The 56,998-nt window shown below is 67.8% G+C and carries 47 protein-coding genes and 1 pseudogene (1 of these 48 cut by a window edge); 22 read left to right on the top strand and 26 right to left on the bottom strand.

Going from position 1 to position 56,998, the window contains the following annotated elements:
* From PO768_RS04705 to PO768_RS04675, 7 genes are all read left to right on the top strand, one after another.
* On the top strand, window positions 1-895 hold the 3' portion of the coding sequence (locus PO768_RS04705) for a D-alanine--D-alanine ligase (protein WP_272645117.1). It extends 68 nt beyond the left edge of the window; only the last 895 of its 963 coding nucleotides appear in the window; its start codon lies beyond the left edge, outside the window; its stop codon occupies window positions 893-895.
* A gap of 10 nt (window positions 896-905) precedes the next feature.
* Window positions 906-1,733, top strand: coding sequence for a cell division protein FtsQ/DivIB (locus PO768_RS04700; RefSeq protein WP_272645116.1), 828 nt, complete (start codon window positions 906-908; stop codon window positions 1,731-1,733).
* Window positions 1,734-1,760: 27 nt separating this feature from the next.
* The gene (gene ftsA, locus PO768_RS04695) at window positions 1,761-2,990 is read left to right on the top strand and encodes a cell division protein FtsA (protein ID WP_137941606.1); all 1,230 of its coding nucleotides are present in this window, start codon (window positions 1,761-1,763) and stop codon (window positions 2,988-2,990) included.
* A 129-nt stretch (window positions 2,991-3,119) separates the two neighbouring features.
* The gene (gene ftsZ / locus PO768_RS04690) at window positions 3,120-4,337 is read left to right on the top strand and encodes a cell division protein FtsZ (RefSeq protein WP_137941607.1); all 1,218 of its coding nucleotides are present in this window, start codon (window positions 3,120-3,122) and stop codon (window positions 4,335-4,337) included.
* A gap of 223 nt (window positions 4,338-4,560) precedes the next feature.
* A complete protein-coding gene (locus PO768_RS04685; RefSeq protein ID WP_272645115.1) occupies window positions 4,561-6,570 on the top strand; it encodes a sensor histidine kinase in 2,010 nt (669 codons plus the stop codon).
* A gap of 54 nt (window positions 6,571-6,624) precedes the next feature.
* Window positions 6,625-7,560 carry a UDP-3-O-acyl-N-acetylglucosamine deacetylase gene (lpxC, locus tag PO768_RS04680; protein WP_269837939.1) on the top strand — a complete coding sequence of 312 codons (936 nt, stop codon included), beginning with the start codon at window positions 6,625-6,627 and terminating at the stop codon, window positions 7,558-7,560.
* Window positions 7,561-7,574: 14 nt separating this feature from the next.
* Window positions 7,575-7,760: a hypothetical protein gene (locus PO768_RS04675; RefSeq protein WP_272645114.1), complete on the top strand. Its 186-nt coding sequence runs from the start codon at window positions 7,575-7,577 to the stop codon at window positions 7,758-7,760.
* An 886-nt stretch (window positions 7,761-8,646) separates the two neighbouring features.
* On the opposite strand, the gene PO768_RS04670 is transcribed toward PO768_RS04675, so the two are convergent.
* From PO768_RS04670 to PO768_RS04660, 3 genes are all read right to left on the bottom strand, one after another.
* Window positions 8,647-9,621: a substrate-binding periplasmic protein gene (locus tag PO768_RS04670; RefSeq protein ID WP_272645113.1), complete on the bottom strand. Its 975-nt coding sequence runs from the start codon at window positions 9,619-9,621 to the stop codon at window positions 8,647-8,649.
* 99 nt (window positions 9,622-9,720) lie between these two features.
* Window positions 9,721-10,746: an aldo/keto reductase gene (locus PO768_RS04665; protein WP_272645112.1), complete on the bottom strand. Its 1,026-nt coding sequence runs from the start codon at window positions 10,744-10,746 to the stop codon at window positions 9,721-9,723.
* Window positions 10,747-10,779: 33 nt separating this feature from the next.
* The gene (locus tag PO768_RS04660; protein ID WP_272645111.1) at window positions 10,780-11,877 is read right to left on the bottom strand and encodes an alkene reductase; all 1,098 of its coding nucleotides are present in this window, start codon (window positions 11,875-11,877) and stop codon (window positions 10,780-10,782) included.
* Window positions 11,878-12,006: 129 nt separating this feature from the next.
* Between PO768_RS04660 and PO768_RS04655 the strand changes: the two genes are divergently transcribed.
* Window positions 12,007-12,912: a LysR family transcriptional regulator gene (locus PO768_RS04655; RefSeq protein WP_272645110.1), complete on the top strand. Its 906-nt coding sequence runs from the start codon at window positions 12,007-12,009 to the stop codon at window positions 12,910-12,912.
* Between the two features lie 6 nt (window positions 12,913-12,918).
* Here PO768_RS04655 and PO768_RS04650 read toward each other — a convergent pair whose 3' ends face one another.
* The 4 genes from PO768_RS04650 to PO768_RS04635 all read right to left on the bottom strand — a co-directional run bounded on the left by PO768_RS04650 (window position 12,919) and on the right by PO768_RS04635 (window position 18,290).
* The gene (locus PO768_RS04650; protein ID WP_272645109.1) at window positions 12,919-13,182 is read right to left on the bottom strand and encodes a helix-turn-helix domain-containing protein; all 264 of its coding nucleotides are present in this window, start codon (window positions 13,180-13,182) and stop codon (window positions 12,919-12,921) included.
* A gap of 14 nt (window positions 13,183-13,196) precedes the next feature.
* On the bottom strand, window positions 13,197-14,993 hold the full coding sequence (locus PO768_RS04645; protein WP_137941617.1) for an ABC transporter ATP-binding protein: 1,797 nt from the start codon (window positions 14,991-14,993) through the stop codon (window positions 13,197-13,199).
* Window positions 14,983-16,743: an ABC transporter ATP-binding protein gene (locus tag PO768_RS04640; protein WP_272645108.1), complete on the bottom strand. Its 1,761-nt coding sequence runs from the start codon at window positions 16,741-16,743 to the stop codon at window positions 14,983-14,985. Before PO768_RS04640 ends, PO768_RS04645 begins: the two co-directional genes overlap by 11 nt.
* An 89-nt stretch (window positions 16,744-16,832) precedes the next feature.
* Window positions 16,833-18,290 carry a sodium:solute symporter gene (locus PO768_RS04635; protein WP_272645107.1) on the bottom strand — a complete coding sequence of 486 codons (1,458 nt, stop codon included), beginning with the start codon at window positions 18,288-18,290 and terminating at the stop codon, window positions 16,833-16,835.
* A gap of 507 nt (window positions 18,291-18,797) precedes the next feature.
* Between PO768_RS04635 and PO768_RS04630 the strand changes: the two genes are divergently transcribed.
* Window positions 18,798-21,596 carry an ExeM/NucH family extracellular endonuclease gene (locus PO768_RS04630; RefSeq protein ID WP_272645106.1) on the top strand — a complete coding sequence of 933 codons (2,799 nt, stop codon included), beginning with the start codon at window positions 18,798-18,800 and terminating at the stop codon, window positions 21,594-21,596.
* Between the two features lie 20 nt (window positions 21,597-21,616).
* The gene (locus PO768_RS04625; RefSeq protein ID WP_272645105.1) at window positions 21,617-22,108 is read left to right on the top strand and encodes a PEP-CTERM sorting domain-containing protein; all 492 of its coding nucleotides are present in this window, start codon (window positions 21,617-21,619) and stop codon (window positions 22,106-22,108) included.
* Window positions 22,109-22,167: 59 nt separating this feature from the next.
* Here the strand turns inward: PO768_RS04625 and PO768_RS04620 are convergent, their stop codons facing one another.
* The 8 genes from PO768_RS04620 to PO768_RS04585 all read right to left on the bottom strand — a co-directional run bounded on the left by PO768_RS04620 (window position 22,168) and on the right by PO768_RS04585 (window position 30,051).
* On the bottom strand, window positions 22,168-22,782 hold the full coding sequence (locus PO768_RS04620; RefSeq protein ID WP_137941622.1) for a LysE family translocator: 615 nt from the start codon (window positions 22,780-22,782) through the stop codon (window positions 22,168-22,170).
* A 45-nt stretch (window positions 22,783-22,827) separates the two neighbouring features.
* Window positions 22,828-23,487, bottom strand: a complete 660-nt coding sequence (locus PO768_RS04615; RefSeq protein WP_137941623.1) for a cation transporter — start codon at window positions 23,485-23,487, stop codon at window positions 22,828-22,830.
* 89 nt (window positions 23,488-23,576) lie between these two features.
* Entirely contained in the window at window positions 23,577-24,125 is a 549-nt protein-coding gene (gene ruvC / locus PO768_RS04610; RefSeq protein WP_272645104.1) for a crossover junction endodeoxyribonuclease RuvC, read from the bottom strand.
* Window positions 24,125-25,105 (bottom strand): phosphatidate cytidylyltransferase, encoded by a 981-nt coding sequence (locus PO768_RS04605; RefSeq protein ID WP_272645103.1) that lies wholly within the window; start codon window positions 25,103-25,105, stop codon window positions 24,125-24,127. Before PO768_RS04605 ends, ruvC begins: the two co-directional genes overlap by 1 nt.
* Window positions 25,105-25,734 carry a lysophospholipid acyltransferase family protein gene (locus PO768_RS04600; protein ID WP_137941626.1) on the bottom strand — a complete coding sequence of 210 codons (630 nt, stop codon included), beginning with the start codon at window positions 25,732-25,734 and terminating at the stop codon, window positions 25,105-25,107. Before PO768_RS04600 ends, PO768_RS04605 begins: the two co-directional genes overlap by 1 nt.
* Before the next feature lie 45 nt (window positions 25,735-25,779).
* Window positions 25,780-27,423 carry a GMC family oxidoreductase gene (locus tag PO768_RS04595; protein ID WP_442953174.1) on the bottom strand — a complete coding sequence of 548 codons (1,644 nt, stop codon included), beginning with the start codon at window positions 27,421-27,423 and terminating at the stop codon, window positions 25,780-25,782.
* Window positions 27,424-27,434: 11 nt separating this feature from the next.
* Window positions 27,435-28,844, bottom strand: a complete 1,410-nt coding sequence (locus PO768_RS04590; protein ID WP_272645101.1) for a coniferyl aldehyde dehydrogenase — start codon at window positions 28,842-28,844, stop codon at window positions 27,435-27,437.
* 130 nt (window positions 28,845-28,974) lie between these two features.
* Complete coding sequence (locus PO768_RS04585) at window positions 28,975-30,051, bottom strand: AI-2E family transporter (RefSeq protein ID WP_272645100.1); 1,077 nt, start codon at window positions 30,049-30,051, stop codon at window positions 28,975-28,977.
* 216 nt (window positions 30,052-30,267) lie between these two features.
* Here PO768_RS04585 and PO768_RS04580 point away from each other — a divergent pair, with 216 nt between their 5' ends.
* The gene (locus PO768_RS04580) at window positions 30,268-31,092 is read left to right on the top strand and encodes a hypothetical protein (protein WP_272645099.1); all 825 of its coding nucleotides are present in this window, start codon (window positions 30,268-30,270) and stop codon (window positions 31,090-31,092) included.
* 456 nt (window positions 31,093-31,548) lie between these two features.
* Window positions 31,549-32,190 (top strand): hypothetical protein, encoded by a 642-nt coding sequence (locus PO768_RS04575; RefSeq protein WP_272645098.1) that lies wholly within the window; start codon window positions 31,549-31,551, stop codon window positions 32,188-32,190.
* A 69-nt stretch (window positions 32,191-32,259) separates the two neighbouring features.
* Here PO768_RS04575 and mpl read toward each other — a convergent pair whose 3' ends face one another.
* From mpl to thiD, 4 genes are read right to left on the bottom strand one after another with little or no spacing between them, the layout of a single operon-like run.
* Complete coding sequence (gene mpl, locus PO768_RS04570) at window positions 32,260-33,648, bottom strand: UDP-N-acetylmuramate:L-alanyl-gamma-D-glutamyl-meso-diaminopimelate ligase (protein ID WP_272645097.1); 1,389 nt, start codon at window positions 33,646-33,648, stop codon at window positions 32,260-32,262.
* A 1-nt stretch (window position 33,649) separates the two neighbouring features.
* Complete coding sequence (locus tag PO768_RS04565) at window positions 33,650-34,303, bottom strand: HAD family hydrolase (RefSeq protein WP_272645096.1); 654 nt, start codon at window positions 34,301-34,303, stop codon at window positions 33,650-33,652.
* A gap of 10 nt (window positions 34,304-34,313) precedes the next feature.
* Window positions 34,314-35,600, bottom strand: coding sequence for a glutamate-1-semialdehyde 2,1-aminomutase (hemL, locus tag PO768_RS04560; protein ID WP_272645095.1), 1,287 nt, complete (start codon window positions 35,598-35,600; stop codon window positions 34,314-34,316).
* A 29-nt stretch (window positions 35,601-35,629) separates the two neighbouring features.
* Window positions 35,630-36,580, bottom strand: coding sequence for a bifunctional hydroxymethylpyrimidine kinase/phosphomethylpyrimidine kinase (gene thiD, locus PO768_RS04555; protein ID WP_272645094.1), 951 nt, complete (start codon window positions 36,578-36,580; stop codon window positions 35,630-35,632).
* 184 nt (window positions 36,581-36,764) lie between these two features.
* On the opposite strand from thiD, the gene PO768_RS04550 reads away from it, so the two are divergent.
* From PO768_RS04550 to PO768_RS04515, 8 genes are all read left to right on the top strand, one after another.
* Window positions 36,765-36,917, top strand: coding sequence for a rubredoxin (locus tag PO768_RS04550; RefSeq protein ID WP_133604594.1), 153 nt, complete (start codon window positions 36,765-36,767; stop codon window positions 36,915-36,917).
* A 61-nt stretch (window positions 36,918-36,978) separates the two neighbouring features.
* The gene (locus PO768_RS04545; protein ID WP_137943168.1) at window positions 36,979-37,362 is read left to right on the top strand and encodes a response regulator; all 384 of its coding nucleotides are present in this window, start codon (window positions 36,979-36,981) and stop codon (window positions 37,360-37,362) included.
* A 50-nt stretch (window positions 37,363-37,412) separates the two neighbouring features.
* Window positions 37,413-37,778, top strand: a complete 366-nt coding sequence (locus tag PO768_RS04540) for a response regulator (RefSeq protein WP_272645093.1) — start codon at window positions 37,413-37,415, stop codon at window positions 37,776-37,778.
* A 6-nt stretch (window positions 37,779-37,784) separates the two neighbouring features.
* The gene (locus PO768_RS04535; RefSeq protein WP_272645092.1) at window positions 37,785-38,306 is read left to right on the top strand and encodes a chemotaxis protein CheW; all 522 of its coding nucleotides are present in this window, start codon (window positions 37,785-37,787) and stop codon (window positions 38,304-38,306) included.
* 49 nt (window positions 38,307-38,355) lie between these two features.
* Window positions 38,356-40,623 carry a methyl-accepting chemotaxis protein gene (locus PO768_RS04530; RefSeq protein ID WP_137943165.1) on the top strand — a complete coding sequence of 756 codons (2,268 nt, stop codon included), beginning with the start codon at window positions 38,356-38,358 and terminating at the stop codon, window positions 40,621-40,623.
* A gap of 39 nt (window positions 40,624-40,662) precedes the next feature.
* Entirely contained in the window at window positions 40,663-46,464 is a 5,802-nt protein-coding gene (locus PO768_RS04525) for a hybrid sensor histidine kinase/response regulator (RefSeq protein WP_272645091.1), read from the top strand.
* 86 nt (window positions 46,465-46,550) lie between these two features.
* Complete coding sequence (locus tag PO768_RS04520; protein WP_272645090.1) at window positions 46,551-47,582, top strand: GGDEF domain-containing protein; 1,032 nt, start codon at window positions 46,551-46,553, stop codon at window positions 47,580-47,582.
* Between the two features lie 102 nt (window positions 47,583-47,684).
* Window positions 47,685-47,924 carry a hypothetical protein gene (locus PO768_RS04515; protein ID WP_137943162.1) on the top strand — a complete coding sequence of 80 codons (240 nt, stop codon included), beginning with the start codon at window positions 47,685-47,687 and terminating at the stop codon, window positions 47,922-47,924.
* Here PO768_RS04515 and PO768_RS04510 read toward each other — a convergent pair.
* The 7 genes from PO768_RS04510 to PO768_RS04480 form a co-directional block, all read right to left on the bottom strand.
* A complete protein-coding gene (locus PO768_RS04510; RefSeq protein ID WP_272645089.1) occupies window positions 47,921-50,314 on the bottom strand; it encodes a putative bifunctional diguanylate cyclase/phosphodiesterase in 2,394 nt (797 codons plus the stop codon). The two genes, PO768_RS04515 and PO768_RS04510, sit on opposite strands and share 4 nt — an antisense overlap.
* Entirely contained in the window at window positions 50,311-50,604 is a 294-nt protein-coding gene (locus PO768_RS04505; protein ID WP_272645088.1) for a circadian clock KaiB family protein, read from the bottom strand. Before PO768_RS04505 ends, PO768_RS04510 begins: the two co-directional genes overlap by 4 nt.
* Window positions 50,601-52,319: a circadian clock protein KaiC gene (kaiC, locus tag PO768_RS04500; RefSeq protein ID WP_272645087.1), complete on the bottom strand. Its 1,719-nt coding sequence runs from the start codon at window positions 52,317-52,319 to the stop codon at window positions 50,601-50,603. The genes PO768_RS04505 and kaiC overlap by 4 nt, the downstream gene beginning before the upstream one ends.
* 380 nt (window positions 52,320-52,699) lie before the next feature.
* Window positions 52,700-53,362 (bottom strand): alternative oxidase, encoded by a 663-nt coding sequence (locus PO768_RS04495; RefSeq protein WP_272645086.1) that lies wholly within the window; start codon window positions 53,360-53,362, stop codon window positions 52,700-52,702.
* A gap of 38 nt (window positions 53,363-53,400) precedes the next feature.
* Window positions 53,401-53,883, bottom strand: a complete 483-nt coding sequence (locus tag PO768_RS04490; protein ID WP_137943157.1) for a hemerythrin domain-containing protein — start codon at window positions 53,881-53,883, stop codon at window positions 53,401-53,403.
* Between the two features lie 153 nt (window positions 53,884-54,036).
* Window positions 54,037-54,858 (bottom strand): hypothetical protein, encoded by an 822-nt coding sequence (locus tag PO768_RS04485; protein ID WP_272645085.1) that lies wholly within the window; start codon window positions 54,856-54,858, stop codon window positions 54,037-54,039.
* A gap of 109 nt (window positions 54,859-54,967) precedes the next feature.
* Window positions 54,968-55,972, bottom strand: a complete 1,005-nt coding sequence (locus tag PO768_RS04480; protein ID WP_272645084.1) for an extracellular catalytic domain type 1 short-chain-length polyhydroxyalkanoate depolymerase — start codon at window positions 55,970-55,972, stop codon at window positions 54,968-54,970.
* Between the two features lie 147 nt (window positions 55,973-56,119).
* Between PO768_RS04480 and PO768_RS04475 the strand changes: the two genes are divergently transcribed.
* Window positions 56,120-56,791, top strand: a complete 672-nt coding sequence (locus PO768_RS04475; RefSeq protein WP_272645083.1) for a TetR/AcrR family transcriptional regulator — start codon at window positions 56,120-56,122, stop codon at window positions 56,789-56,791.
* 3 nt (window positions 56,792-56,794) lie between these two features.
* Window positions 56,795-56,998, top strand: a pseudogene (locus tag PO768_RS04470) (hypothetical protein); the annotation flags it as partial.

The raw sequence follows: 56,998 nt of genomic DNA, 5'->3' as shown, positions 1-56,998 counted from the left end.
GCGCGAGGTGTCGCTGACCATGTCGGGCCCCGGTGTGCTGGCCGCGCTGCGCTCGCAAGGCGTCGACGCCCACCCCTTCGACCCGGCCGAGCGCGGCTTGCACGAGCTCAAAGCCGAGGGCTTTGCGCGCTGCTTCATCGCGCTGCATGGCCGTGACGGCGAGGACGGCACGGTGCAGGGGGGGCTCGAGATGCTGGCCATCCCCTACACCGGTTCCGGCGTGATGGCCTCGGCGATCGCGATGGACAAGATCACCACCAAGCGGCTGTGGCGCGCCGACGGCCTGCCGACGCCGCGCTGGCTGACGCTGAAAAAGCATGAGCTGACGCGCGAGCGCATCCGCACCGTGCCCGACGAGCTGGGCCTGCCGCTGTTCGTCAAGGCGCCGCACGAGGGTTCCAGCATCGGCCTGAGCAAGGTGATGGGTTATTCGCAGATGCAGGCCGCGGTGGAGCTGTCGGCCCGCTATGACGACGAGCTGCTGTTCGAGGAGTTCATCGACGGCTGGGAGTTGACCTGCCCGGTGCTGGGCGAGGGCGATACGGCTCAGGCCCTGCCGGTCATACGCATCGAGGCGCCCGAAGGCAATTACGACTACCAGAACAAGTACTTCACCGACGTCACGCAGTACCACATCGGCACGCTGCCCGAGGTCCAGGAGCAGGAGGTCCGCGCGCTGGTGCTGGCGGCCTATCGGTCGCTCGGCTGCCGCGGCTGGGGCCGCGCCGACCTGATGCAGCGCAAGAGCGACGGCAAGGTCTTCCTGCTGGAGATGAACACCTCGCCGGGCATGACCTCGCATTCGCTGGTGCCCAAATCGGCCCAGGCCGCCGGCATCTCCTACGAACAGCTGTGCCTGTGGCTGCTGGCCCAGGCCCGGCTGGACAGGGCCTGACCCAAGCGCCATGAGCACCGCCGCCCAACCCCTGCTGCCGGCCGACATCCGCCTGATGAATGGCGTGTCGGCTTTGCTGCTGGCCGGTCTGGTGCTGGCGGGTCTGGCCCTGGCCCTGCATCAGCTGGCGCGGCTGCCGATCTTCGGCATCCGGCATATCCAGGTCGAAGGCGATGTGATGCGCAATAGCGTGGCCTCGCTGCGTGCCAATGCGATGCCCCATGTTTCGGGCACCTTCCTGACCCTGAATCTGCAGCAGGCCAGCAGCGCCTTCCAGGCCGTGCCCTGGGTGCGCACGGCGGTGGTGCAGCGCGTCTGGCCGAACCGGCTGCGGGTGCGGCTGGAGGAGCACCGGCCGGCGGCCTACTGGGAAGCCAAGCCCGAAGGTGCCGATGCGCAGAGCGAGGCCAGCGTCGAGCGGGCCCTGGTCAACAGCTTTGGTGAGGTCTTCGAGGCCAATCTGGGCGATGTCGAGGATGAGGAGCTGCCGGTGTTGGCGGGCCCGGGTGGCAGTTCGGTGGCGATGCTGGCCATGTGGCAGCAGCTCAACGCGCTGAGCCAGAAGCTGGGCGAGTCGGCCCGGCGCCTGGACCTGTCCGGCCGCGGCTCCTGGCGCCTGACGCTGGAAAAGGGGGCCGTGGTGGAGCTGGGCCGTGGCAGCGAGGCCGAGGTGGTGGCCCGATTCGGCCAGTTTGCCGCCAGCATCACCCAGATCAGCTCGCGCTACCAGACCGCCGTGCTGAGCGCCGATCTGCGCCACCACGACGGGTATGCGGTGCGGCTGCAAGGAATATCGACGAGCCCGGGCCCGGCGACGGGCGCGGCCAAGAAACGTTGAGACAAGAAAACATACGCTGAGGGGCATATGGCCAAGGAATACAAGGATTTAGTCGTTGGTTTGGATATCGGCACCGCCAAGATCATGGCGGTGGTGGCCGAGGTGCTGGGCAATGGCGAGCTGCGCATTGCCGGCCTCGGCGTGGCGCCCTCGCATGGTCTGAAACGCGGTGTCGTGGTGAATATCGACGCGACCGTGCAATCGATACAGCAGGCCTTGAAAGAGGCCGAGATGATGGCCGACTGCAAGATTTCGCGGGTTTTCACCGGGATTACCGGCAGCCATATCCGCGGCCAGAACTCGACCGGCATGGTGATCGTGCGCGACAAGGAAGTCACGCCGGTCGATGTGGCGCGGGTGGTGGAAACCGCCAAGGCCATCAATATCCCCAACGATCAGCGCCTGCTGCTGGTCGAGCCGCAGGAATTCGTCATCGACGGCCATGAGGTGAAAGAGCCTATTGGTATGAGTGGCGGCCGGCTGGAGGTCAAGGTCCATATCGTGACCGGAGCCCAGAGCGCGGCGGAAAACATCGTCAAATGCGTGCGCCGCTGTGGTTTGGAGGTCGATCAGCTGGTTTTGAATCCGAGCGCCTCCAGTGCTGCCGCGCTGACCTCGGACGAGCGCGATCTGGGCGTGGCCCTGGTCGATATCGGCGCCGGCACCACCGATGTGGCGATCTTCACCGGCGGCTCGATCCGCCATACCGCCGTGATCCCGATTGCCGGCGACCTGATCACCAGCGATATCGCGATGGCGCTGCGCACGCCGACCAAGGATGCCGAGGAGATCAAGGTCGAGCACGGGGTGGCCAAGCAGCTGCTGGCCGACCCGGCGGACCAGGTCGAAGTACCCGGCCTGGGCGACCGCGCGCCCCGCATGCTGTCCAAACAAGCACTTGCCGGGGTTATTGAACCCCGTGTCGAGGAGATTTTCTCGCTGGTCCACCAGGTGATTCGGGAAAGCGGATACGAAGAGTTACTTTCTTCCGGCATTGTTTTGACCGGCGGCTCGGCGGTGATGCCGGGCATGGTCGAGTTGGCCGAGGACATATTCCTGAAACCGGTGCGACGCGGCAACCCGACCTATAGCGGGGCGCTGTTCGATATGGTTTCGAATCCGCGCTCGGCGACGGTGATGGGCCTGCTCGAAGAGGCACGGATGTCGCGCACCCGGGGTTTGAAAGCGGCCCAGCAGGCGGGTTCGGTCAAGACCATTATTGGTCGCGCCAAGGATTGGTTTCTGGGTAATTTCTGAACGGGTGGCGCCCCCGGACGGCGTAAGCGGGTCGAAATGTCGGAAAACAACGGCAGCGACTCAAAAAAAGGGGCTTCCCCTGTAGTTTTTAACGATTGGCAACTGCACAATTGCTGAAGGAGGTTTGATATGGCGATCGAGATGATCGAAGAGTTTGACCAAGGCACCCAAATCAAGGTGATTGGCGTGGGTGGTGGCGGCGGCAACGCGGTCGATCACATGATTGCGCAAGGGGTTCAGGGCGTGGAGTTCATCTGCGCCAATACCGATGCGCAGGCCCTCAACCGCTCCAAGGCCGACCAGCTGCTGCAGCTGGGCACCTCCGGCCTGGGCGCCGGCGCCAAGCCCGAGATGGGCCGCGCCGCCGCCGAAGAGGCCGAGGCGCGCATCCGCGACTCGATCCAGGGCGCGAACATGCTCTTCATCACCGCCGGCATGGGCGGTGGCACCGGCACCGGCGCGGCCCCGGTGATTGCCCGCGTCGCCAAGGAAATGGGCATCCTGACCGTCGGCGTCGTGACCAAGCCTTTCGAGTTCGAGGGCAACCGTCGCTCCAAGGCGGCCGACTCCGGTCTGGCCGAGTTGGAAGCCAATGTTGATTCGCTGATCGTCGTCTTGAACGACAAGCTGCTCGACGTGCTGGGCGACGATGTCACGCAGGACCAGGCGTTCGCGCATGCCAACGACGTGCTGAAGAACGCGGTCGGCGGCATCTCGGACATCATCCATATGCCCGGCCTGGTCAACGTCGACTTCGAAGACGTCAAGACCGTGATGAGCGAGCCCGGCAAGGCGATGATGGGCACGGCGGTGGCCAGCGGCCCGGACCGCGCCTCCAAGGCCGCCGAGGCGGCCGTGGCCTGCCCGCTGCTGGAAGGTATCGATCTGTCCGGTGCGCGTGGCGTGCTGGTGCTGATCGCGGCCAACCGCAACACCTTCAAGCTGGCCGAGAGCCGCAATGCGATGAACGCGATCAAGCGTTACGCCGCCGAAGATGCGCACATCATCTACGGCACGGCCTATGACGAAAGCCTGGGCGACCAGCTGCGCGTCACCGTGATCGCCACCGGTCTGACCTCCGCGCGTGCGCGCGTGCAGGCGCCGCTGTCGGTGGTGCAGCCGCAGGTGCAGATGCGCACCGGTACCGACAATCTGCCGGTACTGAACCAGCAGGTCACGTTGCCCCAGGCCGGTGGCCAGGTCGGCGGCGGCAATGACTTTGCCGGCATGAGCGTGCCCAGCGTCTGGCGCCATGGCCGCACGGCCGCGGCCAAGGTCGAGGCCCTGTCGTCCAACGGCATGGACGAGATCGAGATCCCGGCCTTTTTGCGCAAGCAAGCAGACTGAGTGACCGGCCGGCCCTGGGGGCCGGTTTCGCTGCATGGAAGCGAATGAAAGCCCGTCGGGCGGCGACACCTCCTTCTCGCCGCGCTGCGGGCTTTCTTTGTTGTCTGCGGGTGCATAGCAATAGCCAGCGCTCTGTTCTGCAGGCAGACTCACGGCAGTTGCACGGGGGTGTGACCGCACAGGCTGGATACCCAGATCCAGAAGCAAAAATAATCACGCGCGTATGGGGCTGTCCTTGATCTCGCACCTTGCCGGGCGCTGGCTGCGCTCTTTGCTGCTGCTGGCGCTGTTGAGCGCCGGTGCGCTGCAGGCGCAGCCGCGTGGTGGGCTGCCGGATGCGGGGATGCGCAGTGCCGGCGAACAGGCCACCGGCGCGCAGCTGGCGGTCTCGCAATGGTCGCGCGCCGATCTCGACGATTGGTGGGCGGCGCTGCGCGCGATGGACGGCAGCACCGGCAATCTGCCGCCGCATCTGCAGCCACCCAACGACCCGCGCGCCTGGATGCCGGTGGTGCTGCCCGATGTGCGCCAACGCGAGGCAGGCTCCAGCCTGGCCGAGGATCAGCGTTACCAGATGCGCTGGTACCGGCTGCGCTACACCTCGCCGGACGGGCGCTGGCCCACCAGCGTCGCGCTCTATATGCCCAAGCTGGTCAGCCTGGCGGCGGCTGTGCTGGTGCGCACCGAGGACGGCTGGCGGCCGGTGTTCGACAACCAGAGCGGCGCGCGCGAGCAATGGGTGCGGCCGCTGTGGGCGGTGTTTCCGGGTGCTTTCACCGAGCTGCACAAGAACCAGGTGATCGAGGTCGTGGTCGCGACGCCGGTGCTCAAGGACAGTTTCTTCTCGGTCTCCAGCGCCTGGCTGGGCGCGCGCGAGGACCTGGAGCCGCTGTACAAGCGCCGCTGGGCGCTGCAGATCGGCGTGCCGCAGGCCACCGGGCTGACTCTCGTGGTGCTGGGCCTGTTCTCAGTCAGTCTGTGGTTGCGCCGCCGCGAGGAGCCGGCCTATCTCCTGTGTGCGATGGCCTCGGTGGCCTGGCTGGTGCGCAATCTGCACTATCACATCGACCTGCCGCGCACCCGCCTGGGCTTCGAGTGGTTCTGGTGGCTGACTCATGCCTCGATGTCCTGGGTGATGGCCCTGACCTTTCTGTTTGCGCTGCGCTTTGCGCACCGGCGCTTCCCGCTGTTCGAGCGGCTGCTGGGAGGGTTTGTGCTGCTCAGCAGCGTGCTGACCATGCCTTTGTGGATCGATCTGCTCGACCCGCTGGTGCTGCAGCACATGGTCAATGCGGTGGTCGGCGCGATCGGCACGGCCTTCATTGCGGGCGTGGCCTTGCGCGAGGGCAGCCGCGAGCTGCGCCTGATCGCGCTGTGCCTGGCGGTGGGCCTGGGCCTGGGTGTGCATGATCTGGGTCTGCTGGCCGGCTGGGGCTGGAGCGAACACATCTATCTGATGCCTTTCGCGACGCTGGTGATTGTTGCGAGCTTTCTCTATGCGGTGCAGCGGCGCTACACCGGCGCGCTGGGCCAGGTCGAGCAGGCCAACAGCCTGCTGGCCCAGCGTCTGGCCGAGCAGGGCGCGCAGCTGCAGTCGCAGCACGAGCGGCTCAGCGAGTCCGAGCGCCAGCAGGCCTTGCTGCTGGAGCGCCAGCGCCTGATGCAGGATATGCACGACGGTCTGGGCAGCTCCTTGCTGTCGGCCATGGTGGCGGTGGAGCAGGGCAGCATGCAGCAGGACCAGGTGGTCGAGGTGCTGCGCGAATGCGTGGATGATCTGCGCCTGGTGATCGATTCGCTGGAGCCGGTGGGCCACGATCTGGTGTCGCTGCTGGCGACGATGCGCTACCGCCTGGGCAAGCGCTTGCAGGCCGGCGGCCTGATGCTGGACTGGGATGTGCAAGACCTGCCCCCGCTGGACTGGCTGGAGCCGCCCGATGCGCTGCATGTGCTGCGCCTGCTGCAGGAGGCGCTGAACAATGTGCTCAAGCATGCCCGTGCCTCGCGGGTGCGCATCGCGACCCGCGATCTGGGCCACAAGGTCGAAATCCGTGTCGAGGACGACGGCCAGGGCTTCGACCTGGAGACCGCCCAGAAAGGCCGCGGCCTGCGCAGCCAGCAGAAGCGCGCCCACCGGCTGGGCGGCAGCGTCCATGTCGACAGCCGGCCCGGCCACGGCACCCAGCTGAGCCTGCGCCTGCCGGTCAAGCGCAAGCCGGTGCCCGCCCCGTAGCCGGCCCAAAGGCCGGCGGCTGCAGGGCTTCGGGTAATCACCGACAATCGTGCCATGCTCAAGCAACGAACCCTGAAGTCGCTGACCCGCGCCGTCGGCGTCGGCATCCACAGCGGCCAAAAGGTCGAGATGACGCTGCGCCCGGCCGCGCCCGACACCGGCATCGTGTTCCGGCGCGTCGATCTGAACACCCCGGTCGACATCCCCGTGCGGGCCGACACCGTCAGCGACACCCGCATGGCCACCACGGTCAGCCCCGGCGGCGACCCGGGTGCACCCAAGGTGCAGACCATCGAGCATCTGCTGTCGGCTTGCGCGGGTCTGGGTATCGACAACCTCTATGTCGACATCAGCGCCGACGAGGTGCCCATCCTCGACGGCTCCGCCGCCAGCTATGTCTATCTGCTGCAGAGCGCCGGCATCGAGCTGCAGAACGCGGCAAAGAAGTTTCTGCGCGTCAAGAAGACCGTCGAGGTGCGCCAGGGCGAGGGCAAGCGCCTGATGTGGGCGCGGCTGGAGCCGCACCATGGCTACACGCTGAGCTTCCAGATCGAATTCGACAACCCGGCGGTCGCGGCCACCGGCCAGCACTATGTGTTCGACATGGGGTCGGGCCAGTACAAGCGCGAGATCGCGCGGGCCCGCACCTTCGGCATGACCAGTGATATCGAGACCATGCGCTCGCGCGGCCTGACCCTCGGCGGGTCCATGGACAACGCCATCGTCGTCGACGACTACCGGGTGCTCAATGCCGAGGGCCTGCGCTACGACGACGAGTTCGTCAAGCACAAGATCCTCGACGCGATCGGCGATATGCATGTGGCCGGCTACCCGCTGCTGGCCGCCTACACCTCCTTCAAGGGCGGCCACGCGCTGAACAACAAGCTGCTGCGTGCGCTGCTCGCCGATGCCGAGGCGTTTGATATCGTCAGCTTCGAGGACGAGCGCGAGGCCCCGCAGGGATTCGCGGAGCTGGCGCCGGCCTGGTAGTACAGTCCGCCCCCATGGTGTTCTTCCGCATCCTCGTCGGCCTGCTGCTGCTGGCCGGCATCCTCTGCTTCGCGATGTATGCCGGCACCCGCCAGGTGGTCTGGCGCCAGCGCGGCCTGGTGATCATCAAGTGGACCGTGCTGGCGGCGCTGGGCTTTTTTGCGGTGCTGATCGTGCAGCAGGTCTTGCAGCTGTTCTAGCTAGAGCGCGCGCGCGGTCAGCGCGACCAGGCGCTCGGCCGCCAACTGCACTTTGCGGCGCTGCTGCTCGTCGCGCACCGCCACCCGCTCGGCGATGCGATAGCTCAGCAGCAGCTCCTGGCCGGGCTGCGGACGCAGCTCGATGTCGACGCCGTCCTCGCTGCGCCAGCGCGCGGTGTCGCCGAGCGTCTGGCCATACTTGCTTTGCAGCGCGCCGCGCAGACGCTGCGCGGTCGCGGCGAGCTCCGCCGGCCCCTGGGCCGGAAAGCGGTAGCTCAGCTCGGCCACCTGCAGCAGGCGTGATTGCGCGCCGCGCATATAGCTCACCACCAGCTGTCGCGCGCCGGGCAGCTTGTGACCGACCGCGAAGACATCGCGCTCCCCATCACCGCTGCTGTCCTGCTCGCGCAGGCCCTGGGCCCGCAAGGCCTGGCGCAGCTCGCCGCGCCGCATGCAGAAAACCGCCTGCTCGAACAGCTGCACCCGGGCCTGCTGGCGGCATTGCTGATCGCCGTCCAGCTGCTCCAGCATGGCTTTGGCCGCCGCGACACCGCCCTGCTGCGCCCGACCCAGCAGCCGCACCGCCTCGTCCACGCTGAGCTCGGCCGCACGGCCATCGCCGTTGAGGATATGGATCGCATGGACCAGCTCGCCCAGCGGGTCCTGCAGCCGGGCCGCCTGCTCCGCATGATGGATGCTGGCCGGCGGCGCCGCCGCGCCCTCGCTGCGCATGCCCTCGGCGATGGCCAGGCGCGCACTGGCCCGGCCTGCCAGCTTCGGGCGATCCAGAAAGCTCTTGCAGCCGCGCAGCGCATCGTCGAAACGGCGCTGCCGCATCGGCTGTTCGCAGCCGGCCTCGAACTGTGCTTCCTGGTCGACTTCGGGCTCAACCGAGGCGCCAGCGAGCGGCACATCGACCGGTTTGGGTGCCGAAGCCCTGGCCTGGCTGACCCAGATTGCAGCCGTCGCGCCCGCCGCCAGCAGCGCCAGGCCGATCATCCAGGGCAGCCATCGGCCCTGGGGCCGCAATGCGAGGTCCATCGCTCCTCCGATACATCTGGTTAGGGGGCGAATGGTTGCCGACGCCGGTGACCGGGGCGTGACCGCCATGGGCCGTAAAGCCCATGGGCTGCATGCCGCTGCGGCGTGCGGCGGGTCGGCAGCCCGCCGCCGGCAGTCCGTAGGGCTTGAAGATCTCGGCGATGCGGCCCCGATGGCACAGGCTGCGGATCGCATCGTCAAAGGCCTGTGTCTGCCCGGCGCTGACTCTTGTCGGCACGAAGGCGTAGGCGTAGACCAGGTGCTTGACCACGCTCACCGGCCGCAGCCCAGCCAGGCCGCCGGCGGCGCTCAGCGCTTGTGCCGCCGTCTCGTTGACCAGGGCGAGACCGTCATGGCCATAGCGTCCTGCCGATAGCTTGCGCAACACGGTGAGCTGGTCGGGTTCGATCTCGACCCGCACATCCGGCTGTCCTGCGCTCAGCTGCCGCAGCGTCGTCATCGCGTCCGAGGGGCCGTAGGCGGCGACGGTGCGTCCGCTCAGCGCCGCCCGCTCGTCCCCGCCGGGCGCCGCGCCTCGCCTTGCCACCAGCACATAGCGCGCACGGACCACCTCGGGGCTCAGGTAGAAGGCCGCCCGGCGCGCCGGCGAATCGACCACGGGGAAGAGGCCATCGACCTCGCCGCGCGACGCCATGCCCAGCGCGCGCCGCCAGGGCAGCACCTCCACTTGGCAGTGCAGGCCGGCTTCGGCGCAGGCCGCATGCAGCAGCTCGACCAGGGGGCCGGCGGGGCGGCCGTCCGGACCGGCGTAGGCGTAAGGCGCAAAGGGCTTGGTGACGAAGTGCAGGGGTGCTGCCAAGCCTGGCGCCGCAAAGGCAAGACCCGCCCCAGCCCAATATGCGAAACGCAGCACCTGATTCATTGCAGCAGCCCCCGGGCAATCAGAAAGTCAGGTCCTTCAGGCAGCGCTGCCTGCGGCTGGCAGTACGGCCGCAGAGGCGACAAGACCCTGGGCGCTGAGCTCGTGCCAGAAGTCGGCCGGCACCGTTTCGTTCAGCGCGGCCCGGTCTTCGGCGATGCGGCCCGGCCGGCTGGCACCGGGAATGACTGCGGCCACGGCCGGATGGGCCAGCGCGAACTGCAGCCCTGCGGCCTTCATGCTGATGCCGTAGCGGTCGGCGATCGCCTTGATGCGGGCGACCTTGGCGAGCAGCTCAGGCTTGGCCGGTGCGTACTCGAAGTTGGGCCCTCCGACCAGCGCACCCGAACTGTAGGGCCCACCGACGACGATGCTCAGGTCGCGCGCCATGACCTTGGGCATCTCGCGGTGCAGCGCGCGCTCATGGTCCAGCAAGGTGTAGCGGCCGGCCAGCAGGAAGCCGTCCGGGCGCGGGCCCTCCAGATCCAGCAGCAGCTCGATCGGCTCCACCCGGTTGACGCCCAGGCCCCAGGCCTTGATCACGCCCTCGTCACGCAGCCGGTCCAGGGTCTTGAAGGCGCCCTGGCGCGCGCTTTCGAACACGCTGAGCCATTCGTCGCCATAGAAGTCCTGCGCGACGTCATGCACCCAGACAATGTCCAGCCGGTCGGTGCGCAGGCGCTGCAGGCTGTCCGCTATCGAGCGCAGCGTGGCGTCGGCCGAATAGTCGTTGACGATCTTGTTCGGGCGGCCATGCTTGAACACATCGCCCTTCTCGCCGAGGTCGCGGGCGCTGACGTCCTCCACCTCATCCAGGATCAGGCGGCCGACCTTGGTCGCGACGACGTACTCGTCGCGCGGTTTGCCGGCCAGCGCCTCGCCCATGCGCAGCTCGGCCAGGCCGGCGCCGTAGAAGGGCGCGTTGTCGAAGAAGCGGATGCCGTCGTGCCAGGCGGCGTCTACCGTGGCCCGGGCCTCGGCCTCGGGGATGTCGCGGAACATATTGCCCAGCGGCGCGGTGCCGAAACCCAGCTTGCCGGGGAGCAGGTCCTTGATGATGGCCATGGCGATCTCCTGATTCGTTGAGGACGGGGCGGCTCAGGCCGCCTGCTGGGTCGTGAACTCGGTATAGCCCTCGGCATCGCCGCCGAAATAGGCCGAGAAGGGGGCGTCGAACAGCGGCGCATTCAGGCGCAGGCGGGCCACCAGGTCCGGGTTGCCGATGAAGGCGCGACCGAAGGCCACCATATCCGCATGACCCGAGGCGGTGGCGTCCAGCGCGCGCTGGCGGTCGTAGCCATTGTTGGCGATGTAGGCGCCGCTGCCAAAGGCCGCGCGCAGGGCCGCATTGTCGTAGCGAGCGGCGCTGCTGTCCTCGCCATGCATCTGGCCCTCGACTACATGCAGGAAGGCCAGGCCGCGCGCGCCGAGCTGGCGGGCCAGGTAGGCATGGGTCTGCATCGGCGTGCTGTCCAGCGGTGTGTCGCCGATCGCGGTGGACAGCGGAGACAGGCGCAGGCCCACGCGGTCGGGGCCCCAGACGCCGGCCACGGCATCCACCACCTCGAGAATCAGCCGGGCACGGTTCTCGATCGAGCCGCCGTAGCGGTCGCCGCGCTGGTTGGTGCTGTCGCGCAGGAACTGCTCCAGCAGATAGCCGTTGGCCGCATGCACCTCGACGCCGTCGAAGCCGGCGGCCTTGGCGCGCAGCGCGGCCTGGCGGTAGTCCTCGACGATGCCGGCGATCTCATGGGTTTGCAGCGCACGCGGCATCGAGGGCGGCTCGAAGCCCTTTTCGGTGAAGACGCTGCCGCCGGCCTGCAGCGCGCTGGGGGCCACCGGGGCTGTGCCACCCTCCTGCAGGCTGATATGCGACATGCGGCCGACATGCCAGAGCTGCATCACGATCCTGCCGTCGGCGACGTGGACGGCGTCGGTGACCTGCTTCCAGGCCGCCACCTGCGCGTCGGTGTAGATGCCGGGCGTGTAGGCATAGCCGCAGCCCTGGGGCGAGATATTGGTGGCTTCGGTGATCAGCAGGCCGGCCGAGGCCCGCTGGCGGTAGTACTCGACGGCCAGCGGCGAGGGCAGGCCGTCCATGCCGGCGCGTGAACGGGTCAGCGGAGCCATCGCAATGCGGTTCCTGACTTCGATGGCGCCGAGTCGGGCGGGGGAGAAGAGGGCTTCGGAAGACATGGGGATTCCTTTCTGGATGTGCGGGTGAGCGAAGAGATTGCGTTCGGGTCAGGCAGAGTTTGGGTGTGGTGCATGTATTCATCAAATTTATTGGTTGAATTTCAGATATCACTCTGACAATATGACTGGGTGCGCTACGACCTGAACCTGCTACCCGTCTTCCTGGCCTTGATGGAGGAGCGCAGCGTGACGCGCGCTGCCGAGCGGCTGGGCATCACGCAGCCGGCGCTGTCGAACGCGCTGACGCGGCTGCGTGCGCTGCTGCTGGACCCGCTCTTCACCCGTGAGCGCTACGGCATGCAGCCGACACCCAAGGCGCTGGAGCTGGCGCCGGTGATCGCGGCCGCGCTGGTGAGCCTGGACGTGGTGATCCTGGGCCAGCAGGAGTTCGACCCGGCGAAGGCGAAGCTGCTGCTGACGATCGCACCCAATAGCTATGTCGAGTTCGTGCTCGTGCCGGCCATCGTGGCGCGCTTGCGCGAGCGGGCGCCGGGTATCAGCCTGCGGCTCACGCCTTACGGTGCCGACCTGGCCGAGACCGGCGTGATCTCCGGTTCAACAGCCCTGGTGCTGGGGCGCATCACCGATCCGCCGGACAACCTGGTCGTGCAGGATCTGATGGATGATGGCCTGTCCTGCATCGTGCGTGCCGACCATCCGCAGGTCGATCAGAAGATCTCGCGCAAGCAGTATGAGCAGCTCAGGCATGTGAACATGCTGCCGCCCGGGCGTTTGCGCGTGGGCCTGTTCCAGGCGCTGGAGCGCCAGGGGCTCAGGCGCGAGGTCGCGGTGTCGGTGACGCATTTCCTGGCCATCCCGGAAGTGATCGCCGTGACCGACTATTGCGCGACGCTGCCGAATCTGATCTGCCGCCGCCTGGTCCATGACGCTCGGCTGAAGATCCTGCCGACACCGGCCGATCTTGGCCGCTTCCCGGTGCAGATGGCCTGGCATGTGCGCTACCGCCAGGACGCGGCGCACCGCTGGTTGCGTGCGCTGATCGCCGAGGTGGCGAGCGAGGTCGGCGCCGCCTGAGTCTGATCAGCCTTCGGGCAGCTTGCCTGGCGACAGCTTCGTCGCCAGACCGTAGAGCGCCAGCAGCCCCATCACATGACCGATCGCGACACCCGGCTCGCCGGCTTCGATGCGCGCGATGGTCTGCACATGCACGCCCAGCCGGGCGGCCGCAGCCGACTGGCCCTCGCCGGCACTCAGACGGGCCTGCTTGGCGGCCGCGCCGATGTCCTTGATTGCCTGGAGTGCGTCACTGTCGATGTCGGCGGAGATTCGTTTGCCTTGGGCCATGGGGGGATTGTCGATCAGCTCTGCCCGGTTCCCGCATCCAGCGCCTGCAGCTGCACCAGCCGCTGATAGATGCCGCCCTCGTGGCGCATCAGCTGCTCGTGCGTGCCGCGCTCGGCCAGGTGGCCGTGGTTCAGCACGATGATCTGGTCGGCCTCGCGGATGGTGGACAGGCGGTGCGCGATCGCCACCACGGTGACCTGGCCGCGCAGCGCTTCCAGGGCCTCGCTGATGACGCGCTCGGTGGCGCTGTCGATGTTCGACGTGGCTTCGTCGAGGAACAGGATGCGCGGCGCGCCGGCCAGCGCGCGGGCCATCGCGATCAGCTGCTTCTGCCCGGTGGAGACGCGGGCGCCGCCCTCGCCCAGCAGGGTGTCATAGCCCTGCGGCAGGGCGGCCAGGAACGCGTCGATGCGGGCGGCCTTGGCGGCGGCGATCAGCTGCTCCTCGCTGATCTTGCGGCCCATCGCGATGTTCTCGCGCGCGCTGGCCGCCATCAGATAGGGCTCTTGCGGCACCAGGCCGACGGCGGCGCGGAAGGCATCGTCCGGCAGGCTGGCCAGGCTCAGCCCATCGATCGCGATGCGGCCGCTCTGGGCGGTGTAGAAGCGCAGCAGCAATGACAGCAGCGTGGACTTGCCGCTGCCGGTGTGGCCGACGATGCCGACAAAGCTGCCGGCCGGGAAATCCAGGCTCAGGTCGTGCAGCACCGGATGCGCCGGGTCGTAGCCGAAGCTCAAGTCATCGATGCGGATATGGCCGCGCGCGATCTGCAGGCCGGCCTGGGTCTGCGGCACCGGCTGCGTTTCCTGCAGCAGGGTGCGCACCCGCGCGGCCGCTACCATCGACTGCTGCAGCTGGCCGAACTGCATCGTGATCTGGATCAGCGGCTCGACCACGCGGGCGATATAGGCCAGGAAGGCATAGAGCAGGCCCACCTCCAGCGCACCCTGGCCCAAGGACACCTGGCGCTGGCCGAAGCCATAGATCAGGGTCACGATCAGCAGCACGTTCAGCAGGTCCAGCGCCGGGCGCAGCAGCCAGGCATTGGCGCGCAACTCGTCCATGCGGGCGCCGAACTGGCGGCCGTTGGTGTCGGCAAAGCGCTCGGCAAAGCGCGGCGCGGCGCCGCTGGCCTGCAGCACCGCCATGCCGGCCATGCTTTCGGCCATATGGGCGTTGATCTCGCTGCGCAGCTGGCGCGAGCGCGCCACCGCGCTGCTGGACAGGCGCTGGTACAGCGTGATGATGATCAGCATGGCCGGCACCAGCATCGCGACGATCAGCATCAGCCGCCAGTCCAGCCAGGCCATCGCGATCATCGAGCCGATCACGACGATGCTGGAGTCCAGCATCACATAGAGCACCTGGCGGTAGAGCTGGTTGACGGCTTCGCTGTCATTGGTGACGCGGCTGACCAGCTGGCCGGTGATGGCCTTGTCGAAAAAGGCCATGGGCAGGGCTAGCACATGGGCATAGACCCGCTCGCGCAGCCGCATCACCGAGCGCCGTGCCACACCGGCCATGCGGGTCAGCTGGGCATAGCGTATCCAGCTGGCGGCCCAGCCGCTCAAGAGCAATGCCGCCAGCAGGCCGGCCATGGCCATCACATCGAACTGGCGCGGCAGCAGATAGTGATCGATGAAGTACTTGCCGATGATGGGGCCCAGCGCTTCGAGCCCGGCCGCGATCACCAGCCAGACGAGCCCGCGCAGCAGGGTGGGGCGCTCGCCCTGGGCCGACTCCAGCAACAGGCCCACCGAGGCCCAGGGCTTGGCTTCCTTGCTGTCTTCTTCTTTGACTTCAGGCGGCATCGAGGCTGGCCTCCAGTTGTTGGTAGCGCCATTGCGTCGCGTACCAGCCCTCCAGAGCCAGCAGCTGCGCATGGCTGCCCTGCTCGGTGATGCGGCCCTTGCGCAACACGGCGATCTGGTCGGCCTCCATCACCGCGCTGAGCCGGTGGCTGACAATGATTACGCAGCGCTCTGGCCGCGCCTGTCGCAGCTCGCGTAGGTGCTCAAGGATCTGCGTCTCGGTGCCGGTATCGACCGCCGACAGCGCATCGTCCAGCAGCAGGATGGGCGCGTCGCTGAGCAGGGCGCGGGCGATCGCGACGCGCTGGCGCTGGCCGCCGGACAGGGTCACGCCACGCTCGCCGACCAGGGTGTCGTAGCCCTGCGGCAGGCGCTGGATGTCGCCATGCACGGCGGCCAGCTCGGCCGCCTGCTCGATCTGTTCGCGGCTCGCGCCGGGCTTGGCCAACGCGATGTTCTCGGCAATCGAGGCCGAAAACAGAAATGGCTCCTGCGGCACCCAGGCAATGGACTTCCGCAGCGCGGCCAGCCCAATCTTGGGCAAGATCTGGCCCCCTATGCACACCCGACCACCGCCGGGCTCGAACTGGCGCAACAGCAGGCGCAGCAGCGTGGACTTGCCGGCCCCTGTGGGTCCGACCAGACCCAGGGTCTGGCCGGGCTTCAGGCTCAGACTGACCGTCTCCAGCGCCAGGCGTGGCGTGGCCTCTTCGCTGGGATAGGCGAAGGACAGCTGCTCGAAAGCGATCTCGGCGCCCGTCGGCAGCTCCGCCTGACCCTCGTCGGCCAGCGTCAGCGGCGCCTCCAGCACCGGCGCCAGCCGGTTCCAGGCGGCGCGGCCGCGCTCCAGCAGGGACAGCACCCAGCCGGCCGCGAACATCGGCCAGATCAGCTGGCCCAGATACATAGTGAACGAGGTCAGCTGACCAATGCTCAGCTCCTGGCGCGCCACCAGAGCGCCGCCCAGGCCCAGCGCGATCGCCATCGCGGCGGTCAGCGTCATGCCCACGGCCGGCTCGTAGGCGGCCTCCCAGCGCTGGGCCTGGTAGCTGGCCTCGCCGGCGCTGTCGGCCAGCGCGGCGAACTGACCCGCATTGCGCCGGGTCAGGCCCAGCGCGCGTAGCGTGCGCACGCTGGCCAGACCCTCCTGGACATGCTGGTTCAGCAGCGAGAAGCGGTCCAGCGACGATTTCCAGGCATGGTGGACATGGTCGGAGATGCGCCAGAAGGCCAGGGCCATCAGCGGGAAGGGCAGCAGGGCCGCCAGGCCCAGGCGCCAGTCGACGCCAAGCGTCATCATCGACAGCACCAGGATCAGGGTCAGCGAGCCGTCGAAGGCTGCCAGCAAGGCCTCGCCGGCGGCCATCTCGACCGCGTCAATGTCATTCGTGGCTAGCGCCATCAGATCGCCGCTGCGCTTGGCCTGGAAAAACACCGGGCCTTGCAGGGTCAGTCGCTCGTAAAGCCTGGTGCGGAGCTCGCGGCCGAGCTGGTAGGCGGCGCCGAACAGCGCGATGCGCCAGCCAACCCGGAACAGATAGATCAGCAAGCCGGCCAGCGCCAGCAGGCCCAGCTCGCGCCACAGGCCCTGCTCCAACAGGCGGCCGGCCACCATGCCGTCGACCACGGCGCCAACCTGGCGCGGGATCCAGACGGTCAGCACCGCAATGGCCGCCAGCATCAGGGCCGATGCCAGATAGGCGCGCCAGTGCCGGCTTACAAAGCCGGCGATCAGCTGGGTCAGGGTCATGGGAGCCCGGGGTGTCGAGGAGGCTGGATTGTGCCAACAACGGCCGCCGCCCGGATGAGCCGAGCGCCGGCCCCGGCGTCAGGTCTTGCCTAGGTCGAGGAATGCCTGGCAGAGTCGGACAGCAGCCACAGCCCGGCAAAGGTCAGCGCACCGTTGATCAGCAACAGTTCCAGCCCCAGCTCGTAGCTGCCGAACAGCGCGCGCTGCTGGCTGTCCAGCAGCCAGCTCAGCAGCGGTGCGGCCACGGCCACCAGCGGCACCCAGCGGTCGCGCACCGAGCGGCGCGTCAGGATGCCGAAGGCGAACAGGTCCAGCAGCGGCCCGTAGGTATAGCCGGCCAGCTTCAGGATCAGGCCGATCATGCTGGGGTTGTTGACCCACTTGAACACCATCACCAGCAGCAGGAACAGCGCGGCAAAGCCCAGATGCACGCGCTTGCGCACGGCCAGGCGCCTGGCCTCGCTCCAGTCACTGCGGCGCTGCAGGTTCAAGAGGTCGATGCAGAAGCTGGAGGTCAGCGCGGTGATGGCGCCATCGGCGCTGGGGAAGAGCGCCGAGATCAGCGCGATCACGAAGACCAGCTGTACCCAGGCCGGCAGATGGTTCAGCACGACAGCCGCGAACAGCGCGTCACCCTGGGCTGCCAGCTTGGCCTGCGCCGCGAACAGATGCAGCAGGCCGCCGAGGAAGAGGAACAGCAGCACCACGCCCAGCATGATGGTGGCCAGCACCATCACATTCTTCTGCGAGTCGGCCAGGCGCTTGACCGAGATGTTCTTCTGCATCATCTCCTGGTCCATGCCGGTCATCGCGATCGCGATGAAGGCACCGGCCAGTATCTGCTTGCCGAAGAAGAAGCGGCTGTTCGGGTCGGTCTCGAAGACGCGCGACAGTCCGCTCGCGTCCATGCTCGCCAGGCTTTGCGCCAGCGACAGGTCCAGGCTCTGCAGCAGATAGGCCACGCAGACGATCAGCCCGCCCAGCATGCACGTGGTCTGTAAGGTGTCGGTCCAGACAATGGTCTTGACCCCGCCCTCGTAGGTGTAGGCCAGGATCATCAACAGGATCACCAGCGCTGTCAGCCAGAACGGCAGGCCGATACGCTCAAGGATGGCGTCCTGCAGGATCTTCACCACCAGGTAGAGACGGGCGGTGGCGCCCAGCGTGCGCGACAGGATGAAGAAGCCGGCGCCGGTGCGGTAGCTTCGCGGCCCCAGGCGCTGGCCCAGATAGTCGTAGATCGAGGTCAGCTGCAGCCGGTAGTACAGCGGCAGCAGCACGAAGGCGATCACCGCATAGCCGATGAACTGGCCCAGCACAATCTGGAAATAGCTGAAGGCGGTGTCGCCAACGGCGCCGGGCACGCTGATGAAGGTCACACCCGATAGCGAGGTGCCGACCATGCCGAAGGCCACCAGCATCCAGTTGCTGTTGCGGTTGCCGATGAAAAAGCTCTGGTTGTCGGCCCGCCGTGAAGTCCACCAGGCCACGCCCAGCAGCAGCGCGAAATAGGCCAGCACAAAGAAAAGCAAAATCAGCGGCGACATCGCAGCGGCAATACCCGGGCACCAAGATGGCGCCGATTATCCGAAGCGTCATGGTTTTGACACATTCCGGTGCGGGACCCACCTATAACCGTGCATCGAATTTGCTGCCGGCCCGCTCGTTTCTCGATCCTGGTGAAAACACCTAGTTTGTTTCATATCGGGACAGAGGGTTTCCGGGCGGCGGTGGAGTTTCGTACAAACCCTAGGAAATCAAGCCTGGCAGCACGTTTTTCGGAGTTTGCGCAAACGTTTTGGGGCGCATGGCGTGACGCCGCAAATTTCGCCGTTGTTTGCTCCGGGCAGACCCTGTAGGTGCGCCTGTCAAGCGCGCCGCCTCATCGGCTACCCCCGCGTTTGCGGTGTCTTCTGCTGTCATATCTTGCCGCTAGCATCACCGCACGCGCTGCTCTCGTCGTCGGCGCGAAAGCGCAGCCAAGCAGCTTGCATCGTCCGCCGGCCACCTTTGGCGAGGTATTGGCCATTTCTTGAGTCCTCCCTATTCCCATCATGAAACTCAAACCTCTTATCAGTCTGCTGGCGCTGGCTTTTGCCGCGCCCAGCCTCTACGCCCAGGGCGTCGTCATCAGTCAGGTCTATGGCGGCGGCGGAAATAGCGGCACCACCTTCAAGAACGATTTTGTCGAGTTGTTCAATGCCGGCAAGACCGCGCAGAATCTGTCGACTTGGTCGGTGCAATATGCATCTGCCACCGGCAACTTCAACGCACCGACCAAGGCCAATATCGGCAATGTGACGCTGGAGCCGGGCCGCTATCTGCTGGTCAAGCTGGCGGCAGGTGGTGGTGGCACGCAAGACGTGCCCTTCGATGTTGACGGCGGCAACATCAATATGAGCGGAACATCGGGCAAAGTGGCCCTGGTGTCCAGCACCGATGCCCTGGTCTCGAACTTCACCTCTCCTGCCATCGTCGACCTGGTCGCTTTTGGCTCCGGCGCTCCTGCCGAGGGGTCGCCGATCACTGGCGTGACGGCCACCTCGGCGGCCATCCGCAAGGGCAATGGCTGCACCGACACCAATAGCAACAGCGCGGACTTCACGGTGGGCACGCCACTGCCGCGCACATTGGCCTCATCGCCAAACGTTTGCGACGGTAGCGGCGGTGGTGGCGAAGACCCTCCGCCGCCCGTCGGCACCCCGGTGGCGATCTATACGATCCAAGGCAGCGGCGCGCAAAGCCCGCTGAAGGACCAGACCGTCAGCACCCGTGGCATCGTGACCCATGTCACCAGCACCGGCTTCTATCTGCAGGACAAGCTCGGCGACGGCAACAACGCGACTTCGGACGGCATCTTTGTCTACACGGCCGCCGCCAACAGCGCCCAACTCGGCCAGGAGGTCAGCCTGACGGCCAAGGTGTCCGAGTTCATCGCCGGTGCCAGCAGCCCGGCCGCTCAGGCCCGCCCGATTACCCAGCTGATCACGCCGACGTCCATCACGGTGCTCAGCAGCGGCCACGCGATCACGCCGGTCGAGGTTGACCTGACTGCCCTCGGCGACGATGGTCTGGAGGCCTATGAGGGCATGCTGGTGACGCTGGCCGGCCCGGTGATGGTCCAGCAAAACTACGTCCTGGGCCGCTACGGCCAGCTGACCATCGCCGCCGGCGGCCGTCTGCTGAACCCGACCAATGTGCATCGCCCCGGCACGCCTGAGGCACAGGCCCTGTTCACCGCCAACGCGCGCCGCATGCTGCTGCTGGACGACAACCTGTCGATCCAGAATCCGAATCCGACGCCTTATCTGGCCGCCGACAACACGGTGCGTGCCGGTGACACGGCCGCGTCGCTGACCGGTGTGATCGACTTCGGCCTGGCCACCGCCGCCTCGAACGGCGCGGCGATGTACAAGCTGCAGCCCACCGCGCCGGTGCAGTTCGATCGCAGCAACCCGCGCACCGCCGCGCCCGCTGCCGCAGGCGGCAACTACACGGTGGCCAGTGCCAATGTGCTGAACTACTTCACCACCTTCACCAACGGCCAGACCGCCTCCGGCCAGAGCGGCCAGGGCTGCACGCTGGGCGGTGCCAGCTCGGCCTCCAACTGCCGCGGCGCCAACAACCTGGCCGAGTTCCAGCGTCAGCAGACCAAGCTGGTGGCCTCGCTCAGCGCGATCAATGCCGATGTGGTCGGCCTGATGGAGATCCAAAACAACGGCGACGTCGCGGCCCAGAACCTGGCCGATGCGATCAATGCCAAGCTGGGCTCGGTGGTCTACCAGGTCGTGCCCAAGGGCGCGCTGGACACCGGCACCGACGCGATCCGCGTGGCCATGCTCTACAAGCCGGGCCGCCTGAGCCTGCAGGGCGCGCCGCTGTCGGACACGCATGAGGTCAACAACCGGCCGACCTTTGCCCAGGGCTTCGCGGCACCGAATGGCGAGCGCTTCGCGGTGGCCGTCAACCACCTGAAGTCCAAGGGCAGCTGCCCCTCGGGCGGCATCGATGGCGACCAGGGCGATGGCCAGGGCTGCTGGAATGCCACCCGTGTCGACCAAGCCCAGCGTCTGCGCAGCTTTGTCGGCCAGATCCAGGCGGCAGCCAGCACGCAGGATGTGATCGTGCTGGGCGATATGAATGCCTATGCGCAGGAAGATCCCATCCACGCGCTGACCGGCGATGGCGCCTTCATCGACCAGGTCGGTCGTTTCGACCCGGCTGCCTACAGCTATGTGTTCGACGGCTTTGCCGGCCGCCTGGACCATGGCCTGACGACGGCCTCGATGAACGCCAAGATCGTCTCGGCCAAGCCCTGGGCCATCAACGCCGACGAACCGTTGATCATCGACTACAACCTCGAGTTCAAGCAGCCCGCCTGCGCGACCTGCGGGCCGGACTACTACCAGCCCACAGCCTACAAGTCCTCCGACCATGATCCAGTGGTGCTGGGCCTGAACCTGGTCAAGCAGGTGGCCGGTACGGCCGGGCGCGACACCATCGTCGGCACCGCCGGTGATGACCAGATCGAGGGCGGCGCCGGTGCAGACATGCTGACCGGCGGCGCCGGCCGCGACCAGTTCGTCTACCGCAGCATGCTGGATGCCGGCGACACCGTCACCGACTTCGCCGTCGGTGAGGACGTGCTGGTGCTGAGCCAGCTGCTGCAGGCCAGCGGCATCGTCAGCGCCGATCCGCTGGGTCAGGGCTTTGTGAGCTGCACGATGTCCGGCGCCAATGCCGTCATCGGCATCGACACCGACGGCAGCGCCGGCGCGACCAGGAGCAAGCCGCTGGTTCAGCTCAAGAGCGTGTCCTGCGCCACCCTCAACGCATCCAGCTTCAAGTTCTGAGCCTTCCAAGGAGAATTCCCATGTTCCGCAAAACCCTGACGGCCCTGGCGGCCCTGACACTGGCCTGCGCTGCGCAGGCCGCCACTTACAACTTCAGCGGCGCCTTCGATGCCAACCCCGGCGTCGCGGTGCTGAGCGGCCAGTTCTCGATCGACGATGCCGAGGTCGCCGCCGGCGGCTTCGACGGCAGCTTCGCCCTGACCGCGCTGACGCTGAACTTCATGGGCGACAGCTACACACTGGGCCAGGCGGTCGATCCCTATGTGCAGTTCGAGATGGGCAGCTTGATAGGCCCCAATGCCTTGTTCTCGACGACAGGTGGCGGTGAACTCGCCCTGCAGTCCTTCTTCGGCTTCAGCGGCTTCACCTACTCGATCGGCGGCAGCGACACGCTGGGCAGCCTGAGCATCAGCGCCGTCCCCGAGCCCGGCACCTGGGCGATGAGCCTGGCCGGCCTGGCTGCGCTCGGTGCGATCGCGCGCCGTCGCCGTCAGCAGCAGCAACAAGCCTGAGGCCACAAGCCTCGTCGCCAGGGGCGGTGCCAAGAGGCACCGCCCTTTTCTTTTGTGGCTCAGCGCGACAGCGCCAGCTTCAGCCCGAAGCCGATCAGCACCGTGCCGGCCAGGCGCTCCAGCCATTGGCCGATGCGCGGATTGCTGCGCAGCCGGGCCGCCAGATGCTGGGTCAGCAGCGTCACGACCAGGCCATAGGCTAAGGTCAGCAGCGCAATCGTCACGGCCATCGCGCCGAAGGTCGCCAGGCCCTGGTGCCGCGCCGGGTCAACAAATAGCGGGAAGAAGGCCATGTAGAACACGATGGCCTTGGGGTTCAGCAGTGTGATCAGCAGGGCCTGCTGGAAATACTGGCGCGGCCGGATCTGCAGCACCGGCGCGTCGCCCGGCTTGGCGCGCAACATGCGCCAGCCCAGCCAGGCCAGATAGGCCGCGCCCAGCCACTGCACGCCGGCGAACACACGCGGCGAGGCCGCCAGCAAAGCGGCAACGCCGGCCACAGCCAGCCACATCAAGACCTGATCGCCGGCGATCACGCCGAGCGTCGCGGCCAGCCCGCCCTTGAACCCGCCCTTGCCGGTGGACGAGATCAGGGCCAGATTGCCCGGGCCTGGAATCATCAAGAAGACGATGATGGCGACGACAAAGGCGCCGTAGTCTGCAATGCCGAACATGGGGACTCCGCGAGAACGAAGCGTGATGCTACGCCACGCCGCCGCTCAATGCCCGTGATCATGGGCATGCGCCGCAGGGCCGCTGCCATGACCGAGCTCGCTGCGGGCCTGGCGCAGCACCTGCCAGCCGCCATGCAGGGCCAGCGTGGCCATCAGGCCGGCGACGGCCAGGTCGGGCCAGGCGCTGCCGGTGCCGAAGACGCCGGCGGCCGCTGCCAGCACGGCCAGATTGCCGATCGCGTCATTGCGCGAGCACAGCCAGACGCTGCGCATATTGGCGTCGCCCTCGCGAAAGGCGTACAGCATCCAGGCGACTGCGACGTTGGCAGCCAGCGCCAGCAGGGCCACCGCCCCCATCGTCGGCGCATCCGGCACCTGGCCATGCCAGACCGCCCAGAGCGCATGGCCCAGCAGATAGAGCCCGAAACCCATCATGCTGGCGGCCTTCAGCATCGCTGCGCGAGCCCGCCAGGCTAGGGCCGAGGCCAGCACCGCCAGCGACACCGCATAGTTCAGCGCATCGCCGGCGAAGTCGATCGCATCGGCCAGCAGCGACAGCGAGCCGGCGGCAATGCCGGCCGTGATCTCCAGCAGGAACATCGCGGCATTGACCGCCAGCGCGATCCACAGGATCTTGCGGTAGCGGCCCAGATTGAGAATCTGGCTGGCTGGCGGCGTGTCGTGTTCACAGCAATGGGCGGACATCGGGAGGGCTCCAATCAGTCATTTGGTCGATGCCTGCATTGGAAAGCCTGGAGTCGCTACGGTGTCAAGCGGCAGGCGGCGAAAGTCGCTCAGTACGTCCGGCTGCCCTTGAACTGCGCGTGCTGGCGGCGCTGCAAGGTGGTGCTGCGGCTCATCGCCTCGAAGGAGACGCGGGCATGGGCATGCATGATGGCCAGGCCCAGCGCATCGGCGGCGTCCTTGCCGGGTTCGCCGGGCAGGGCCAGCAGGCGCTGCACCATGGCCTGCACCTGTTCCTTCTTCGCATGGCCATGGCCGACGATGGCTTTCTTCATCTGCAGCGCGGTGTACTCGGACACCGGCAGATCGCAGCTGACCAGGGCCGTCAGCGCCGCACCGCGTGCCTGGCCCAGCAGCAGCGTCGATTGCGGGGTGACGTTGACGAACACGATCTCGACCGCCGCGCACTGCGCCTGGTAGGTGGCCGCAACCTCGCGGATGCCGTCGAACAGGATCTTCAGCCGCGCCGGCAGATCGCCGGTGGCGACCGCGCTGGTCTTGATCGTGCCGCTGGCCACATAGCTCAGGCGCGGGCCGTCGGCGTCGATGACGCCGAAGCCGGTGGTCTGCAGACCGGGGTCAATGCCGAGAATTCGCATCAGAGGTCAAGCTTGAAATACCAGCGCACCGAGTGGAAGAACACCGGGGCCGCGAAGCACAGCACTGCGATGCGGTCCAGCAGGCCCACCGCGCCGGTGATGGAGCTGCGGTTGCCCCAGTAGACCACGCCGGCGTCGCGCTTGAGCGCCTTCATCACCAGGCCGCCCATGGTGCCGGCCGCCGCCGCGATGACCGCCATCACGAGGGCCTGGCCGGCCTTGAACGGGGTGATCCAGTACAGCAGGGTGCCGGTGACGGCCGCCGCCAGCAGGCCCAGCCACCAGGCCCGCAAGGAGAAGCTGCGGCTGATGCGGCGCGCCAGCGGCCGGCGCCGCAGCGAGCGGCTGGCCACTTCCTGGACGATCTGGCCGACACCGACCACCATCACCAGGAAGAACAGCAGGAAGGGGCCGCGCCCTTCATAGCCCCTGAAGTCCAGCAGCAGCAGGGCGGGCGCATGCGAGAGCCCGTAGACGCAGACCATGATGCCCCACTGGATCTTGGCATTGCGTTCGAGAAAGCGCTGCGGATCGTCGGCCAGCGCACTGACCACCGGGATGGCCAGAAAGCCGTAGACCGGGATCAGCACGCTGAACACATCGAAATGCCGGTTGCCGACCAGCGCGTACTGCAGCGGCAGCAGCACGAAGAAGGCCAGGATCAGGCTGCGATGGTCGGCGCGCCGGGTGTGCATCAGCGTGATGAACTCGCGCAGCGCCAGAAAGGACAGCACGCCGAACAGCAGGGTGGCGCCCAGCGGCCCCGAGACCCAGGCGGCCCAGAACAGCAGCGAGCCGACCCAGGTGGCGTTCAGGTCGCGGCGGAACTGGCGCCAGTTGTTCTCGGCCGCCTCGCTGCGCTCGGTGCTGCGCAGCGAGTAGAAGAAGCCTGCGGCGGTGATCAGCACCAACAGGCCGAACAGAATCAGGAACAGCAGCGCGATCTGGTCGCCGGCGTTCATCAGGCGCAGCGCTTTCATCAAGCACGCTCCTGTGTGGGCCGCTGCGCCAGCACGGCGTCGCGGGCACGGGCCAGGAAGTCGCGCTTGTCCTCGCCGGGCATCAGGTGCAGAGGCTCGCCGAAAGTCACGGTGCAAAGAATCGGCACCGGCACGATCTCGCCCTTGGGCATCACGCGCTGGACGTTGTCTATCCAGGTCGGTATCAGCTGCACCTGCGGAAACTGCTGGGCCAGATGGAACAGCCCGGCCTTGAAGGCCTGCGGCTCGCCCTTGCTGGAGCGCGTGCCCTCGGGAAAGATCACCAGCGAGTCGCCGTTGCCCAGCGCCTCGACCAGCGGCTCAAGCGGGTCCTCATCGGGCGTTGTGCGGGTGCGGCTCACATAGATGGCGTTGAACACCGCCGAGGTCAGCCAGGTCTTGAGCTTGCTGGAGGTCCAGTAGTCGCGGGCCGCGATCGGCCGGGTGCCGGCGCGCAGCTCGGCCGGCAGCGCGGCCCAGATCAGCACCCAGTCGAAGTGGCTTTGATGGTTGGCGAAATAGATGCGCTGCTCGGCGGTGGGCGGGCAGCCCTTCCAGTGGCCCTGGGCGCCGGTGATCAGGCGCGCCAGGGAGGCCAGCAGCAGGCCCGTCGCTTCGGTCAATGACATGCGGGGATTATCCCCGGCCTCATGCCGACCTCATGCCGACAGTACTCAGACCGCCGCCAGATCGTGCCGTGCCTGAGGCATCGTCGCGCTGCGGCCGCGCATCAGATCGGCCGCCTTCTCGCCGATCACGATGGCCGGTGCATTGGTGTTGCCGCTGATCACCTGGGGCATCACCGAGGCGTCCACCACCCGCAGACCCTCGATGCCATGCACGCGCAGCTCGGCGTCCACCACCGCCAGCGCATCCTGGCCCATGCGGCAGCTGCCCACCGGGTGGTAGACCGTGTCCACGCGCTGGCGCAGCAAGGCCTCGATCTCGGCATCGCTATCGCCCGTCTGAGCCTCGCGGGTCCAGGCCTCGTGGGTCCAGAAGGCCTTCAGGCTGGGGGCGCGCATCAGCGCGCGGGTCAGTCGATAGCCCTCGACCAGCTGCTGCACATCGTCCGGATGCTGCAAGAAAGCCGGGTCGATCAGCGGCGCGGCCAGCGGGTCGGCGCTGGCCAGGCTCAGCGTGCCGCGGCTGTGCGGGCGCAGCAGGCAGACATGGCAGGACAGGCCGTGGCCCAGGCCCAGCTTGCGCGCATGGTCCTGCACCAGGGCGACGACGAAATGCAGCTGCATATTCGGCGCCGGCAGGCCCGGCCGGGTGCTCAGAAAACCGCCGCACTCGGCGAAATTGGTCGTGATCATGCCGCGGCGTTCGCGCCGGTAGCGGGCGATGGATTGGAGCAGGCGCCAGCCGCCCTTGGCCGAGATGCCCACCGTGTCCAGGCTGTCGGACAGGTAGCCGAACACAAAGTCCGGGTGGTCGTGCAGGTTCTGGCCTACACCCGGCAGATGATGGGTCACCGGCAGGCCCAGTCGCTGCAGCGCCGCGCCATCGCCGATGCCCGACAGCATCAGCAGCTGGGGCGACTGCAGCGCGCCGGCGCTCAGCACCACCTCGCGAGCAGCGCGCAGCTCGCGCTTGTGGCCGTTCTGCAGGATCTCGACGCCGACCGCGCGCCGGCCCTCCAGCAGCAGGCGCAGCACGCGCACGCCGGTGAGCACTTGCAGATTGGGCCGGCTGCCCAGATGCGGATGCAGATAGCCGCGCGCGGCGCTCCAGCGCTCGCCCTCGTGCTGGGTCACCTGGTAGACGCCCAGGCCTTCCATCTCGCCGGCATTGAAATCGTCCAGCACCGGATGGTCGCAGTGTCGGGCGGCCTCCAGCCAGGCCGCATGCAGCGGGCTGTCGCTGCGCAGATCGCCGACGCGCAGCGGCCCGGCCTGGCCATGCCAGGGGGCGCCCAGCCGGGTGTTGTTCTCGGAGCGGATGAAGTAGGGCAGCAACTCGTCGAAGCTCCAGCCGGGGTTGCCGGCGGCGGCCCAGGCGTCGTAGTCGCTGCGGTGGCCGCGGATATAGACCATCGCATTGATGGCCGAGGAGCCGCCGAGCACCCGGCCGCGTGGCTGGTAGCCGCGCCTGCCGTTCAGCCCGGCCTGGGGCACGGTCTCGAAAGCCCAGTTGTTGAGCTTGCTGGGGATTTGCAGCACGCCGGCAAATGGTGTCTTGACCACCCAGCTGTCGCCGGCGCCGCCGGCCTCCAGCACCGTGACTCGGCAGGTCGGATCTTCGCTGAGCCGGCCGGCCAGCGCGCAGCCGGCCGAGCCGCCGCCAATGATCAGATAGTCGTGCTCGGCCCTCATCGTCGCGCCGCTCATGCAATCTTCTTCAGCAGGCCCAGCAGACGCTCGAAAGTGACGCCATAGGGCGGGTAGAACAGCCGGGTGCCGGCCCAGCGCGGCTGCGTGAACACCGGCTTGAGCGCGCTGAAGGTGTTGAAACCCCAGACGCCGTGATAGGCCCCTTGTCCGCTGGCGCCGACGCCGCCAAAGGGCTGGTCCTCCTGGCCGATATGCCAGATGCAGTCATTGACCGTGACGCCGCCGGCATGGGTCTCGCGCAGCACCCGCTCGCGCGCTGGCCCGTCGCTGCCGAACCAGTACAGCGCCAGCGGCCGCTCGTGGCGCTGCACATGAGCGATCGCGGCGCCGGCATCGTCGCAGCCGACGATGGGCAGCAGCGGGCCGAAGATCTCCTCGCGCATCACCGCCATCTCGCCCGTCACGTCCAGCAGCAGATGCGGCACCAGCTTGCGGCCCTCGGGGACCTCGTCATGGCTGGGCAGCAGCCGGGCGCCGCGCGCGCGGGCGTCGTCGAGCAGGCCTTGCAGCCGGGCGTGGTGGCGCTCGGTCGCGATGCTTGTGTAGTCGGGGTTGCCGGCAATGCTTGGGTAGAGTCGGCGTATCGCCCGCTGCAGCGCCTGGGCCAGCGGCTCGACCATGGGCTTGGGCGCGAGCACATAGTCCGGCGCGATGCAGGTCTGGCCGGCGTTGAGCAGCTTGCCGAAGGCCAGCCGCTCGGCGACACGCCCCAGATCCGCGCTGGCATCGATGATGACCGGCGACTTGCCGCCGAGCTCCAAGGTCACCGGGGTCAGGTTTTGCGCGGCGGCCTGGGCCACCAGCCGGCCCACGGCGGTGGAGCCGGTGAAGAACAGGTGGTCGAAGGGCAGGGCCGCGAAGGCGCGGGCCAGCGCCGCGTCGCCGCAGATCACCTGCATCTCCTCGGGCGCGAAATGCTCGGCCACGATGCGGGCCATCAGGGCCGAGGTCAGCGGGGTCAGCTCCGAGGGCTTGATCAGCACCCGGTTGCCCGCCGCCAGCGCGGCCAGCGCCGGGCTCAGCGCCAGCTGATAGGGATAGTTCCAGGGTGCGATCACACCCACCACGCCCAGCGGCTGCGGCATCAGTCGATTGCTGCCAGGCAGGAAATGCAGGGCGGTGGGCATGCGCCTGGACTTCATCCAGCCGCGCAGATGGGCTTTGGCATGCTGGGCCGCCGACTCCACCGTGAACACATCGGCCAGCAGGGTCTCCTGGCGGGCGCGATGGCCGAAATCGCGCGAGATCGCCTCGACCAGCTCGTCCGCATGCCGGCGCGTCATCGCTCGCACGCGCTCGACCCGGTCCAGCCGGGTGGCCAGGCTGGGCATGGGCTCGGCGCGGAAAGCGCTGCGCTGCAGCTCCAGGCAGAGCTGCAGGCGCTCGTTGAGGCTGTGGTCCAAACAGGTCTCCTTGTGTCTTGTGGCACAAGGCTAACCCCCAGGGCCTGGACCGCCAAGCGTGAAGGCCCTGGGCTAGAGGAGGGGCTCTACAGAAAAGCCCGCCGCACTGTCGCCTGCGGGACAGGGGTGGCTAGTTGTGCATGCCGCGCCGCTCGGTGGCGACGATGTCCCAGACCGCGATGAACATCGCCGCGATCAGCGGGCCGATCACAAAGCCGTTCAGCCCGAACACGGCCATGCCGCCCAGCGTGGAGATCAGCACGATGTAGTCGGGCATCTTGGTGTCCTTGCCGACCAGCAGCGGCCGCAGCAGGTTGTCGACCAGGCCGATCACCAGCACGCCATAGGCGATCAGGCCCAGGCCGGCCGCGACATTGCCGGTGGCCAGGAAGTACAGCGCTACCGGCAGCCACACCAGGCCGGCGCCAACGGCCGGCAGCAGCGACAGAAAGGCCATCAGCACGGCCCACAGCACCGGGGCATGCACGTCCAGCACCCAGAAGGCCAGGCCGCCTAGAGCGCCCTGCAGCGCGGCCACAGCGATATTGCCCTTGACGGTGGCGCGGATCACGGTGGTGAACTTCTCTGCCAGCATGCGCTTGTAGGTGGCGCGCAAGGGCAGCGCCTCGCGAATGCGGCGCGACAGTTGCTCGCCGTCGCGCATCACGAAGAACATCAGGTAGAGCATGATGAAGAAGCTGACGACGAAGTCGAAGGTGTCCTGGCCGAAGCCCAGGGCCTTGCTCGCCAGCAACTGGCTGCCCTGGTTCAGCGCGCTCACCAGCTTGTCCTGCAGCAGGTTGAGATTGCCCAGGCCGAAGCGGTCCAGCAACTGGGTCAGCCAGGCCGGCAGCGCCGCATAGATCTGCTGCACATAGGTCGTGAAGCTGAACTCGCCCGACTTGCTCTTTGCATACAGCGCCGTGCCCTCCTGTACCAGCGACAGCGTGATCAGGGCCAGCGGCAGTATCACCAGCAGCAGAACAATGAGGATTGCACCCAGCGCCGCCAGCGTGCGCCGCCCCTTGGCGGGCTTGAGCAGGCGCCGGTACAGCGGCGCGAACACGATGGCCATTGCCGTGCCCCACAGCACCGCGCCGTAAAAGGGCAGGAGGATCCAGCCAAAGGCCAGGGTCACCAGCACCAGCAGCAGCACAAAGGTCTTGTCGTGCAGGGCGGGGGCGTCATCGGGGGGCAGGGGCGGCATGATCCGTTCGGGTGTGCGATGGAGTGATCTCGCATCGTAGCTGGCTATCCTGGACCGATTAGCCGAGGGTGACGGTTCGGCTGTGCCAATGAATGGTGGACTCACGCTTGCGAGTGCAAAGTAGGGTTCCCTACCCCTCCTTTGGGGCGATGGACGCCCTTTTGTGCGAAATATGAAACTCCGTGCCGAGCTACTTCACTCAAAAGGGAGATCGTCATGCACCATCAGTTTCGGGCACTGATCGCTATTGCTGTCATGTTGGCGCTTAGCGCTACGGCAATCAGCGCAAGAGCCGGTTGTGAAACGCTTGAGCCATTCCAGATGCCGCGTACGCCCGAAGGCGTTAACGCGCGCGCGTCGAGCCTTTCGAGCGCTGGTGATGTAGCGCCGAGAACCGCAGCAAGTCTTGAGTATGAAAATGGCCAGCCTACTGTCGTCGTCCTGGGCGGTGTTCGACACAAATTGGTGCGGGAAGCAGGTACTGGTCGCATCCTGGGTGTGGAGGCAGGCGGTAATTTGCTTTCCATTGACCGCCGGAGCTTGACTGATTCTGAACGGCAAGCGGTCAGGTCCTTGCAACAGCAGGGTTCAGCTGTATCGACAGACCCTCGTCCACTGGGCTTTTGCGGTGGCAACTTAGCCTACTCGATGAGCATGCACGCATCACTTCCCCCCGTGACGGTGACTGGTGAAAGTGTCGGGCGGATTGGATTCTGGCAAGAAGTTCAGATTTCAGGATGGAGTCCGTTGAGCGTCGATCTGACTATCGCTGGTGGGAATTCGGAGTCTCTAACGCAACGCTTTGCGCGTTGTAAGGCGCAGCGCGACTTCTGTGTTCAAACTGGTGTACAGGAAACGGTCAATCGCATCAACGCGGTGTGCATTGCCGGTGGTGGCCTAATTGCACTCACAGGACTTGGCACTTATGCCGGTTTGATTGGCATGACGGCGTGCGTGGCTGCGAACGAAACAATTGGTCCATCATGGCTAACTCAACGATGCGAAGCCAAGCAAGCCGAATGCAATGCGACGCCGGGCTGATGGCCTCGGCCAAAAGGGGCTGCGCCTGGATGTCAGATCTTCAGAGCGTTCGTGGATTGTGGTGTTTGCTCGATGAGGCCATTACTGTCGAGAGCTGCAATGCGGCAATGGCTTAAACATTTGCTTGTGAGGCGAGCACCGATAGCGTTGGCGTTGGTGTTGCTCGGGACTCTCTGGCTGAAGTATGTCGGCCGACATGATGCAGACGGAGTGAGTGATGGCGGGCCGGCTGTACATGCGGCGAGTCCGGGCAGCAAAGTCCTCGAAATCGACGGTCATAGCCGGTCCGGCTCTTTGCCAGCAGGCGGTGTTGATGCTGCACGGCCCAGGCCCATTACGCAAACTGGTGCCGACCGGTCAGATGTACCTGACTATGTTGGATTGATACGCCGTGCACAGTCAGGCGGTTCGCCGGAGGATGCCTACGAGGCTGCGGGTGCGATCCGGCGCTGCGGGATGATCGACAAGATAGTTGAGCAGGGCTACGGGGCCCTGGCACGCGCGGACGAGCACGCCGAAGCATACCGACAGCTGCGCCTAGACAATCTGAAGCATGATCAGGCTATTCAGCGCCGTTGTCAGGAACTCAGTCCGGACATGTACATGCCGCTAGGCCCGTTGCTGAAGCGAGGCATTGAAGGTGGTGTGCCGGGTGCCGCCTCCGAGTACTGGTTTTTGCGCCGCCAGGGTTTGGTCGGGGAACGCGAAATTAGCGATGAAGTACTGAGGGCGGCCTTGATCCGCGATGCCAGACTCGGCCATGGCTCCACCCTCAGCGAGCTGGTGTTCTTTGGAGATTCGCTAGGCTTGTCCGCCGTGGAGCTGCGAGGCTATGAGCTGTTCATGGAGATGCTGAAGCAGCGAGGCCGACCACATCTGCAAACCCGTGACGACATGGGACAGTTGTTGCCCGAGATGTTGGTGGCGGCAAAGGCGCCAGAATGGGTGATTGAGGCCTTCCAAGCCGCTGTGCGGACCATGTCAGGTCTCCGAAGCCTTCCCCCCGAAAAGGAGGCCGAGGCTCGCAAGCTGGCGCACGAATTCTTGCGTGAGTGGCAGCAGTCGACGGAAGCGCAGAACATAGCTCAGCCACGCTGAACTGGCTTAAAGTGGCTGCTGCGGCAGAGTTGCAGCGGCGCGGTGGATAGATGGCGGTCCGCGCAGTCCTCAGCCGTCGCGTTGCCGCAGCGCGGCGAGCAGCTTCTCGTGAATCCCGCCAAAGCCGCCATTGCTCATGCACAGCACATGGTCGCCGGGCTTGGCGGCCCGGACGACGGCGGCCACCAGCGCATCGATGTCGGCACAGACCTGGGCCTGCGCGCCCATGGTCGCCAGCACTTCCTTGGCGTCCCAGTCGACGCTGCCCTGATGGCAGAAACTGAGATCGGCCTCTTCCAGCGACCAGGGCAGCTGGGCCTTCATCGTGCCCAGCTTCATCGTGTTGGAGCGCGGCTCGAACACGGCCAGGATGCGCTCGCTGGGCGCGATACGGCGGCGCAGGCCGTTGACCGTGGTGTGGATGGCGGTCGGGTGGTGGGCGAAGTCGTCGTAGACCTTGACGCTGCCTCCTTCAACGAGGGCCTCGCCGCGCAGCTCCAGCCGGCGACGCACGTTCTGGAACGTGGCCAGCGCGGCGGCCGACTGCTCGGGCGGCACTGCCAGATGCTCGGCGGCGGCGATCGCGGCCAGCGCATTGAGCTGGTTGTGCTCGCCGCTCAGGGCCCATTCGACCCGCGCGACCTTCAGGCTGCCGCGCAGCACGTCGAAGGCCTGCGGCTCGCCACGGGCGCGCAGCGCGCCGGGCTCTTCCTTGCGGGCGCCGAAGCGCTGCACCTCGCTCCAGCAGCCGCGGCTGAGCACGCGCTTGAGCGCGTCCTCGCGGGCATTGACGACCAGGCGGCCGCTGGCCGGCACGGTGCGCACCAGGTGGTGGAACTGGGTCTCGATCGCGGCCAGGTCGGGGAAGATGTCGGCGTGGTCGTGCTCGAGATTGTTCAGGATCGCGGTGCGCGGCCGGTAGTGGACGAACTTGCTGCGCTTGTCGAAGAAGGCGGTGTCGTACTCGTCGGCTTCGATGACGAAAGGCTTGCCCTTGCCGAGCCGGGCCGAGACGCCAAAGTTCAGCGGCACGCCGCCGACCAGAAAGCCCGGCTCCAGCCCGGTCTGCTCAAGAATCCAGGCCAGCATCGCGGTGGTCGTGGTCTTGCCATGGGTGCCGGCCACGGCCAGCACATGGCGGCCCTGCAAGACATGCTCGGCCAACCACTGCGGGCCCGAGGTGTAGGGCAGACCGGCGTCGAGAATGGCTTCCATCAGCGGGAAGCGGCCTTCCGAGGAGCGGGTCACGACATTGCCGATCACGAACAGATCGGGTTTGAGCGCCAGCTGCTCGGCGCCAAAGCCCTGGATCAGCTCGATGCCCAAGGCCTGCAACTGATCGGACATCGGCGGGTAGACATTGGCATCGCAGCCGGTCACCTTGTGGCCGGCCTCGCGGGCCAGCGCGGCCAGGCCGCCCATGAAGGTGCCGCAGATGCCGAGGATGTGGCTATGCATATCAGTTGTCTCTAAACCAGGAGGGCAGGCGGGGCAGGACCTCGTCCAGGGAGCCTAGCACCAGGCACTGCGGGGCGATAGCCGGGTCGGGCTGCTTCAGGTCGGGCACCAGGACCACGCCCATGCCCGCCGTCAGCGCCCCCTGGGCGCCGTAGCTGGAATCCTCGAACACCAGGGCCTTAGCAGGATGGATGCCAAGGCTGCGCGCGGCCAGCTCGAACAGGTCCGGATGCGGCTTGCCGCGTGCCACCTGGTCGCCGCCGTGGATGGGGCCAAAGAAGTGACGGATGCCGGCTGCGTCGAGCCGGTCGATCACCTTGGCGTGGCGGGTCGAGGAGGCCACGGCCAGCGGCACGCCCAGGCCCTGAAGTCCCTGCAGCAGGGCCAGCGCACCGGCCTTGAGTTCGAATCCGCGGCCTTGGAACTGCCTGGCGATCTCGGCATCGACCGCCTCATACACGCCCTCGGCCTCCGCCAGGCTGCCCAGCTTCTCGGTCAGCACGGCCAGGCTGTCCGGCCGGTTGCGGCCGACCGTCAGCAGATAGTCGGCCTCGGTCAGCGATGACAGCCGCAGCCAGGCATCGCGGATCGGTCGCTCGGAGTCGAGCAGCAGACCGTCCATATCGAAGATCACCGCATCGAAGCGGCGGGCCATGAGCGCCATCTCAGCGCAGGGCGCTGCGGGCGGCGTCCAGCGTGGCCTCGATATCGGCCGCGCTGTGGGCGCCGCTGACGAAGCCGGCTTCATACAGCGCGGGTGCCAGGTAGACGCCGGCATCGAGCATGCCGTGGAAGAAGCGGTTGAAGCGCTCCTTGTCGGTCGTCATCACGGTGGTGTAGTTCTGCGGCAGCTCGCTCATCAGGAAGAAGCCGAACATGCCGCCCTGGCAATCGGCGCTGAAGGGCACGCCATTGTCCTTGGCCACCGCCACCAGGCCGTCGACCAGGCTGCGGGTGCGCTCGCTCAGCGCGTCGAAGAAGCCGGGCTTCTGGATCTCGCGCAGCGTGGCCAAGCCGCAGGCGGTGGCGACCGGGTTGCCGCTCAGGGTGCCGGCCTGGTAGACGCCGCCCAGCGGGGCGAGGTGAGCCATGATGTCGCGGCTGGCACCAAAGGCGGCCAGCGGCATGCCGCCGCCGATGACCTTGCCGAACACGCTGATATCGGGCTTGAAGCCGGGGATCAGGCTGGCATAGTGGCCTTGCGCGCTGCTCAGGCCGACGCGAAAGCCCGTCATCACCTCATCGAACACCAGCAGCGCGCCATGGGCCGAGCACAGCTCGCGCATGCGGCTCATGAAGGGCAGGCTGGCGCGCACGAAGTTCATATTGCCGGCGATCGGCTCGACGATCACGCAGGCCAGCTCGGGCCCGTGCAGCGCGAAGGCCTCTTCGAGCTGGGCGAGGTTGTTGTACTCCAGCACCAGCGTGTGCTGGGCGACCTCGGCCGGTACGCCGGCGCTGGTCGGGTGGCCGAAAGTGGCAAGACCCGACCCCGCCTTGACCAGCAGCGCGTCGGTGTGGCCGTGGTAGCAGCCCTCGAACTTGATGAATTTGCTGCGGCCTGTGGCGCCGCGCGCCAGCCGGATCGCGCTCATCGTCGCCTCGGTGCCGGAGCTGACCAGGCGCACCTGCTCCATGCTGGGCACCAGCTTCAGGATCTCCTCGGCCAGCTCGAGCTCGCGCTCGGTCGGCGCGCCGAAGGAGAAGCCCTCGCGCGCCGCACTCAGCACCGCATCCAGCACGGCAGGGTGGCCGTGGCCCAGGATCATCGGGCCCCAGGAGCCGATGTAGTCGATATAGCGCCGGCCCTCGGCATCGACGATATAGGCGCCTTCACCGCGCTTGATGAAGCGCGGCGTGCCGCCGACGGCGCGGAAGGCGCGCACCGGCGAATTGACGCCGCCAGGGATGACGCGCTGCGAGCGCTCGAACAGGTCTTGATTCGTGGTCATGATCGGAAAGACAGAGTCAATGCAGGCGCTCAGTGCATACGGCGCGGCGGCCGGCCCGGGGGCTCGTCGGCCACCAGCGGTTCCAGCGGGTCGATCAGGGCGGCCTCGGCGCCTTCCTCGTCCTCGGGCGGCAGGGCCCAGAAGAAGCGGTCGGGCAGCACATTGCCCATGCCAGGGCGAAAGCCCGCATCGAGCGATTGGTCGAGGAAGGACAGGGCCTCGGCCACGGCGCTGTGCACCTCGGCACCGACCGACAGCAGCGCGGCGATGGCGGCCGACAAGGTATCGCCGGCGCCGATGAAATTGACCTCGAAGCGCTCGAACTTCTCGCCTGTGATCGGGCCCTGGGCATTGGCCAGCACATTGTCGATGAACTGGTTGGGCAGGGTGATGCCGGTCACCAGCACATGCTCGGCGCCATGCTGGCCGGCGGCGACGGCCAGCTCGCGCGGCGAGGGCGGGCGGTCTGCATCCCAGTCGGGCAGCAGGAAATCGGTCAGGGTCTTGTGGTTGCCGACCAGCACATGGGTCTGTGGCAGCACCAGCTCGCGGAAGGCATCCAGATAGCTCTGCTGCTGCTCCTCGTCCAGCCAGGAGATGGCAGGCAGATAGGCGACCAGCGGAACATCGGGGTAATCACTGAGAACTTCGGCCACCGCGCTGACACCTTCGGCGCTGCCGAGAAAGCCGACCTTCCAGGCCGTGATCGTCACGTCCTCCAGGATGCTGCGCGCCTGCTCGACCACGGTGTCGCTGTCCAGCACATGCTGGTCGAAGACCTCGGCCGTGTCGCGCAGCAGGATCGCGGTGACGACCGGCAGCGCATGCGCGCCCATCGCGGCGATGGTGGCGATATCGCCGGCCAGGCCGCTGGCGCCGCTGGGTTCGCTGGCGTTGAAACTCATCACGCAGGCCGGGGCGGGGGATTCTTGCTCGTCGGGGGGCAGTGCGGGGTCGGTGGGGAAGTCTGCTGTGCTCATGGTCAGGAAGGGATGAAAGGTCCTGTTACCAGGGACCCAAACAATGCGTGACTAAGCACCGCTAAGCATCGAAATGGCTGTTGCATCCGTGCCTACTCTGCCCATGGGGGGCAAAGTCGGGCTGGCTACAATCTTCGCATTGTAGTGAGCAAGCGATCCCACCGTGACCGAAGCAAGTACCTGGATGTGCCTGATCTGTGGCTGGATCTATGACGAAGCCGCCGGCGATCCGGAGCATGGCATTGCGCCGGGCACCGCCTGGGCCGATGTGGACATGAACTGGACCTGCCCCGAATGCGGCGCTCGCAAGGAAGACTTCGAGATGGTGCGTATCTAGTTGATCGACGGCATGGCCTCGCTTTAGGAGAAATTCATTGGACTCGCAGGCACCGGCAGGCATGAGCGCGGGCGTAATCTCCAAGGTGCTGGTCATCGATGACAGCAACACGATACGCCGCAGCGCCGAGATTTTTCTGAAGCAGGCCGGCCACCAGGTGGTGCTGGCGGAAGATGGCTTTGACGCGCTGTCCAAGCTCAGCGACTACCAACCCGATCTGGTGTTCTGCGACATCCTGATGCCGCGCCTGGATGGCTACCAGACCTGCGCCATCATCAAGCGCAATCCCCTGTTTGCCGGCGTGCCTGTCATCATGCTGTCGAGCAAGGACGGCCTGTTCGACAAGGCGCGAGGCCGCATGGTGGGCTCGCAAGACTATCTGACCAAACCCTTCACCAAGGATCAGCTTTTGCAGGCGGTGCAGCAGCACCGTCGCGCCGGCTGAGTTCTTCAATCCACAGGGATGCCCTTTAGAGGCAGCGCGAGGAGCACGAGATGCCTATCCAGAAGATATTGCTGGTGGATGATTCCAAGACCGAGTTGCACCATCTCAGCGAGATGCTGCTCAAGCGCGGTTACGAGGTGCGCACCGCCGAGAACGGCGAGGAGGCGATGAAACGCCTGGCCGAGGAAAAGCCCGATCTGATCCTGATGGACGTCGTGATGCCGGGCCAGAACGGCTTCCAGCTGACCCGCGCGATCACCCGCGACGAGCGTTTCGCCGATGTGCCGGTGATCATGTGCACCAGCAAGAATCAGGAGACCGACAAGGTCTGGGGCATGCGCCAGGGCGCGCGTGACTATGTGGTCAAGCCGGTCAAGGCCGAGGAGTTGCTGGCCAAGATCAAAGCACTCGGCTGAGCGCGTATGAGCAATAAGCAAGCCCTGCGCGAACTCCAGCAACGCCTCGCGCAGCGCATGCAGGCCGCGCGCGAGCAGCCGCAGCAGGCGAACTGGCTGGCGGTCGAGTGCGCCGGCATGCCACTGCTGTTCTCGCTGCTGCAGGCCTCCGAGATCTTCACGCCGGTGCCCCTGCAGACCGTGCCCTATGCCCAGCCCTGGCTGCTGGGCGTGGCCAATCTGCGCGGCGGCCTGCACACGGTGGTCGATCTGGCGGCCTTTTTGGGCCTGCGGGATGCGGCGGCGGTGACACGGTCGGAAGGGGCGCGGCTGATCGCGATCAACCCCGATCTGGGCATCAACTGCGCGCTGATGGTCGACCGCCTGCTGGGCCTGCGCGGCGCAATGCAGGCCGAGACAGCCGATGCGGCGACGCCGCAGCCGCGTTTTGCGGGCGGGGTGATGCGAGATCAAGACGGCCGTCGCTGGCAGGTGATAGACCTGGAAGCGCTGGCCAGACACGAGCAGTTTCTTCGGATTGTGGCCTGAGCGTGTCGCCTGAGCGGCCGCTGTCAACCACCGACTTCACGAGGGTGAGATGAGCTTCCTGGACAAGATCAAGAATCTGGGCAAGACCGAGGACGCCACGTCCGCCGGGTCTTCGCACTCGGCCGCCATGCCTCTGGGCACGCTCAGCGGGCCGCTCAGCGAGCCGCCGCGCTCCGAGTCCTCCATCATTTCCGAGGCCGTGCCGACCGAGCTGGCCGGCACCGAGTTCCCCGAGACCAGCAGCGCCTTTGCCAGCACCGTCGCGGCCGAAGGCGGCGCGGCGGCGGCCTTCGCCCCGGCGGCCAAGAGCGGGCGCCAGGCGCTGCTGACGGCGCTGGTGGCCTTCGGCCTGATCGGCACGGCGGCCAGCGTCAGCCTGATTCTGGTCAACGCCAACCGCACCTCGGCCCAGGTGCGCGCCACCGGCCAGGCGCTGATGCAGTCGCAGCGCATGGCCAAGTCGGTGTCCTCGGCCCTGGTCGGCAATGCGGCGGCCTTCGGCGAGCTGCGCGAGAGCGTCGGCGTGCTGACCGGCATCGTGCCCCAGCTGCGCGAGGGCGCGCAGGGCCAGGCGGCGGTCCAGCAAGGCCTGGACGAGGTCGAGCCGCTGATCACCCGTGCCGACAAGAACGGCAAGGTGGTGCTGGCCCAGGAGAAGGTGCTGACCCAGGTGGGTCAGGCCTTGCGCAGCATCAACCGCCAGAGTTCCGACCTGCTGGAGAGCGCCGAGGCCGTCGCCTCGCTGTCGCTGCAGCAGGGCGCCTCGCTGGGCGAGATCTCGGCCGTGGGCCAGCTGGTGATGCTGACCCAGCGCATCGGCAAGAGCGCCAACGAGTTCCTGACCCAGGAAGGCGTCAGCCCCGAGGCGGTGTTCCTGCTCGGCAAGGACTTGAACACCTTCAAGGAGATCACCGAGGGCCTGCTCAAGGGCAACCCCGAGCTGCGCCTGCCCGGCGCCCGCGACCCGGAGCTGCGCGAACGTCTGAACACCCTGCTCAAGCAGTACGAGGACACCCGCACCCAGGCGGCCGCGATTCTGTCGAATCTGCAGGGCCTGGTGTCGGCCCGTGAGGCCCAGTCCAGCATCCTGGCCGACAGCGAGCCGGTGCGCCGCAGCCTGGAGCAGATCGCCGCCGAGCTGGAAGGCGGTGGCGGCATCACCTGGTGGAGCGGCCTGCTGCTGCTGGCCTCGCTGGCCGCGCTGGTGGTCGGTGCGCTCGGTTTCCTGCGGCTTTATGTGTCCGGCCAGGCCCAGCGTGCGGCGATGGCCGAGGCGCAGAAGCGCGAAGCCGAGGCCCAGGAACAGGAAGCCAAGCGCGTCAACGACGCCAACCAGGCAGCGATTTTGCGTTTGATGAACGAGCTGCAGGCGGTGGCCGAGGGCGATCTGACCCAGCAGGCCACTGTGACCGAGGACATCACCGGCGCGATCGCCGACTCGGTGAACTACACGGTGGAAGAGCTGCGCAGCCTGGTCAGCCAGGTGCAGAGCACGGCCGCCCGCGTGACCGACACCACCGGCCAGGTCGACCAGACCTCGACCGAGCTGCTGGCCGCCTCGACCGAACAGCTGCACGAGATCCGCGCCACCGGCGAGGCCGTGCTGCAGATGGCCGGCCGCATCAATGAGGTGAGCGCCCAGGCCCAGCAGACCGCCGAGGTGGCGCGCCAGTCGCGCCAGGCGGCCGAGACCGGCCGCGAGGCGGTGCAGAACAATATCGGCGGCATGAACTCGATCCGCGAGTCGATCCAGGAAACCTCCAAGCGCATCAAGCGCCTGGGCGAAAGCTCGCAGGAGATCGGCGAGATCACCGAGCTGATCTCGGACATTACCGAGCAAACCAATGTGCTGGCGCTGAACGCCGCGATCCAGGCCGCCTCGGCCGGCGAGGCCGGTCGCGGCTTCTCGGTGGTGGCCGAGGAAGTGCAGCGCCTGGCCGAGCGCTCCGGCGATGCGACGCGCCGGATTGCCGCGCTGGTCAAGACGATTCAGACCGACACCCAGGATGCGGTGGCCGCGATGGAGCGCTCCACCGTCGGTGTGGTGCAGGGGACGAAACTGTCGGATGCGGCCGGCTCGGCACTGGAAGAGATCGACACGGTGTCGCGCCGCCTGGACCAGCTGATCGCGCAGATCTCGACGCAGGCGCTCAGCGAGGCGCGCGCCGCCAACGAGGTGGCCGCCAATATCCAGCACATCTTTGCCGTGACCGAACAGACCGGCGAGGGCACGCGCTCGACCGCCCAGATGGTGCATGAGCTGTCGCGGTCGGCCGAGGCTCTGCGCGCTTCGGTGTCCCGCTTCAAGATTGGTTGAGCGCCTGAGCGCCGCCCCAGCATAGACGACAAGGCAAGCATGGACCTCCCGCGCGATTCCGAGTTTCCGCCCGATCTCAGCCCGCTGGCCTGGGTGCAGGAAGAGCTGCGCCGCTCGCTCGAGTCGGTTCACAAGACGCTGCGCCGCTTCCTGCGCGAGGCCGATGGCAGGGTCTCGGTACTGGGCATCGACGCGCCGGCCAGCCCGCCGCTGCTGGCGGCCGCCGCGCAGCTGCACCAGGTCGCCGGCGTGCTGGTGCTGGTGGGCCTGCCCGGCGGCGCCACGGTGCTGCGCGCCGCCGAGACGGCGGTGCAGAACCTGGCCCAGCAGCCGCTGAACATCGATCTGGCGACGGTTGAGATCATCGAGCGCGCCGACTTTGCGCTGCTGTCTTTTGTGGCCCGTCTGCTGGCCGGCAACAAGACCTCCAGCCTGGCGCTGTTCCCGCCTTACCGCGAGCTGCAGACGCTCAACGGCGCCGAGCGCATCCATCCGGCCGATCTGTGGCCGCAGGAGTTCGCCTGGCGCGATCTGCCGGTCGACCCGGTGGCCAAGCCGTTGGCACCGGAGGCCGTGCGCCGCGCCTTCGAGGCCAGCTTGCTCAAGCAGATGCGCTCACCGCGGCCCGAGCATGCGGGCCTGCTCAGCGATCTGTGCGCCGGATTGGCGGCCGGACTGGCCGGCGCGCAGGCGCGCACCTTGTGGCAGTTGGCGGCGGCCCAATACCAGGCCCAGGCACTGGGTCTGCTCAACCCCGATACCTATGCCAAGCGGCTGGGCTCGCGCCTGTTGTCGCAGCTGCGTGCCGGCGGCGCGGCGGCCTCGCAGCGCCTGGCCCATGACCTGTTGTTCTTCTGCGCCCAGGCGCGCCCCGACCCCGCCGCAGCGCGGCTGATGGCGGTGCGCGAGGCTTATGGCCTGGGCGAGGAGTCCGGCGGCAATTACGAGGACGATTCGCTGGGTCGCATCGACCCGGCCTGGGTCTCGCAGGCGCGCCGGCGTGTCAGCCAGGCCAAGGAAAGCTGGTCCTCGGCGGCCGAGGGCGAGACCCACCGTCTGGCCGGCCTGGACGAACAGTTCGCCGGCCTGAACGAATCGCTGGGCCGACTCTTCCCCAGCGGCGAGGTGCTGGGCGAGACGCTGCAGCGCGCGGTCGTCGCGACGCTGCGTTCCAACCAGCCGCCCAAGCCCGATCTGGCGATGGAAGTGGCCACCGGTCTGCTTTACGTCGAGGCGGCGCTGGACGATGCGGCCTTCGACCAGCCCGAGCAAGCCGAGCGCGTGCGCCGGCTGGCGCAGCGGGTCGAGGCGGTCTCGCATGGCGAGCCGCCGGCGCCGCTGGAAGCCTGGATGGAGGATCTGTACCGCCGCGTCTCGGATCGCCAGACGCTGGGCAGCGTCGTGCACGAGTTGCGCGCCAGCCTGTCCGAGGTCGAGCGCCTGGCCGACGAGTACTTCCGCAATCCGAGCCAGCGCCAAGTGCTGATCCCGGTGCCGGGCCAGCTGCAGACCATGCGCGGCGTGCTGACCGTGCTGGGCCTGGACCAGGCGGCCCAAGCCACCGTGCGCATGCGCGACGAGGTCGATGCGCTGGCCAATACCGAGGTCGATCCCGAGCTGGCCGGCCCGCGCGAGCTGTTCGAGCGCCTGGCCAACAATCTGGGCGCTTTGGGTTTCATGATTGACATGCTCAGCGTCCAGCCCCAGCTGGCCAAGCGCATGTTCCATTTCGACGAGGCCACGGGCCGGCTCGATGCGGTGATGGGCCGGCGCAGCGATGCGGTGAGTCTGCCGCCGCTGGACAGCGCTGCCGAACCGAGCCTGCTGAGCCAGGTGCAGGCGGCGGCCCAGGCTGCGGCCGATGGCGAGCGTCCGGCCGAGGAGCTGGCGCGCGATCTCGAGCGGCTGTCGCAGCAGGCCCGCGCCGCCGACGAACCGGGCTTGGCCCATGCTGCGCAATCGGCCCAGCGCCTGCTCGACGAGGCCCTGCCGACCCTGCCGCTGCCGCTGGACCCGTCGGCGCAAGACCTGGCCCCGTTGGCGGACGAAGAGCTCGACACCGCGCTGGCCCAGGCCGCGCAATCGCTCAACCAGTTCCTCGAAGCGCATGCGCCGGCCGCCGTGCCGGTCGCCGCGCCGGTCAGCGCGTCACCGCAGCTCGACGAGGACATGCTGCCCATCTTCCTGGAGGAAGCCGAGGAGGTGATCGCCAATGCCCGCGAGGCCTTGGCGCTGCTGGAGCAGGACCACCACGATGTCGAGCAGCTGACCACGGTGCGACGGGCCTTCCACACGCTCAAGGGCAGCTCGCGCATGGTCGGGCTGAACGCCTTCGGCGAAGGTGCCTGGGCCTGCGAACAGCTCTACAACACCCGCATCGGCGAGCAGACCGGCGCCGACCCGGCGCTGCTGGCCTTCACCGCCGAGGCGCTGGACTATCTGGCCGACTGGTGCGAAGCCATCACCAGCCGCCGGCCCGGCCCGCACCAGCCCGACGGGCTGCGCAACAGCGCCGATGCGCTGCGCCTGGAAGGCCGCGTGCTGCCGCTGGATTGGCCGAGCTCGGGGGCGGTGCCGCTGAGCAGCGAGCCCGAGTTGCCGGCCGAGCCGGAGCTGGCTCAGGCTGTCGAGCCCGAGTCGGAACCGGAACCGGAGCCGGAGCCGGAACCGGAACCGGAACCGGAACCCTTGCCCGAGCAGGAGGCCCTGCCCGTGCCCGAGGTGCTTGCCGACGATGCCGGCTTTGTGCTGGATCTGCTGCCGCCGACCGCGCCGAGCGCCGCGCCGACCATCGAGCTGCCCGAGTTCGAGCTGCGCCTGGATCTGGGCGAGCCCGAGCCTGAGGTCGAGCCGCTGCTGCATTCCGCGGCGGCGCCGCTGCTGGAGCTGGTGCCGCCCCCGGTGCCGCCTGCACTGCCCGAGCCTATCGAAGAGATCGAGGCGGAGGCAGAAGACAGCGTCAAGGTCATCGGTCCGCTGCGCATCAGCATCACGCTGTTCAATATCTTCCTCAACGAGGCCGACGAGCTGTCGCGCCGGCTCTCGACGGTTCTGGCCGAATGGGCGCTGGAGCTGGCCGTGCCGGTGCCGGCCGACGCCGAGGCGCTGGCCCATGCGCTGGCCGGCAATGCGGCCACCGTCGGCTTCGAGGACCTGTCGGCGCTGGCGCGCGCGCTGGAGCATGCGCTGGGCCGCGCCGCCCAGGCGGGCTCCTACGAGGCGCAGGATGCCGAGCTCTTCGTCGGCGCGGCCGACGAGTTGCGGCGCCTGCTGCATCAGTTCGCCGCCGGTTTCCTGAAGACGGTCGAAGGCGATCTGCTGGCGCGTCTGCACGACTATCAGCCGGCACCGGTCGAGCTGGTCGACTCCGGGGTCATGGGCTTGGAGCCGCCGCACGACTTTGCGGCCCGCGCCGAGCTGGCCGCCAAGGACGCGGCCGGCTTTGTCGGCGGACAGCCCGACGACATCGATGCCGAGCTGTTCCCGATCTTCGAGGAAGAGGCCCAGGATCTGCTGGAGCAGCTGCATGCCAGCCTGCGCGACTGGCTGGCCAGCCCGCAAAGCCGCGCCCGGGCCGATGCCTGCATGCGCTCGCTGCACACCTTCAAGGGCGGCGCGCGCCTGAGCGGCGCGATGGGGCTGGGCGAACAGGCCCACAAGCTGGAGTCCAGCGTCGAGGCCCTGCTGGGCCAGTCCGAATTGGACGGCGGCGATCTGCGCGAGCTGCAGTCGCAGGCCGATGCGCTGGAAGCCAGCTTCGAGCAGCTGCGCCGCCGGCTCAAGCAAGGGCCTGCCGAGGCGCCGCTGCAAGAGCTGGCCCAGGTGCCCGCGCCGGAAGCCGAGCCGGCCGTCGTGGTTCCCGTGGCTGCTGTCGTCGAGGACGATGCCGTGGTGGTGGCCGAGGAGCCGCTGACGCTCGATGCCGGCCCGCAGATCGACTGGTCGCGCTTTGGCCGGGGCTCGCAGGCCGGGGCCGAGGAGGCCGCCGCCGTGTCGGCCCAGCCGCTGGTGCGGGTGCGTGGCGCGCTGCTGGAGCGCATGGCCACCCAGGCCGGCGAGGTCAGCATCCGGCGCGCGCGTCTGGAGTCCGAGCTGGCCCAGATGAAAAGCGCGCTGCTCGATCTGGACGACAACCTGGATCGTCTGCGCAGCCAGCTACGCGAACTGGAGGTGCAGGCCGAGGGCCAGATGGGCTCGCAGCAGGAGGCGGCCAAGCTGGCCGGGCGCGACTTCGATCCGCTCGAATTCGACCGCTACACCCGCTTCCAGGAATTGACCCGCATGCTGGCCGAGTCGGTCAACGACGTGGCCACCGTGCAGCGCTCCTTGCAGCGCAATGTGCAGCTCGGCGAGGATGAGCTGGCCGGACAGTCGCGGCTGACGCGTGAGCTGCAGGACGATCTGCTGCGCACCCGCATGGTCGAGTTCGATGCCAGCCTGGCCGAACGTCTGCACCGTGTGGTGCGCCAGGCGGCGCGCGAGTCGGGCAAGCAGGCCACGCTGACCATCGTCGGCGGCCATATCGAACTGGACCGCAGCGTGCTGGAGCGCCTGACCGGTGCCTTCGAGCACCTGCTGCGCAACAGCCTCAGCCACGGCATCGAGACGCCCGAGGCGCGAGTCGCCGCCGGCAAGCCCGAGAGCGGCACGATCACGCTGCGCCTGGCCCAGGAGGGCAACGAGGTGCTGCTGGCCTTCAGCGATGACGGCGCCGGCCTGAACCTCGCGCGCATCCGCGAGCGCGGCGAGATGCTGGGCCTGATCGCCCAAGGGGCCGAGCTGGAAGACAGCGCGCTGATGGAGCTGATCTTCGCGCCGGGCTTCTCGACCGCCAGCGAGGTCACCGAGCTGGCCGGCCGTGGCGTCGGCATGGATGTGGTGCGGGCCGAGGTCAGCACGCTGGGCGGCTATGTCGACATCCATTCGACACCGGGCCAGGGCGCGGGCTTCGATCTGCGCGTGCCGCTGACGACGGCGCTGACCCAGGTGGTGCTGTTGCGCTATGGCGAGCACAAGGTCGCGGTGCCGGCCGCGCTGATGGAATCGGTGCAGCGCCTGCCACTCGACAAGGTCGAGCAGGCCTACGACAACGCCAGCCTGCAGCACGGCGACACGACGCTGCCCTTCTACTGGCTGGGCGGCCTGATGAAGCACAGCGGCCGCGGCGTGCTGCTGGGCCGAACCCTGCCGGTGGTCTTCATCAAGAGCGCGCATCAGCGCCTGGCCCTGCATGTCGACGAGGTGCTGGGCAACCAGGAAGTGGTGATCAAGAACCTCGGCCCGCAGCTCAGCGGCGTGCCGGGCCTGGCCGGCATCAGCCTGCTGGCCTCCGGCGATGTGGCCCTGATCTACAACCCGGTGGCGCTGGCCCATTGGTACGGCCCGGCGGCGCAAAGCCATGCGCAGCAGGCGGCCGTCAGCGCGGCCTCGCCGCTGGACGCGCCCGAGGTGCTGGCGCCGCTGGTGCTGGTGGTGGACGACTCGCTGACCGTGCGTCGCGTCACCCAGCGCCTGCTGGAGCGCGAGGGCTACCGGGTGCAACTGGCCAAGGACGGCATGGATGCGATGGAAAAACTGTCCGGCGACGAGCTGCCGGCGGTGGTGCTGTCCGACATCGAGATGCCGCGCATGGACGGCTTCGATCTGGTGCGCAATATGCGTGCCGATGCGCGCCTGGCCGGGCTGCCGGTGATCATGATCACCTCGCGCATCGCTCAGAAGCACAAGGATTACGCACAGGAGCTGGGTGTCGACCACTACCTGGGCAAGCCCTATGACGAAGAGCTGCTTTTGGACCTGATAGGCAGATACACTTCGTCGCAAATTGCGGTGACGCAGTAGAAGCCGATCCTGGACCAGATCCGGGGCATCATGGAACAAGGCAAGGCGCCCGTCGTGGCGCCTTGTTCGTGTCTAAGTCGGGCGCCATGTCTGAAGTCGTTGAGCATCTTGCCGAGTTGACCGGATTCAGGGATCGTGACGTGATGGACGTGACCCTGGTCTCGGCCCTGCGCGATCTGGTCGAACCGCTGTCGGTGGCGATCTTCCGGCTGGTCGGCGAGGCCGGGCAGGAGCGCTGGCTGACGCGCGCGCGCCTGGTCGGCGACGCGGCGGTGGCCAGCGCCGACTCGGTCTGGGCCGAGCGCCTGCCCAGCGCCCAGTCCCACCCCGACCGGCTGGACTGCATGCACGAGCGCCATGTGCTGCAACGCCGCGAGGGCGAGCACTGGCTGACCCTGTTCCCGATCGCCACCGAGCGCGAGGTGGTCGGGGTGCTGGAGATCGAGTCGCGCGAGAAGCTGAAAAACTCGGATCAGCGCCTGGTCGGCAGCATCCTGCGTATCTATCACAACTTCCAGGGCCTGCTGGACTACAGCGAGCGCGACACGCTGACCGGCCTGCTGAACCGCAAGACCTTTGACGAGAGCTTTCTGAAGGCCGTCGGCAACGGCTCGCCGGCCAGCGCCATCGAGCAGGCCGACGATGGCCGCCGCCAAGAGGGCCAGCGCCCGAGCTACTGGCTGGGCGTGATCGACATCGACCACTTCAAGCGCGTCAACGACAACTTCGGCCACCTGATCGGCGACGAGGTGCTGTTGCTGCTGTCGCGCCTGATGCGCAACAGCTTCCGCTTCCACGACCTGCTCTACCGCTTCGGCGGCGAGGAGTTCGTCGTGCTGATGCGCTGCACCGACGAGCTCGACGCGGCCCAGGCCTTCGAGCGCCTGCGCCTGAATACCGAGGCCTACCAGTTTCCGCAGGTCGGCCGCATCACCGTCAGCATCGGCTTCACGCCGGTGCGCCCCGAGGACTCGCCGGCCAGCGCCTTCGAGCGCGCCGACCGCGCCGTCTATCACGCCAAGAGCGCCGGCCGCAACCAGGTGCAAAGCCATGCGGCCCTGCTGGCCATGGGGCTGATGCAGGAGCCGGCCAAGCTCAGCGCGGTCGAGCTGTTCTGAGCCGGCGCCCGAGCAGCGCCGGGTCGCTATGTGCGCCAGCGCACAGTGAGGCGGGCCGCTTGCCCGGATAGTTGCCTTGAGCGCACAGCCAAGGAGCTTCCGATGAGCAAGGCCACCACCCCCGATGCCGGCGCTGTCGTGCGCACGCTGTGCTGCCCCCACTGCCAGGGCTATATCTACCGCGTCCCGCGCCGCCTGCGCGACATCTGGTTCAGCGCCCTGGTCCCGGTGCGGCGCTACGCCTGCCGCTCGATGCACTGCGGCTGGGAGGGCAATCTGCGCCGGCCGTCGGGGCGACAGCGCGGCGGCGAGGCGGACGATCAGCGCAGCTACATCCTCTAGGCGGCGCCGACCGGCGCCAGATAGCGCGCCTCGAACACCTCGCCGGCCAGCGGTCGGCTGAACAGAAAGCCCTGCATCTCGTCGCAGCGCAGCTCGCGCAGCAGCGCCGCCTGGGCCTCGGTCTCGACACCCTCGGCCACCACCTTCAGGCCCAGCGCATGAGCCAGGCCGACGATGGTGGACACCAGGGCCAGGCCTTGCGACCCGCTGTCGATATCGGCGACAAAGGACTGGTCGATCTTCAGCGTGTCGACCGGCAGCCGCGCCAGATAGCTCAGCGAGGAGAAGCCGGTGCCGAAGTCGTCGATCGCGATGCTCACGCCCATTGCGCGGATCGCCTGCAGGCAGGCGATGCTGTGCTTGACGTCTTCCATGATCAAGGTCTCGGTGATCTCCAGTTCCAGGCTGGCGGCGGCCTGCGCATCGCCGCCGATGGCCTGCCCGATCTCGTCGATGAAGCCGGGGTCGCGCAGCTGCAGCGGCGAGACATTGACGGCGACGCGCACCGCCGCCAGGCCCGCCTGGCGCCAGCGCCGGCTGTCCTCCAGGGCCTTGCGCAGGGCCCAGCGTCCCACCTCATGGATCAGCCCGGTCTCCTCCAGCACCGGGATGAAGCGGCCCGGCGGCACCAGGCCCGAGATCGGGTCGTGCCAGCGTATCAAGGCCTCGGCGCCGCTGAGCCGCGCGCCGGCCAGCGCCATCTTGGGCTGGTAGTGCAGCACGAACTGCTGCTGCGTCAGCGCCAGACGCAGCTGGTTCTCCAGGGTCAGTTTGCCGGCGACCGTGGCATTCATGGCCTGCTTGTAGAGCAGGTAGCGGTCGCCGCCGGCCTTGGCCTTCTTCAGCGCGGCCTCGGCATTCTTGAACAGGGTCGCCGCGTCACCACCATCGGCCGGGAACAGCGCCACGCCGACCTTGACCGAGACGCGGAACACCGCGTCATTGAGCCGGAACGGGTGCTCGAGAAAGGCCGCGATGGTCTTCTCCAGCAAGCGAGTCACCTCGCCGTCCGGCTTCACCACCGGCAGCATCGCGGCGAAGTGATCGGCACCGATGCGCGCGAACAGGCCGGCGTCGCCGGCCTTGTGGGTCAGCCAGTCGGCCACCTGGCGCAGCAGCGCATCGCCGGCCGCCCGGCCGAGGCTGTCGTTGATGTTCTTGAATCGTTCCAGATCGACCAGGAACAGCGCCAGCCGGTGGCCGCCGGCGGTGGCGCTGCGCAGATGCTGGGTCACGCGGTCCAGGAACAGGCTGCGGTTGGCCAGGCCGGTCAGCTCGTCGTAGTAGGCCAGATAGTCAAGCCGCTGCTGCTTGCCGATATGGTCGATCGCGAACGCGATGTCGCCGGCCAGCTCGCCTAGCAGGGTCAGCTCCTCGGCATGGAAGAACTCGCTTTCGCTGGCGTACAGCGCCAGCACCCCGACCGGCGCGCCGCGCACGATCAGCGGCAGCACGGCCATCGAGCGCACGCCGGCCTCGATATAGCGCGGGCCCAGCAGCACCTGCGGGTCGTGTTGCGAGTCATTGGCGACGATGGCGCGCTGCTCGCGCAGGCTGCGCGCGAGCATGCTGTTGGCCGCCCCCTCGGGCGAGGCCAGCAAGACGCGTATCGCCGTCAGCAGCGCCGCATCGACGCCGGCCGAGGCCTGCGGCACGATGCTGGCCGAGCCCGGCTCAACGGCGCCGATCAGGGCCATCCGGAAACCGCCTTGCTCCAGCGCGATCCGGCAAGCCTGGTCGAACAGCTCCTGCTGCTTGCCGACGCGCACGATCAGCGCATTGATGCCGCTGAGCACCGCATGGACACGGTTCAGGTAGGCGATGCGCTGCTCGGCGAGCTTGCGTGTGCTGATATCCAGGTGCATGACCACGGCCCCGGTGGGCCGAGCCTCGCCCAGCGGCGTCACTGTCATCTCGAACCAGCGCTGTTGCTGCGGCGCATGGCAGGGGTACTCGATGGCGAAGCGGGCCAGGCCCTGGTGCAGCACCGCGCGGATGCCGGCGGCCACCGGACGCGCTTGCTCGCAGTGTTGGGCCCGGTCGCAGACCTGCAGATAGTCGGCACCGACGCCCCAGTGCGCTCCCTGCAGCGCATTGCCTTCGGCAAAGCGCTGCCAGGCCTTGTTGACCGAGACGATCACGCCGCGGTTGTCCAGCACCGCGATATGGGCGGGCAAGGCATTCAGGATGGCCGCCTGCTTGACGGCCTCGTGCTGGCGCGAATACTCCTGCGAGCTGCGCAGCTGGAAGGGCCGGCCCAGATGATCGGCCACCGCATCGACCTCGCCGGCGGTCAGGTCTTCGAGCCGCTGGCCGACCGCATGCAGGTCTTCGATCAGCTCGCTGATCTCGGCCTGCGGTGCCAGTGCGCGGGGTGGGGTCGGCCTCATATGGGCTCTTCCGTCAGCCCCAGCGCTAGCAGCACCGGCCGGGTCTGGGTCAGGCTGCCGACGATGCGGCGCTGCGGCACCGGCGCCAGCCTGATCAGCGTCGGGGTCAGAAATATGCCGTCCGCCAGCGCCTGCTGCGGTGCGGTGAAGACATCGACCACCTCGATCTCATGGCGGTCCGGCAGATGCTGGCGGCACAGCGCGGCCAGATTGGCCAGCGCCTGGGCGGAGTTCATCGAATCGCCGGCCACATAGAGCCGGAACTTGAACGGGGTGGTGCGGTGGCTCATGGCGTCGACGGCGTCTCTGCGCTGCTCTCCGGATCGGCGCCGCGCAGGCTGGCCAGGTCGCGGCGCCGCAGCGCCAGCGCCTCGGCCCGGTCGGTACCGCTGCGGGTCAGCGCCGCGATCTCGTCGCGCTTGGCCTGCAGCTGCAGTTGCAAGGCCTGCAGCCGCTCGGCCAGGGCCTGCTCGGCCTGCTCGCCGGCCTTGCGGTCGAGTTGCTCCTTCTCCCAGCGCAGCGTGCCCATCAGCACCTCGCCATGGGCCGTGTAGGCATCGGCCAGGGTCACACCGGCGCTGCTCAGTATCAGCTCGCGCACCTGGTTGGAATGGGCGCTGCCGCGCGACTTGACGATGGACAGGCTGCGGTTGCGCTCGCCGGCCTGCACCAGATAGTTCAGGTGGATCCAGGTGTCGGCCAGGGTCGAGATCTGCAGTGGCGAGCCGTCGGCCGGCCGGCTCGAGATCTCGTCGAGCAGGCTGGTGCACAGCAGCGTGATGCCCTCGCCCTTAGCCCAGTCCATCAGCCGGTCGGCGACGCTGTGCGCGGTCAGGTCGGTGCCCGATTTGGCCCAGGTCGAGACCGGATCTATCACCAGGCAGCGGGCACCCTGCGCCTGGGCCAGGGACTTGATGCGCAGCAGATAGGTCTCGGCGCTGCCGCTGATGCTGCGCGACGACACCATCTGCAGGAGCCCGCTTTGCACATGGCGCTCCAGCGCGATGCTCACCGAGGCCAGATTGCGCACCACCTCGGCGCAGTCCGAATCGAAACTGATGAAGAGGCAGGGTTCGCCGCGCTCGCAGGCCGCCGCCGCGAAGGCGCCGCTCAGCGTCGTCTTGGCGGTGCCGGAGAAGCCGGTGATGAGCACGCTGGCGGCGCGGTAGTAGCCGCCGTCCAGCATGGTGTCGAGCCGTGCGAGGCCGCTGGAGACGCGCTCGTGGCTGACCCGCGCATCGGCGCGGCGCGGCGTGCGCGCGACGGGCACTTCCAGGCCGGTATGGCCGATCAGGAAGGGCGCCTCGTTTTCGTCGAAACCCGAGCCGCGGTACTTCTGCACTCGCAGCGTGCGCTCCGAGACGCCCAGCACGACGCCATGCCGCAGGATCACGACGCAGTCCAGCATGAACTGCATCAGCACCAGCGGCGCCGAGCCGCGATCCTCGGCCTCGTCGAGCCCGCTCTTCGCCGTGATGATGGCGGTCAGCGCCCGCGCCTGCAGCCATTGCTGCAGACGCTGGACCTCACGCTGGCGTGCCGCCGCATCGGGCAGCAAGGCCAGCAGCACGTCGAGCGCGTCGAACACGATGCGCCGCGCCCCCATCGCCTCGGCTCTCTCCTGCAGCACCGCCAGCATGCCACCGAGGTCGAAGTCGCCCGCGCACTGCTGATCGGGCAGCGGCTGGGCATCGAGGAAGAACAGCCGCTCGGGCGGCAGTGCGTCGAGCCGCCAGGCAAAGCTGCGCGCATTGATCAGCAGGCGTTCGGCCGTCTCCTCGAAGGCGACGAAGATGCCGGGCTCGCCGCAGGCCTGCGCGCCGTGCGACAGGAATTGCAGTCCGAACAGCGTCTTGCCCGAGCCCGGACCACCCAGCAGCAGGGTGGTCCGCCCGGCCGGGAGGCCACCGCCGGTGATGCTGTCGAAGCCGGCGATGCTGGTGGCGGCCTTGCCGATCGACGCCGGGCCGACCGCGGGCGGCGAGCCGCTGCTCAGCTGGGCCACCGCGAGGTCCGCCGGCAGGCCGGGCCCGGCGCGTCGCTGCAGGCCAGTTCCAGGGCCTCGTACCAGGGCCAATCCAGCACAAAAGGCCAGAGCCGGCGCCGGTCGGGGCCGCCCGCATGCGCGGTGAAGCACTGCGGGTCGTGATGACGCCGCAGCCTGCGGCCACGAGGGCTCGCTGGCATCAAGTCCGGATTGCTGTTTGTTTTTGCTGACATAAGCCACTCCCTGCCGATAGACGGAGCCTGCCGACCGCGCGCTCGCAGCGCGCGGGTCGGCGGGGCGGACCGCATCGTTCGGGGGCCTGGCAAGCGCTCCCCGATGCCTGCAGCATGGCGCAGCGGCGCCGCGCCGTCGGTGCGCTGGCGAACACGGGACTCGCATCAATGCAGCACCGTGTCGGCATGCGGCGGATACGGGGCGGGCGGCCCCGACTCCCCCGGCATGCCGGCGAGTTGGCTGGCGAAACCGTGGTTGATGTCGCGGTGGTGCGCCTCGTCGGCACGCACCAGCAAGACCACATCGCGCAGCCGCGCATCGGCCGGCATCTGCCAGTAGTGCAGCGCGATCGCCGGTGCCGGCACATTGGGCGTGCGGCCGGCGTCTATCTCTTCCAGGTAGAGCGTGTAGCTGAGCACCGCTTCCTCCTCGAAGTAGCCGACCACCCGATGCGCGGTGCGCGGCGACAGCAGATAGAGCACAAAGAAACCCAGATAGAACAGCCATTGCGCCAGCAGGATGGTCCAGCGTTCGAAAGCCGTGGGCTTGGCGATCGCGACGAAGGTCATCAGGTGCATGCGCTCGTTCTCGGCCTCCTCCATCAAGGTGCGTATCCAGCCCTGGTCATCGACCATGCGGCGCAGGCAGCGCAGATGGGTCAGGCTCGCGCCCACCATGCCGGGCACGGCCGCCACCGTCTCGAGCACGATGGCGCGGTGGCCGTAGCGCTTGGCGAAAAAGGTGTCCGCCGCCCAGCGCAAGAGCTTGGTGAAGCCCAGCGCAAGGCGGTCGGAAAAGGCCGTCGGGGCATGGTGGCGGGCGGCCATGGGGCTCAGGCCTGATGGTTGACGAAGAAGGCCCTGGCTCAGGCGCGCTGCGCCAGCAGCTCGGTCTTGCGTGCGGCCAGTTCGGCGCCCAGGGCCTCCATGTCCAGGTCGGTGGACTTGGCCTTGGGGAACATCTCGCCCTGTTCTTCCTTGACGTGATGCTTGACGAACTCGGACAGCACCTTGATCTTGGCGTCGAACATCTCGCCGTCGGGCTCGATGCCCTCGACCTGGGCGATCAAGGCCTTCAGGCTGGCGTGCTCGACGGTGGCCTCGGGCACCAGCACCTTGTCCTTCAAGGCCTTTTTGACGGCGGGGTAGAAGATTTCCTCCTCGACCTGGGCATGCACGCTGAGTTCGGTGCAGATCTGCGCCACCAGCTGTTTCTTGGTGGCGACCGAACGGCTCTTCTCATAGCTCGCGAACAGCTCGCTGACGCGCTTGTGGTCGGCGCGCAGCAACGCCGTGGCGTCTTGCGCGGTCGGGGCTTCAATGGTTTTCTGGGGGCTGGCAGTTTTCATGGCGATCCTTGCGGGGGGAGGGGACGAACCGGAGGACCCGGTGGGCGAGTCGCCATCTTGTGGCTTGAGGTCGTCGGCGCCCGTCGGGCAAGCGAGCATGCGTTTGTAGGTGCGGGGCTTGTTTGCAGCGTGCGCTGGCCCACATGGCAGGCTTCAGCCCGGCGGGCTGCTGCGGGTGTTGTCGTGCGTGGTGGTGCGCAGGGCGCCGCCCGCTGCGGCCCCCAGTCCGGCAAGCAGCGCACCCGCCAGCAGCAGCGCCAGCAGGCCCAGCGCCGCATAGGCAAAGGTCTGGCGTGTCAGGTCCGAGGCCTGCCGGTTTGCGATCTCGCTGCGCCGCAGCTGCTCGCGGGCCAGGGCATAGGTCTGACCCACCCGCTGCTCGGCCTGCGCACGCGGCAGGCCGGACTGCCGGCTCAGCGACTGGCCGAGGTAGCGCTGGTCGGACGAGGGCAGCACCCCCATTTGCAGCGTATTGCCAAAGATGCGCCGGATCTCCTCCTGCGTGCTCGCGCTCAAGGCCTGACCGCCGGCCGGCGCGGCGGCGTCGGTGCTGAACAATCGATCAAGCAACTCGCTGCCGTCAGGCTTGAGCGATGCCGGTTCCGGGCGCGCGCCGGTATTCATGGCCGCCAGCAGCGCGAGCGTCAGCAAAAAAGCCATGAGCCAGGCCAGCAGGCCATGGGCCGGGCCGTTGAGAAAGAACTCGTCATGCCGCCGCCGCACCCGTCGGGTCCTCAGCCACCCCGCCAGATAGCCGCCGACGCCGGCGGCCAGCAGCGACGTCGTCAGCCCCCAGGCCAGCGTCGTGGCATCGAATTCGGACCGCTTGCCCAGCAGCAGCGGGACCAGGGTCAGCAGCGACAGCGCGGTGGCCGCCGCCGCGCCGGCGATGCTGGCGCTCCAGCACACCGTGCCGGCGCGCGGGCGTGCGGCGGCGGGCGCCGCGAGGTCGACGGGCGATGATGGGCTGGGCATGGGGCATCCGGTGAAGCGATGCAGCGATGCTGGCGCGAGGCCCGCGCGCCGGCCATGAGGCAAACGAGCGAGTCCTTGTAGGAGGCGGCCGCGTCTCGGTGCGCGCCGCTCAGCGGCGGAACTGGCGGGCCACGAAGGCCCAGACCATGCGCGAGGCATCGGGCCCCTGGCCGTCGCCAAAGGGCTGGCTGGCCAGGCCGCCGCTCCAGGCATGGCCGAGCCCGTCCACCTCGACCAGGCTGGCCACGGTCGTCGCGCCGCGCTTGACGTCGGTCACCGTGCTCGGATATCGCTTGCCGCGCCGCACGCTGCGTGGCTGGGTCACGCGTGCATCCGCGGCCTCGGCCCAGGCCTGCACGGCGGCCCGCCCATTGCTGGGTGCAACCACCGCGTCGCGGCTGCCATGGATGACCAGCAGCGGTGGCCAGGCGCTGGCCGCCGGCGCCGGCAGGGGCTCGGTGGCACGCCGCCCCCGCATCGCGCCCAGCGCCGACAGACCTGAGTGGGCCGTGCCGGGCGGAATGCCCGAGTGCATCACCACGGCCTTGAAGCGCTCCGGATAGCGGCTCGCCAGCAGCGCCGCCATGCTGGCCCCGGCCGACAGGCCGGCCAGCGCGACGCGCTCGCGATCGGCCGGGTAGAGCAGGCAGACCTGGTCGATCGCCTGCAGTATCAGCGCGGCCTCGTTGTAGGCGCGGCCCGAGCGGGTGTCGAACCAGTTCCAGCAGCCCTGGGCATTGGCGAGCCGGTCCTGCTCGGGGTAGATCACCAGAAAGCCCTCGCGCGCGGCGACCCGGTTCATCCGGGTGCTGGCGGCAAAAGCCGACGCGCTCTGGCCGCAGCCATGCAGCATCACTAGCAGCGGCAGGCGCTCGCCGGGCTTGAGCCGCAAGCCGGGCGGTCGGTAAAGCCAGTAGCGCCGCATGCCGGCCGTGCCCATCACCGCGCCGGCCAGCCAGTCACCAGCACCGGGCGGGGGCTTGCGGCTGGCCAGCACCGGCTTGATCGCCTTCGCGACGGCCCGGCGGCCGACCCGCAGGTTCGAGCGCGTCAGCGCCGACCAGCTCTGCTGCATCAGCCGGGTCCAGGCGGCGGCGGGCTTGCGTTTGGCCATCGGGGGCGTGTTCCGGAGTGCAGGGCAGGCCACCCTAACAGCTCGGACGGCCGGGCTTTGTGTCATGCCACACACAGGCCCGGGCGAATCTGAAGTCTTCATGAGTTCTTAATCAATCGATTGATTAAACTCTCGTATGATCGCGCCATGTCCAGTTCTGCCCCCTCCCAGCCCGGCACCCGCGAGCGCATGCTTGCCGAGGCCACCCGCATCTTTGCGGACAAGGGCTTTGACAAGGCCAGCACCCGCGAGATCTGCCAGGCCGCCGGTGTCAATATCGGCTCGATTTCCTACTACTTCGGCGACAAGCAGGGCCTGTACCGCGAGGCCCTGGTCCAGCCCGTGCTTGACCTGCTGGCCCAGGTGCCGGCGCACGATGTCGAGCTGCCGCTGCAAGACTGGCTGCGCGGCTTCTATGAGGCCTTGCTGGCGCCGCTGCGCTCGGCCGACGGCAGGGCTGCCCAATTGATGCGCCTGCTGGGCCGCGAGATGCTGGAGCCCAGCATGGCTTGCGAGGCGCTTTTTGCCCAGCACATCGGCCCCCAGCATGCGGCCCTGATCGAGATGCTGCGCCAGCGCGTCGGCGCGGCCGAGGCCGATCTGGGCCTGCAGCATCTGGCCCATGCGCTGACGGCCCTGGTGCAGGACTACTGGATGTCGGCCGACTATATGGAGGCGCTGGCTCCCGGCGTCGTCTACGGCCCCGGTGCCTATGAGCGCGTGCTGGCGCGCATGGTGGCCTATGGCTCGGCCATGGTGGAGCAGGAGCGCTTGCTGCGCCTGAGCCCGCCACCTCTTTCTACCCACGGAAAAAGCTAAGCGATGAAAACTCCCTTTTCGCACCGGCCCAGGCGGGCCGGTCTGGCGCCGCTGTGCCTGCTCGTTATTGCGCTCGGCGGTTGCGCCGTCGCGGCGGCACCGCGTGCCGAGCTGCCGGCGCCGCCGGCCTGGCAGGCCGGCTTGCCGGCGCTGCTGCCCCATCAGGGCAGTCCCGAACAGCTGCGCCAGTGGTGGGCGCGCTTCGAC

Origin of the sequence: Paucibacter sp. XJ19-41 (assembly GCF_028462495.1) — a bacterium.
GTDB lineage: Bacteria > Pseudomonadota > Gammaproteobacteria > Burkholderiales > Burkholderiaceae_C > Roseateles_E.
This window is presented reverse-complemented; position numbering and strand designations above follow the sequence as displayed.

What these genes read in the sequence shown, in the direction of transcription:
- PO768_RS04505 (WP_272645088.1), bottom strand. Translation starts at nt 50,604, where the DNA reads ATGAGCCACCGCACCACCCCGTTCAAGTTCCGGCTCTATGTGGCCGGC.
- lpxC (WP_269837939.1), top strand. Translation starts at nt 6,625, where the DNA reads ATGCTCAAGCAACGAACCCTGAAGTCGCTGACCCGCGCCGTCGGCGTC.
- PO768_RS04700 (WP_272645116.1), top strand. Translation starts at nt 906, where the DNA reads ATGAGCACCGCCGCCCAACCCCTGCTGCCGGCCGACATCCGCCTGATG.
- PO768_RS04585 (WP_272645100.1), bottom strand. Translation starts at nt 30,051, where the DNA reads ATGCCGCCCCTGCCCCCCGATGACGCCCCCGCCCTGCACGACAAGACC.
- PO768_RS04480 (WP_272645084.1), bottom strand. Translation starts at nt 55,972, where the DNA reads ATGGCCAAACGCAAGCCCGCCGCCGCCTGGACCCGGCTGATGCAGCAG.
- PO768_RS04530 (WP_137943165.1), top strand. Translation starts at nt 38,356, where the DNA reads ATGAGCTTCCTGGACAAGATCAAGAATCTGGGCAAGACCGAGGACGCC.
- PO768_RS04635 (WP_272645107.1), bottom strand. Translation starts at nt 18,290, where the DNA reads ATGTCGCCGCTGATTTTGCTTTTCTTTGTGCTGGCCTATTTCGCGCTG.
- PO768_RS04520 (WP_272645090.1), top strand. Translation starts at nt 46,551, where the DNA reads ATGTCTGAAGTCGTTGAGCATCTTGCCGAGTTGACCGGATTCAGGGAT.
- PO768_RS04650 (WP_272645109.1), bottom strand. Translation starts at nt 13,182, where the DNA reads ATGGCCCAAGGCAAACGAATCTCCGCCGACATCGACAGTGACGCACTC.
- PO768_RS04535 (WP_272645092.1), top strand. Translation starts at nt 37,785, where the DNA reads ATGAGCAATAAGCAAGCCCTGCGCGAACTCCAGCAACGCCTCGCGCAG.
- thiD (WP_272645094.1), bottom strand. Translation starts at nt 36,580, where the DNA reads ATGAGCACAGCAGACTTCCCCACCGACCCCGCACTGCCCCCCGACGAG.
- PO768_RS04540 (WP_272645093.1), top strand. Translation starts at nt 37,413, where the DNA reads ATGCCTATCCAGAAGATATTGCTGGTGGATGATTCCAAGACCGAGTTG.
- PO768_RS04665 (WP_272645112.1), bottom strand. Translation starts at nt 10,746, where the DNA reads ATGGCCATCATCAAGGACCTGCTCCCCGGCAAGCTGGGTTTCGGCACC.
- PO768_RS04510 (WP_272645089.1), bottom strand. Translation starts at nt 50,314, where the DNA reads ATGAGGCCGACCCCACCCCGCGCACTGGCACCGCAGGCCGAGATCAGC.
- PO768_RS04645 (WP_137941617.1), bottom strand. Translation starts at nt 14,993, where the DNA reads ATGCCGCCTGAAGTCAAAGAAGAAGACAGCAAGGAAGCCAAGCCCTGG.
- PO768_RS04600 (WP_137941626.1), bottom strand. Translation starts at nt 25,734, where the DNA reads ATGTCATTGACCGAAGCGACGGGCCTGCTGCTGGCCTCCCTGGCGCGC.
- PO768_RS04660 (WP_272645111.1), bottom strand. Translation starts at nt 11,877, where the DNA reads ATGTCTTCCGAAGCCCTCTTCTCCCCCGCCCGACTCGGCGCCATCGAA.
- PO768_RS04525 (WP_272645091.1), top strand. Translation starts at nt 40,663, where the DNA reads ATGGACCTCCCGCGCGATTCCGAGTTTCCGCCCGATCTCAGCCCGCTG.
- PO768_RS04625 (WP_272645105.1), top strand. Translation starts at nt 21,617, where the DNA reads ATGTTCCGCAAAACCCTGACGGCCCTGGCGGCCCTGACACTGGCCTGC.
- hemL (WP_272645095.1), bottom strand. Translation starts at nt 35,600, where the DNA reads ATGACCACGAATCAAGACCTGTTCGAGCGCTCGCAGCGCGTCATCCCT.
- ruvC (WP_272645104.1), bottom strand. Translation starts at nt 24,125, where the DNA reads ATGCGAATTCTCGGCATTGACCCCGGTCTGCAGACCACCGGCTTCGGC.
- mpl (WP_272645097.1), bottom strand. Translation starts at nt 33,648, where the DNA reads ATGCATAGCCACATCCTCGGCATCTGCGGCACCTTCATGGGCGGCCTG.
- PO768_RS04485 (WP_272645085.1), bottom strand. Translation starts at nt 54,858, where the DNA reads ATGCCCAGCCCATCATCGCCCGTCGACCTCGCGGCGCCCGCCGCCGCA.
- PO768_RS04580 (WP_272645099.1), top strand. Translation starts at nt 30,268, where the DNA reads ATGCACCATCAGTTTCGGGCACTGATCGCTATTGCTGTCATGTTGGCG.
- PO768_RS04550 (WP_133604594.1), top strand. Translation starts at nt 36,765, where the DNA reads ATGTGCCTGATCTGTGGCTGGATCTATGACGAAGCCGCCGGCGATCCG.
- ftsZ (WP_137941607.1), top strand. Translation starts at nt 3,120, where the DNA reads ATGGCGATCGAGATGATCGAAGAGTTTGACCAAGGCACCCAAATCAAG.
- PO768_RS04575 (WP_272645098.1), top strand. Translation starts at nt 31,549, where the DNA reads ATGATCGACAAGATAGTTGAGCAGGGCTACGGGGCCCTGGCACGCGCG.
- PO768_RS04545 (WP_137943168.1), top strand. Translation starts at nt 36,979, where the DNA reads ATGAGCGCGGGCGTAATCTCCAAGGTGCTGGTCATCGATGACAGCAAC.
- PO768_RS04630 (WP_272645106.1), top strand. Translation starts at nt 18,798, where the DNA reads ATGAAACTCAAACCTCTTATCAGTCTGCTGGCGCTGGCTTTTGCCGCG.
- PO768_RS04490 (WP_137943157.1), bottom strand. Translation starts at nt 53,883, where the DNA reads ATGAAAACTGCCAGCCCCCAGAAAACCATTGAAGCCCCGACCGCGCAA.
- PO768_RS04475 (WP_272645083.1), top strand. Translation starts at nt 56,120, where the DNA reads ATGTCCAGTTCTGCCCCCTCCCAGCCCGGCACCCGCGAGCGCATGCTT.
- PO768_RS04685 (WP_272645115.1), top strand. Translation starts at nt 4,561, where the DNA reads ATGGGGCTGTCCTTGATCTCGCACCTTGCCGGGCGCTGGCTGCGCTCT.
- PO768_RS04640 (WP_272645108.1), bottom strand. Translation starts at nt 16,743, where the DNA reads ATGACCCTGACCCAGCTGATCGCCGGCTTTGTAAGCCGGCACTGGCGC.
- PO768_RS04675 (WP_272645114.1), top strand. Translation starts at nt 7,575, where the DNA reads ATGGTGTTCTTCCGCATCCTCGTCGGCCTGCTGCTGCTGGCCGGCATC.
- ftsA (WP_137941606.1), top strand. Translation starts at nt 1,761, where the DNA reads ATGGCCAAGGAATACAAGGATTTAGTCGTTGGTTTGGATATCGGCACC.
- PO768_RS04620 (WP_137941622.1), bottom strand. Translation starts at nt 22,782, where the DNA reads ATGTTCGGCATTGCAGACTACGGCGCCTTTGTCGTCGCCATCATCGTC.
- PO768_RS04595 (WP_442953174.1), bottom strand. Translation starts at nt 27,423, where the DNA reads ATGAGGGCCGAGCACGACTATCTGATCATTGGCGGCGGCTCGGCCGGC.
- PO768_RS04515 (WP_137943162.1), top strand. Translation starts at nt 47,685, where the DNA reads ATGAGCAAGGCCACCACCCCCGATGCCGGCGCTGTCGTGCGCACGCTG.
- PO768_RS04615 (WP_137941623.1), bottom strand. Translation starts at nt 23,487, where the DNA reads ATGTCCGCCCATTGCTGTGAACACGACACGCCGCCAGCCAGCCAGATT.
- PO768_RS04565 (WP_272645096.1), bottom strand. Translation starts at nt 34,303, where the DNA reads ATGGCCCGCCGCTTCGATGCGGTGATCTTCGATATGGACGGTCTGCTG.
- PO768_RS04495 (WP_272645086.1), bottom strand. Translation starts at nt 53,362, where the DNA reads ATGGCCGCCCGCCACCATGCCCCGACGGCCTTTTCCGACCGCCTTGCG.
- PO768_RS04605 (WP_272645103.1), bottom strand. Translation starts at nt 25,105, where the DNA reads ATGAAAGCGCTGCGCCTGATGAACGCCGGCGACCAGATCGCGCTGCTG.